General features: G+C 61.9%; 48 protein-coding genes and 3 pseudogenes (2 of these 51 cut by a window edge). 22 read left to right on the top strand and 29 right to left on the bottom strand.

Features of this window, described 5'->3' with window-relative positions; all coding sequences use genetic code 11:
- The 14 genes from CO667_RS21805 to dnaG all read right to left on the bottom strand — a co-directional run.
- Window positions 1-187 carry the 5' portion of a DUF427 domain-containing protein gene (locus CO667_RS21805; RefSeq protein WP_097620335.1) on the bottom strand. It extends 212 nt beyond the left edge of the window, so 187 of the gene's 399 nt are visible here — the first part of the coding sequence; its start codon is at window positions 185-187; its stop codon lies off the left edge, out of view.
- 128 nt (window positions 188-315) lie between these two features.
- On the bottom strand, window positions 316-1,215 hold the full coding sequence (locus CO667_RS21800; protein WP_097620334.1) for a DMT family transporter: 900 nt from the start codon (window positions 1,213-1,215) through the stop codon (window positions 316-318).
- Between the two features lie 270 nt (window positions 1,216-1,485).
- Complete coding sequence (locus tag CO667_RS21795) at window positions 1,486-2,292, bottom strand: AraC family transcriptional regulator (protein ID WP_097620333.1); 807 nt, start codon at window positions 2,290-2,292, stop codon at window positions 1,486-1,488.
- Window positions 2,293-2,359: 67 nt separating this feature from the next.
- Entirely contained in the window at window positions 2,360-3,148 is a 789-nt protein-coding gene (locus tag CO667_RS21790) for an APH(3')-II family aminoglycoside O-phosphotransferase (protein ID WP_097620332.1), read from the bottom strand.
- Window positions 3,145-3,306, bottom strand: coding sequence for a hypothetical protein (locus CO667_RS35460; protein WP_179874191.1), 162 nt, complete (start codon window positions 3,304-3,306; stop codon window positions 3,145-3,147). Before CO667_RS35460 ends, CO667_RS21790 begins: the two co-directional genes overlap by 4 nt.
- 107 nt (window positions 3,307-3,413) lie before the next feature.
- Complete coding sequence (locus CO667_RS21785) at window positions 3,414-4,517, bottom strand: DUF930 domain-containing protein (protein ID WP_097620331.1); 1,104 nt, start codon at window positions 4,515-4,517, stop codon at window positions 3,414-3,416.
- Between the two features lie 37 nt (window positions 4,518-4,554).
- Entirely contained in the window at window positions 4,555-5,295 is a 741-nt protein-coding gene (locus CO667_RS21780) for a DUF930 domain-containing protein (RefSeq protein WP_097620330.1), read from the bottom strand.
- 178 nt (window positions 5,296-5,473) lie between these two features.
- The gene (locus tag CO667_RS21775) at window positions 5,474-5,767 is read right to left on the bottom strand and encodes a GYD domain-containing protein (RefSeq protein ID WP_097620329.1); all 294 of its coding nucleotides are present in this window, start codon (window positions 5,765-5,767) and stop codon (window positions 5,474-5,476) included.
- Window positions 5,768-6,009: 242 nt separating this feature from the next.
- A complete protein-coding gene (gene rpoD / locus CO667_RS21770; RefSeq protein WP_097620328.1) occupies window positions 6,010-8,067 on the bottom strand; it encodes an RNA polymerase sigma factor RpoD in 2,058 nt (685 codons plus the stop codon).
- Between the two features lie 468 nt (window positions 8,068-8,535).
- Window positions 8,536-8,883, bottom strand: coding sequence for a GFA family protein (locus CO667_RS21765; protein ID WP_097620327.1), 348 nt, complete (start codon window positions 8,881-8,883; stop codon window positions 8,536-8,538).
- 10 nt (window positions 8,884-8,893) lie between these two features.
- The gene (tdh, locus tag CO667_RS21760; RefSeq protein WP_097620326.1) at window positions 8,894-9,931 is read right to left on the bottom strand and encodes an L-threonine 3-dehydrogenase; all 1,038 of its coding nucleotides are present in this window, start codon (window positions 9,929-9,931) and stop codon (window positions 8,894-8,896) included.
- Window positions 9,932-10,185: 254 nt separating this feature from the next.
- The gene (locus tag CO667_RS21755) at window positions 10,186-11,373 is read right to left on the bottom strand and encodes a glycine C-acetyltransferase (protein ID WP_097620325.1); all 1,188 of its coding nucleotides are present in this window, start codon (window positions 11,371-11,373) and stop codon (window positions 10,186-10,188) included.
- Between the two features lie 96 nt (window positions 11,374-11,469).
- Window positions 11,470-13,338 carry a DNA helicase RecQ gene (recQ, locus tag CO667_RS21750; RefSeq protein WP_097620324.1) on the bottom strand — a complete coding sequence of 623 codons (1,869 nt, stop codon included), beginning with the start codon at window positions 13,336-13,338 and terminating at the stop codon, window positions 11,470-11,472.
- On the bottom strand, window positions 13,338-15,347 hold the full coding sequence (gene dnaG / locus CO667_RS21745; protein WP_097620323.1) for a DNA primase: 2,010 nt from the start codon (window positions 15,345-15,347) through the stop codon (window positions 13,338-13,340). The genes recQ and dnaG overlap by 1 nt, the downstream gene beginning before the upstream one ends.
- A gap of 668 nt (window positions 15,348-16,015) precedes the next feature.
- Here dnaG and CO667_RS21735 point away from each other — a divergent pair.
- Window positions 16,016-16,906, top strand: coding sequence for a hypothetical protein (locus CO667_RS21735; RefSeq protein WP_097620322.1), 891 nt, complete (start codon window positions 16,016-16,018; stop codon window positions 16,904-16,906).
- Window positions 16,907-16,992: 86 nt separating this feature from the next.
- Here the strand turns inward: CO667_RS21735 and CO667_RS21730 are convergent, their stop codons facing one another.
- Window positions 16,993-17,445: a GatB/YqeY domain-containing protein gene (locus CO667_RS21730; RefSeq protein WP_097620321.1), complete on the bottom strand. Its 453-nt coding sequence runs from the start codon at window positions 17,443-17,445 to the stop codon at window positions 16,993-16,995.
- Window positions 17,446-17,718: 273 nt separating this feature from the next.
- Between CO667_RS21730 and carA the strand changes: the two genes are divergently transcribed.
- Together carA and CO667_RS21720 are read left to right on the top strand one after the other, a co-directional pair.
- Window positions 17,719-18,924, top strand: coding sequence for a glutamine-hydrolyzing carbamoyl-phosphate synthase small subunit (carA, locus tag CO667_RS21725; RefSeq protein WP_097620370.1), 1,206 nt, complete (start codon window positions 17,719-17,721; stop codon window positions 18,922-18,924).
- A gap of 127 nt (window positions 18,925-19,051) precedes the next feature.
- Window positions 19,052-19,372, top strand: a complete 321-nt coding sequence (locus tag CO667_RS21720) for an antibiotic biosynthesis monooxygenase (protein WP_097620320.1) — start codon at window positions 19,052-19,054, stop codon at window positions 19,370-19,372.
- A 14-nt stretch (window positions 19,373-19,386) separates the two neighbouring features.
- Here CO667_RS21720 and CO667_RS21715 read toward each other — a convergent pair whose 3' ends face one another.
- Both CO667_RS21715 and CO667_RS21710 read right to left on the bottom strand, forming a co-directional pair.
- Complete coding sequence (locus CO667_RS21715) at window positions 19,387-20,790, bottom strand: MATE family efflux transporter (RefSeq protein WP_097620319.1); 1,404 nt, start codon at window positions 20,788-20,790, stop codon at window positions 19,387-19,389.
- Between the two features lie 141 nt (window positions 20,791-20,931).
- Complete coding sequence (locus tag CO667_RS21710; RefSeq protein ID WP_097620318.1) at window positions 20,932-22,176, bottom strand: TCR/Tet family MFS transporter; 1,245 nt, start codon at window positions 22,174-22,176, stop codon at window positions 20,932-20,934.
- 373 nt (window positions 22,177-22,549) lie between these two features.
- Between CO667_RS21710 and CO667_RS21705 the strand changes: the two genes are divergently transcribed.
- Window positions 22,550-23,542, top strand: a complete 993-nt coding sequence (locus tag CO667_RS21705) for an aldo/keto reductase (protein WP_097620317.1) — start codon at window positions 22,550-22,552, stop codon at window positions 23,540-23,542.
- A gap of 151 nt (window positions 23,543-23,693) precedes the next feature.
- Here the strand turns inward: CO667_RS21705 and CO667_RS21700 are convergent, their stop codons facing one another.
- A complete protein-coding gene (locus CO667_RS21700; protein ID WP_097620316.1) occupies window positions 23,694-24,614 on the bottom strand; it encodes a neutral zinc metallopeptidase in 921 nt (306 codons plus the stop codon).
- 325 nt (window positions 24,615-24,939) lie between these two features.
- Here CO667_RS21700 and carB point away from each other — a divergent pair, with 325 nt between their 5' ends.
- Complete coding sequence (carB, locus tag CO667_RS21695) at window positions 24,940-28,428, top strand: carbamoyl-phosphate synthase large subunit (RefSeq protein WP_097620315.1); 3,489 nt, start codon at window positions 24,940-24,942, stop codon at window positions 28,426-28,428.
- 72 nt (window positions 28,429-28,500) lie between these two features.
- Here carB and CO667_RS21690 read toward each other — a convergent pair whose 3' ends face one another.
- Together CO667_RS21690 and CO667_RS21685 are read right to left on the bottom strand one after the other, a co-directional pair.
- Window positions 28,501-29,958 carry a UdgX family uracil-DNA binding protein gene (locus CO667_RS21690; RefSeq protein ID WP_097620314.1) on the bottom strand — a complete coding sequence of 486 codons (1,458 nt, stop codon included), beginning with the start codon at window positions 29,956-29,958 and terminating at the stop codon, window positions 28,501-28,503.
- Window positions 29,958-31,190: a putative DNA modification/repair radical SAM protein gene (locus tag CO667_RS21685; RefSeq protein ID WP_097620313.1), complete on the bottom strand. Its 1,233-nt coding sequence runs from the start codon at window positions 31,188-31,190 to the stop codon at window positions 29,958-29,960. Before CO667_RS21685 ends, CO667_RS21690 begins: the two co-directional genes overlap by 1 nt.
- Before the next feature lie 267 nt (window positions 31,191-31,457).
- On the opposite strand from CO667_RS21685, the gene greA reads away from it, so the two are divergent.
- Complete coding sequence (gene greA, locus CO667_RS21680; RefSeq protein WP_003565408.1) at window positions 31,458-31,934, top strand: transcription elongation factor GreA; 477 nt, start codon at window positions 31,458-31,460, stop codon at window positions 31,932-31,934.
- Window positions 31,935-31,961: 27 nt separating this feature from the next.
- The gene (locus tag CO667_RS21675) at window positions 31,962-33,020 is read left to right on the top strand and encodes a glycosyltransferase family 4 protein (protein ID WP_097620312.1); all 1,059 of its coding nucleotides are present in this window, start codon (window positions 31,962-31,964) and stop codon (window positions 33,018-33,020) included.
- Window positions 33,021-33,092: 72 nt separating this feature from the next.
- Here the strand turns inward: CO667_RS21675 and CO667_RS21670 are convergent, their stop codons facing one another.
- A complete protein-coding gene (locus CO667_RS21670; protein WP_097620311.1) occupies window positions 33,093-34,424 on the bottom strand; it encodes a dicarboxylate/amino acid:cation symporter in 1,332 nt (443 codons plus the stop codon).
- A 225-nt stretch (window positions 34,425-34,649) separates the two neighbouring features.
- On the opposite strand from CO667_RS21670, the gene CO667_RS21665 reads away from it, so the two are divergent.
- A complete protein-coding gene (locus tag CO667_RS21665) occupies window positions 34,650-36,521 on the top strand; it encodes an ATP-binding protein (RefSeq protein WP_097620310.1) in 1,872 nt (623 codons plus the stop codon).
- 4 nt (window positions 36,522-36,525) lie between these two features.
- Window positions 36,526-37,872, top strand: coding sequence for a sigma-54 dependent transcriptional regulator (locus tag CO667_RS21660; RefSeq protein WP_097620309.1), 1,347 nt, complete (start codon window positions 36,526-36,528; stop codon window positions 37,870-37,872).
- A 6-nt stretch (window positions 37,873-37,878) separates the two neighbouring features.
- Here the strand turns inward: CO667_RS21660 and CO667_RS21655 are convergent, their stop codons facing one another.
- On the bottom strand, window positions 37,879-38,346 hold the full coding sequence (locus CO667_RS21655) for an Lrp/AsnC family transcriptional regulator (RefSeq protein WP_049736233.1): 468 nt from the start codon (window positions 38,344-38,346) through the stop codon (window positions 37,879-37,881).
- Between the two features lie 231 nt (window positions 38,347-38,577).
- On the opposite strand from CO667_RS21655, the gene trxB reads away from it, so the two are divergent.
- The 6 genes and pseudogenes from trxB to CO667_RS21625 all read left to right on the top strand — a co-directional run bounded on the left by trxB (window position 38,578) and on the right by CO667_RS21625 (window position 44,674).
- Window positions 38,578-39,552 (top strand): thioredoxin-disulfide reductase, encoded by a 975-nt coding sequence (gene trxB, locus CO667_RS21650; RefSeq protein ID WP_097620308.1) that lies wholly within the window; start codon window positions 38,578-38,580, stop codon window positions 39,550-39,552.
- Between the two features lie 22 nt (window positions 39,553-39,574).
- The gene (locus tag CO667_RS21645) at window positions 39,575-40,471 is read left to right on the top strand and encodes a LysR family transcriptional regulator VtlR (protein ID WP_003593139.1); all 897 of its coding nucleotides are present in this window, start codon (window positions 39,575-39,577) and stop codon (window positions 40,469-40,471) included.
- 551 nt (window positions 40,472-41,022) lie between these two features.
- Window positions 41,023-41,316, top strand: a complete 294-nt coding sequence (locus tag CO667_RS21640) for a metalloregulator ArsR/SmtB family transcription factor (RefSeq protein WP_097620307.1) — start codon at window positions 41,023-41,025, stop codon at window positions 41,314-41,316.
- A 1-nt stretch (window position 41,317) separates the two neighbouring features.
- Entirely contained in the window at window positions 41,318-42,484 is a 1,167-nt protein-coding gene (locus CO667_RS21635; protein ID WP_097620306.1) for an MFS transporter, read from the top strand.
- A 25-nt stretch (window positions 42,485-42,509) separates the two neighbouring features.
- Window positions 42,510-43,634 (top strand): alkene reductase, encoded by a 1,125-nt coding sequence (locus tag CO667_RS21630; RefSeq protein ID WP_097620305.1) that lies wholly within the window; start codon window positions 42,510-42,512, stop codon window positions 43,632-43,634.
- Window positions 43,635-43,873: 239 nt separating this feature from the next.
- Window positions 43,874-44,674: pseudogene (locus tag CO667_RS21625) on the top strand (aminoglycoside phosphotransferase family protein).
- On the opposite strand, the gene CO667_RS21620 reads toward CO667_RS21625, so the two are convergent.
- Window positions 44,671-45,693 carry an NAD-dependent epimerase/dehydratase family protein gene (locus CO667_RS21620; RefSeq protein WP_097620304.1) on the bottom strand — a complete coding sequence of 341 codons (1,023 nt, stop codon included), beginning with the start codon at window positions 45,691-45,693 and terminating at the stop codon, window positions 44,671-44,673. The pseudogene CO667_RS21625 and the gene CO667_RS21620 overlap by 4 nt on opposite strands.
- Before the next feature lie 94 nt (window positions 45,694-45,787).
- Between CO667_RS21620 and CO667_RS21615 the strand changes: the two genes are divergently transcribed.
- Window positions 45,788-46,690 carry a LysR family transcriptional regulator gene (locus tag CO667_RS21615; protein ID WP_097620303.1) on the top strand — a complete coding sequence of 301 codons (903 nt, stop codon included), beginning with the start codon at window positions 45,788-45,790 and terminating at the stop codon, window positions 46,688-46,690.
- Window positions 46,691-46,879: 189 nt separating this feature from the next.
- Here the strand turns inward: CO667_RS21615 and CO667_RS21610 are convergent, their stop codons facing one another.
- Window positions 46,880-47,161 carry a DUF2188 domain-containing protein gene (locus CO667_RS21610; RefSeq protein WP_097620302.1) on the bottom strand — a complete coding sequence of 94 codons (282 nt, stop codon included), beginning with the start codon at window positions 47,159-47,161 and terminating at the stop codon, window positions 46,880-46,882.
- Window positions 47,162-47,390: 229 nt separating this feature from the next.
- On the opposite strand from CO667_RS21610, the gene CO667_RS21605 reads away from it, so the two are divergent.
- Complete coding sequence (locus tag CO667_RS21605) at window positions 47,391-48,488, top strand: calcium:proton antiporter (RefSeq protein WP_097620301.1); 1,098 nt, start codon at window positions 47,391-47,393, stop codon at window positions 48,486-48,488.
- Window positions 48,489-48,514: 26 nt separating this feature from the next.
- Here CO667_RS21605 and CO667_RS21600 read toward each other — a convergent pair whose 3' ends face one another.
- From CO667_RS21600 to CO667_RS21585, 4 genes are all read right to left on the bottom strand, one after another.
- Window positions 48,515-49,387, bottom strand: a complete 873-nt coding sequence (locus CO667_RS21600) for a 3-deoxy-manno-octulosonate cytidylyltransferase (protein ID WP_097620300.1) — start codon at window positions 49,385-49,387, stop codon at window positions 48,515-48,517.
- 47 nt (window positions 49,388-49,434) lie between these two features.
- On the bottom strand, window positions 49,435-50,337 hold the full coding sequence (locus CO667_RS21595; RefSeq protein WP_097620299.1) for a glycosyltransferase family 8 protein: 903 nt from the start codon (window positions 50,335-50,337) through the stop codon (window positions 49,435-49,437).
- Between the two features lie 244 nt (window positions 50,338-50,581).
- Window positions 50,582-50,842, bottom strand: a complete 261-nt coding sequence (locus CO667_RS21590) for a type II toxin-antitoxin system prevent-host-death family antitoxin (RefSeq protein WP_097620369.1) — start codon at window positions 50,840-50,842, stop codon at window positions 50,582-50,584.
- A 102-nt stretch (window positions 50,843-50,944) separates the two neighbouring features.
- Entirely contained in the window at window positions 50,945-52,147 is a 1,203-nt protein-coding gene (locus tag CO667_RS21585; protein ID WP_097620298.1) for a pyridoxal phosphate-dependent aminotransferase, read from the bottom strand.
- Window positions 52,148-52,504: 357 nt separating this feature from the next.
- Here CO667_RS21585 and CO667_RS21580 point away from each other — a divergent pair, with 357 nt between their 5' ends.
- The 4 genes and pseudogenes from CO667_RS21580 to CO667_RS21565 all read left to right on the top strand — a co-directional run bounded on the left by CO667_RS21580 (window position 52,505) and on the right by CO667_RS21565 (window position 56,353).
- Entirely contained in the window at window positions 52,505-54,151 is a 1,647-nt protein-coding gene (locus CO667_RS21580; RefSeq protein WP_097620368.1) for a glycosyltransferase family 39 protein, read from the top strand.
- A 234-nt stretch (window positions 54,152-54,385) separates the two neighbouring features.
- Window positions 54,386-54,661, top strand: a pseudogene (locus tag CO667_RS21575) (marine proteobacterial sortase target protein); the annotation flags it as partial.
- 178 nt (window positions 54,662-54,839) lie between these two features.
- Window positions 54,840-55,082 (top strand): annotated as a pseudogene (locus tag CO667_RS21570) (class GN sortase); the annotation flags it as partial.
- 128 nt (window positions 55,083-55,210) lie between these two features.
- Complete coding sequence (locus CO667_RS21565) at window positions 55,211-56,353, top strand: PQQ-dependent sugar dehydrogenase (RefSeq protein WP_097620297.1); 1,143 nt, start codon at window positions 55,211-55,213, stop codon at window positions 56,351-56,353.
- Window positions 56,354-56,980: 627 nt separating this feature from the next.
- Here the strand turns inward: CO667_RS21565 and CO667_RS21555 are convergent.
- Window positions 56,981-57,442 carry a DUF3052 domain-containing protein gene (locus CO667_RS21555; protein WP_097620295.1) on the bottom strand — a complete coding sequence of 154 codons (462 nt, stop codon included), beginning with the start codon at window positions 57,440-57,442 and terminating at the stop codon, window positions 56,981-56,983.
- A gap of 98 nt (window positions 57,443-57,540) precedes the next feature.
- Between CO667_RS21555 and CO667_RS21550 the strand changes: the two genes are divergently transcribed.
- Window positions 57,541-57,671, top strand: the start of a protein-coding gene (locus tag CO667_RS21550) for a DMT family transporter (RefSeq protein ID WP_097620294.1). It continues 760 nt past the right edge of the window; 131 of the gene's 891 nt are visible here — the first part of the coding sequence; it begins with the start codon at window positions 57,541-57,543; the stop codon falls past the right edge of the window.

The following is a 57,671-nucleotide window of genomic DNA, read 5'->3' as shown; positions in this document are numbered from 1 at the left end:
GCAGCGACATGTCCACATCCTTCCGCGGAACATACTGCACCGGCGGATAGGAGGCCTCGCGCAGCGTCAGCGCATTATGGGTATCGGCAATCGTCTTGCCGCCGAGCGTAACGACGACGCGGGAGGGATTGTGCTCGACGGTGATCGGATGGTCCGGCCCCGGGATCTTGATCGTCTTGTCTGACATGGTGGTTCGTCTCCAGGAGATATCGGCCCCATGGAGATAGGGCGGGCATGCCGCCTGCCCAAGGGTACGCCGGCGCGAAGTTCGTGAAAGACCTGCCATATCGCATCGGAATGGCTGAAGCGCTCGGTCTACCCTCCGCCTGTCGCTTTCATCGCAGCACGCCGCCCGGCAAGAGCCAGCCCGAGCACGGCGGCAAGCACGCAGGCGATGCCGGCGATCTGGTTGAGCCCGACCGGCTCGCCAAGGATGATAAAGGCAAGCATGACGGCGGAAACCGGGGCAAGCGCGGTGAAGAGCGCGGCTTCCGTGCCGCTCACCCTTTCGGCGCCGGCATACCACAGCAGGAAGCCGCCGACGGTCGGCACCAGCGCATAATAGACGACGGCGGCGACAGCACTTGCGGAAATAGCGTGCGCAAGAGGCGCTTCGAAGACTGCCGGGATGCCGGCGACGATGAAGCCGATGCCGGTCATCAGCGTCGACTGGGCAAGCGGCGCAATCTCCGTCTTCAGCCTCTTGTTCAGCAGGATGAACAATCCCTCGCAGATAACCGCCAGGAAGATCAGCGCATTGCCGGAGAGCGATCCGCCGGCCGCCTCCGGCGTGAGGGCGATCGACAGCACGCCTGCCGTCGCCAGCGCCACGGCCAGAAGCAGGCCACGCTGTGGCCGTTCGCCAAGCAGCAGGATGGAGATTGCGGCCGACACCACCGGCAGCGTGCCGATGATGACGCCGGCATCCGCCGCCGAGGTCAGGCTGAGGCCGGAAATCAGCAGCGTCGTATAACCGACGCTGCCGGCTCCGGCCTGAATGATGAGGATGAGGCCGTCACGCCTGGAGAGCTTCGGCAGCCGCGCGCCGGTCGCCCGCATCAGCACGAGAAAGACGGGAAAAGCGATGGCGAAGCGCAAGGCGGTGGCGCTGAACGGCGGCAGGCCCGATGCGATGAGCTTGCTCGCGATAACAGTGCTTCCCACCGTCAGCATGGCCAGCGCCAGATAGAGATAACCTTGAACCTGTCTCGACATTCCGCGTCTCCTGTTGGATGCGCCGAGGAAACAGCAGGGATGGTTCAAGGTCTTGAACGAAATTGCAGGCATAAACCAAAGAACCAAAGCGCCGCGGCCAGCCCCGTCCTCCGAGGCCCCTTACGGGGCCGCCTCAGGATGAGGCTGGAGAGAGGTGGCGGCCCGCGGCACCCACGATCAGCCCTCATCCTGAGGTGCCCCCAAGGATCATCCTGAGGCGCGCAGGCCAGAGGCCGGAGCCTCGAAGGACGAGGGCGGGTGGCTGGGCGCTCAGAGAAAGCCGTCGGCATAGAGGCGCGGCGACAGGCCGTATTTGCGAACGAAGACGCGCGTCATATGGCTCTGGTCGGCAAAGCCGCTGGCAAAGGCGGCTTCGGCCAGCGGCATGCCCTGAGCGATCAGCCGCCTTGCAATATGGATGCGGGCCTGGACGAGATAGGCATGCGGCGTCAATCCCGTCGCCTTGGCAAAACCGCGCAGCACCTGGAAGCGACTGAGCCCGCTTTCCCGGGAGAGATCGGCAAGCGATATGGCCGCAAGCGGATCGTCATCGATCCGCTCTCGGGCCGCGCGGATCGACGCCGGCACCGGCGGCCTCTGCTCACTACCGCCGCGCTCGCGCATGACATCGGCGACGAGTTGCAGCAGCAATTCCTCGCAGAGCAGCCCGTCGGCCGCTCCATCGCCGGTCACCACCCGGGACAGCATCTCGAAGCGGGCGGCGATCGCGCTGTTGCGGATGACGGGATGCGGGATTTCCGATCGCCCTGCCCCGTCTTCACCGATCTCCCGCGACAGACCGGTGACGATCGCGGGATCGAAATAGAGGATGCGCCAGGATCGTCCCTTTCCGATCGGCGCGCCGTCATGCACCTCGTTCGGATTGACCGTGATGATGTCGCCGGCCTCTGCCTCCACCATGCCGCGGCCGCTGAGCGACTTCTGTGCCCCTGATGAGACGAGGCCGATGCCGAACTGCTCATGCGTGTGCCTGCTGAAGCTGTGATGCGTTTCCGCTTCCACCGCTTCGACGCCTGTTAGAAGAGAGCGCAACATCCTGAACTGGTTTTTCGCCATCGTCTGTCCGCAGGTCCGATCACCAAGCACTGTGCCAGCCGCATGCACATCGCGCAATCATTGCAGCCTAGAAGAACTCATCGAGCAACTGATAATAGCCGAGCCTCGCCGGCTCCGTGGCCGGCATGCCGTAACGATCAAGGAATGGCTGCACCAGCGCCTCGCCGAGATTGGAAGCGATGCTGCGGCAGGCAAGCGCGATATCCTGATAACGGTCAGCGACGCCGAGGCGGCTGCAGTCGATATAGCCGGAGAACCCGTCTCCCGAAGCTATGAAATTCGGCAGGCAGGCATCGCCATGGGCAACGACGAGATCCTCGCGGCCCGGCCTCCTGGTTTCGAGCTCGGCAAACAGGGCTTCGGCACTCTTTCCAAGCCGCGTCTCATCGAAATCGGTCTCGTCGACGATGCCGGCCTGCATCCGCGCTTTTGCCGTTGCAATACGTCTCTCCAGCCGATGATCGAAAGGGCAGGAAGCGATCGGCAGACGATGCAGGTCGAGAAGGGCTGCGGCCAGCAGTTCGACCCGCGCAAGCGGCGTCAGCGCCAATGCGCTGGCAAGGTCGGTTCCCGGCAGGGCGCTGATCAACAGCCAGTTGCGCTCGCCGTCGCTTTCCCTGGCGATGACATCGGGACACGGCAGACCGGAGGCCTTGAGCCAGCCGAGCCGGGCTGCTTCATCGGCCAGCTCGCCAAACGGCCCCGCCTGCTCGACCTTCAGATAAAGGACCGGCAAGCCCTCGCCTTCCAGCCGGAAGACGCTTGCCGCCGACCGGCCGAGCGCATCCTGCTCCATCCGGTAACCGGACAGGCGTGCCGCAAGCGGGCCAGCAGGCAATTTGTCGGAAACTATCAATGAAACGTTTCGGCGGGCGCTGCTTCGAGAAGGATCTCGAAAGCTTCTTCCAGTGCCGCCACCAGAATATCGGTCAGCTCGTCGCCCTTGTTTTCCAGGAACAACGCGCTCACGGCTTCGTCCTGACGCCCAAGAAAACGCTCGATCTCGTTCGACATATCATTGTCCCTTCTTCACCGTAACCATCACGGCCATGAGAAGAGGCTAGATGCGGTTCCTTGCGCGTGGCTTGTTCCCGATGAGACGCAATCCAGCATCGCTAGGACTAGTCACGAATTTCATATTTCGCATACTGACTGCGGGGGATCAATCCACCAACTTCGTAGGCAAACGACACGACTTTCGTGGCGTCCTCATCCAACTCGCAACGGAAGCGAACCTGGTACCAGCCTTTAGCTGTGCCAAAGGCGGCATCCGGCACATCAAGGACGGTCCCGCTTCGCAACCCGAAACTAGGCAATGCGGACGGGAAAAAACTCGGCGAACCATGAACGAGTTGGCCCTGAAGCTCGGTAGTGCAAAGCGTGGCCACTCGCTCTTTGCGCGGAAGGCCATCGATCGCGGTCTGCGCAAACAAATTGCCATCTCCCATGCGCGAAAACAGCGTTTTTGCCTTGGGCAGGTCGTTGTTTTTAGCGACCGCTTTCGGCTTGTCAGCAGTCTTCTGCTCCGGCGGCTTGGCCTGCTCGATACTGGTCGTGGCTTCGCCAGACACGTCTGTCGGCGGCCCATTGGGCTTCGGAGAAACGTCTGTTGTCGCAACCTCTGGAAGCTTCACATCATCTGGGACAGGCTTTGAAGCAGGCGTTTCAGTTTCAGGTTTTTCCGCAGCAGCCTGTGTCGGCATCTGCTCCGGTTCCACATCGTGCTCCCGCGGAGTTGCTGCGGGTTTGGCTTGGCCTTGAGAAGATTTTCCCGCCAACGATTTTTCGGGGCCGCTATTCTTATCGCCAAACTCGATGACAGGGTTCAGGGTCTCCATCGGCTTCGCCTGCTCAGGCACTTTCTTGGCCGTCGGCGGCGGTGGCGGTGGCGGTGGAGGAGGTGGCGGCGGCTGCTTCTTTGCCTCTTCCGGTGGTTTTGGCTCCGGCGGCTTTTCCTCGGGTTTCTTCTCTTCCGGCTTTTTTTTCTCCTCCGGCGGCGGAACGAGTTCCACCTTCACGCTCTCATCCTCGGCTGGCTTCGGCTGGATCTTTGGCAGCCCGAAAATAAGAAGGGCGACGATAGGAATATGGGCGACAACGGACGCGACGACGCCCCAGCGGATTTCAGGCCGCCGGTTTCCCGCTTCGTGATGCGCTTCCGTTTGTACCACTTCGTCTGTCACAGCAGCGATGTGGCCTCTAAAACCGGCAGCATCAAGCCACAAAAGGAAAAAACCTCGTGATCGCAGCAACGATGGGGGTTCATTGGTCGGCAGGCCCGTCGTCGGCCACCAGATCATGTGCCTGCCACTCATCCCTCGGAATGGCGCTGCCGATGAGAAAGGCGAAGGAAGCGACCTTGCCGGAGCGGGCATCGAGTTCGCACCTGAACTGGATGTTGAACCACGCTTTCTCGGTCCTGATGGCGCCGCCCCTCACCTCGACGCTGTTGCCGCTGACCTTCTCCGCCGCCATCGCATAGGGCGCGAGCGTATCGGGCCGCATATCCGGCCGCGCGCGGCGGACCTGCTCCATCGCCTCCAGGTCGCAAAGCTGCAGATTGCGCTCGCCGCCGGCAAGGCCACGCAGCGCTTCGCGGGCGCGCCGGCTGCGCGGATCCGATAACACCGTCTCCGAAAACAGCTGGCCCGCCTCAACGAATGCATCAGGCTTCGGCGGCACCGAAGGGACGGAAGCCGGTTCGGGCGACGTCACAACCGCCGGCGCCTGCTCCTGATGCGGCGGAGCGATCTCTCGGGCGGGCGCACTCACATCCGGCTTTGTCGCAATGCGCGCAGGCGTCGCGACCGGCTGCGCTATTGCTGAAGGTTTGGCCACCTCGGGAACGATATCGACGGTAATGCCGTTGTCCGGCAGCGGTGTCGGCGGCTCAGGTCGCGGAAGCAGCAGGAGCAGCAGCGCAAGCATGACGGCATGCAGAGCGAACGAGGCGAAAGCGCCCCGCTCGATGCCTTCATCCCGATTTTCCCACGTCAGTTCCATCGCTCAGGAAACAGCCGTCGGGCAATCGAAGGCGGTCATGAAACCCAGGAACGCTTTCATCAAGAGCCTGCCGATGCGCCACGAGGAATTAAGGACAGGGCGACAGTGCCAGTCTGACGCGAGTTGCGCAACGTTTATGATCGCCGATAGCGGTCCCTTGTCGCGATCAACGTCGCAATCAACCAAGCGAGCCGATGATCTCTCGATAGGCGGCCTCCGGGAATGCCTTCAGTGTCTGGGTGCGGACATTGCCGCCCATCGCCAGCGAGAGGCCAAACCGCGCCATGACGGCATCGTCAGGCGCTTCGCAGACAGCCACCATGTCGTAACCGCCCATCGTCAGAAAGAACTGGTTGAAGGAGCCGCCCATGTCGCCGAGCAGTTTCTTCGCCGCATCCAGCCGTTTTGACGAGTCGCGAACGTTGCGCACACCTTGGTCCGTCCAGTTGATCAACACGATGTAAGTGGTCATTTCGCACCTCCCAACGGAGGATTCGCCCGACACGGGCATGCATCGGTCCTCGCTCGCGCATCGCGATCGATTTCTTCCCCCGTGGCCGGACTATAATCTTGTCACCCCCGAGCGACAAGAAAGCCGCCAGGATCATTGGTATTAGTGCGTCGCCCAAAAGTGTGCGGCAGTGGCGCAAAGACAAAAAGCAAAAAGCCGGACATGAAGCCCGGCTTTCGCAATCGTAGAGATCTTGTCGTCCCTCAGCTGTCGAGGAACGAGCGCAGCTTTCTCGAGCGGCTCGGATGCTTCAGCTTGCGCAGTGCCTTCGCCTCGATCTGGCGGATACGTTCGCGGGTGACCGAGAACTGCTGGCCGACTTCTTCGAGCGTATGGTCGGTGTTCATGCCGATGCCGAAGCGCATGCGCAGCACACGTTCCTCGCGCGGCGTCAGCGAGGCGAGAACGCGGGTCGTCGTTTCGCGCAGGTTCGCCTGGATGGCGGCGTCGATCGGCAGCAGCGCGTTCTTGTCCTCGATGAAATCGCCGAGATGCGAATCCTCTTCGTCGCCCACCGGGGTTTCGAGCGAGATCGGCTCCTTGGCGATCTTCAGGACCTTGCGGACCTTTTCGAGCGGCATGGCGAGCTTTTCGGCCAGTTCTTCCGGCGTCGGCTCGCGGCCGATCTCGTGCAGCATCTGGCGCGACGTGCGGACGATCTTGTTGATCGTCTCGATCATGTGCACCGGAATGCGGATCGTGCGGGCCTGGTCGGCGATCGAACGGGTGATCGCCTGACGGATCCACCACGTCGCATAGGTCGAGAACTTGTAACCGCGGCGGTATTCGAACTTGTCGACCGCCTTCATCAGGCCGATATTGCCTTCCTGAATGAGGTCGAGGAACTGCAGGCCGCGGTTCGTGTACTTCTTGGCGATGGAGATGACGAGGCGAAGGTTCGCTTCGACCATTTCCTTCTTGGCGATGCGCGCTTCGCGCTCGCCCTTCTGCACCATGTGCACGATACGGCGGAATTCCGAGATCGAGATCCCGGTTTCGGTCGCCAGATTCTGGATCTCCTGGCGGATGTCGCGGATCGTCGTGTTTTCGCCGCGGGCGAATTCCTTCCAGCCGCGGGCGGCCAGATTGCCGATCGACTTCATCCAGTTCGGATCGAGCTCGGCGCCCTGGTACTGTTCCAGGAAGCTATCGCGCTTGACGCCGTAGGATTCGGCCAGACGCAGCAGGCGGCCCTCGTTGGAAACGAGGCGCTTGTTGATATCGTAGAGCTGCTCGACCAGGGCGTCGATGCGGTTCTGGTTCAAGGACAGAGACTTGACGGCCTTGATGAGCTCATCCTTGAGTTCCTTGTAGCGGCGCTCCTGGGCGGTCGACAGCGTGCCGGAAGCCGACAGGCGCTGCTCGACCTGCTGGTCCTGCAGCTTGCGCAGCTTCTTGTAGGTCTCGGCGATCGTATCCAGCGTCTCCATCACCTGCGGGCGAAGCTCGGCTTCCATGGCCGCCAGCGAAAGATTGGATTCGTCCTCGTCCTCTTCCTCCTCCTCGGGAGGCAGGCCCTCGCCGCCGACATCGGTGATGTCGTCGTCGCCGGAGCGGGCGCGGCGGGTCTTTTCCTTCTCCTCGGCGGCCTTGCGGTCGGCCTCGATCTTCTCAGGGCTCTGGAACTGCGGCGCAGCCTTGGCTTCGGGACCGGAATAGGTCGTTTCGAGATCGATGATCTCGCGCAGCAGCGTCGTGCCTTCGTTGAGTTCGTCGCGCCAGATGATCAGCGCCTGGAAAGTCAGCGGGCTCTCGCAGAGGCCTGCGATCATCGTTTCGCGGCCGGCCTCGATGCGCTTGGCGATCGCGATTTCGCCCTCGCGGGAGAGCAGCTCCACCGAGCCCATCTCGCGCAGGTACATACGAACAGGATCGTCGGTCCGGTCGGTCGGTTCTTTTTTCTTGGCAGTCGCGAGCGCAGTACCGCTCGACGGCGCGAGTTCGCCGCCTTCGCTCTCTTCGTCGCCGCCGCTATCGTCGTCATCGCCGCCGCCGGAAGCACCGGCTTCCTCGGCTTCCTCGTCCTCGATGACATTGATGCCCATGTCCGACAGCATCGACATCGTGTCTTCGATCTGCTCGGATGTCACTTCTTCGGACGGCAGGACCGCGTTGAGCTCGTCCATCGTCACATAGCCGCGCTTCTTGGCGGCCTTGATCATCTTCTTGACCGCGTCGTCGGAAAGATCGAGAAGAGGGCCGTCGCTTGCGCCGTCGCGTTCGACTTCCGCGTCTTCGTTCTCTTTGACCTTGGTTGCCATTTATATCGTCGCCTTCCTGACGCTATCCAATCTCGCTACGGTGAATGGGCCGTCTCAGGGCCAGACGCGTCGCTCGCGCCGCCCTCGAATCACCTTTGCCCACCTAACGGGATGACATTTAAAGCCTGATTAACCACGATAGCCGGCACCGGACAGCAAAGCTTTTTTGCTTTTGGATTTCCGGCCATGGTTGCGCGATCCGCCTTGACCCAGTTCACCGTTTCAACAAGTCGAACGGTGATTCCCACATTTTTTGCTCTCGTCAAGCTTTTCCACAAAAAAAAGCCCACGAAAAATCGGAAAAAGCCTTATCCACAGGCTTTGAACCGCGGCAGCGATTGCGAACCTTATTTAAGAGGCGGCGAACAAAAGACAAGGGCAGCAAGAATTTTGCCTGCTGCTGCAGGTGTTTCGGCCATTTTTGCAGTCCTGCCGGCGATCTATTCGCCCCTGACCGACGAATATTGGTTATTTTGCCTTGCCATCATAGGCCGTCACCGTCAGCGCCCCGAGATCGACCGCGGGAATACAGCGCAGATTGATCGAGGCCATCGCCGCACCGTTCGGGCCCACGCCCTCACCGAATGGCGCGATGCCGCAATTGGCGCAGAAGTGATGCCGGATGACATGCCAGTTGAAAGTATAGGTCGAGAGATTAGCCTCGGGCGTCTTCAGCACCAGCTTGTCACGCGGCACGAAGGCGAGAAGCCCGCCGCGCCGGCGGCAGAGCGAACAGTTGCAATCGAGCGCCTCGGTGAATTCGCCTTCGACCTCGAAAGCCACGTTGCCGCAATGGCAGCTTCCTTCATAAATCATGTCGTCCTCCTCACATCCAATCCATGACGACCTTGCCGGAGTTACCCGACCGCATCGCCTCGAAGCCGTCGCGGAAGTCGTCGATGCCGATCCGGTGGGTAATGATCGGCGAAAGGTCGAGGCCGCCCTGGACGAAGGCGATCATCTTGTACCAGGTCTCGAACATCTCGCGGCCATAGATGCCCTTGAGATTGAGCATCTTGAAGATCACCTTGTTCCAGTCGATCTCGAAACCGGCAGGCGCGATGCCGAGAATGGCGATCTTGCCGCCATTGTTCATCTTGTCGATCATGTCGCGGAAGGCTGGGGCCGCACCCGACATTTCGAGACCGACGTCGAAACCCTCCGTCATGCCGATCGCCTTCATCACATCGGTCAGGTTTTCCTTGGAGGCATCGACGACGTGGTCAATGCCAAGCTTGCGCGCCAGATCCAGCCGGTGCGGATTGATATCGGTGATGACGACCTTGCGGGCGCCGGAGCGTTTGGCGACCAGCGCGCCCATGATGCCGATCGGCCCGGCGCCGGTGACGAGCACGTCCTCGCCGACGAGATCGAAGGAGAGCGCGGTGTGCACGGCATTGCCGAACGGATCGAAGATTGCGGCGATCTCGTCCGATATATCGTCCGGGATCGGCACGACATTGCTTTCGGGAATGCAGACGAACTCACCGAAGGACCCCGGACGATTGACGCCGACGCCGAGCGTGTTGCGGCAGAGATGCCCCCTGCCCGCCCGGCAATTGCGGCACTTGCCGCAAACGATGTGGCCCTCGCCGGAGACCCGCTCGCCGACATGATAACGGGTGACCGCCGAACCGATCTCGGCGATCTCGCCGGAGAATTCATGGCCGACCACCATCGGCACCGGAATGGTCTTCTGCGCCCACTGGTCCCAGTTCCAGATATGCACGTCAGTGCCACAGATCGCCGATTTCTTCACCCGGATCAACACATCATTCGGCCCGACCTCCGGCACCGGCACATTCTCCATCCAGAGCCCGACTTCCGGTTTTGCTTTGACCAGCGCCTTCATCATGTTCGACATTCAACCATCCCCACATTTATTTGGCGCCGTCCTCTCGACTCCCTCTTCTCCCCAGCGGGGAGAAGGTGCCCGATAGGGCGGATGAGGGGGCCGCACGGCACGCCGTCTAAACTAGAATTTATTCCTCGCTCGCCGCTCGAAACCTCGCTTCGCTCGCCTCTCATCCGACCCTTCGGGTCACCGACCGGGGTCGAGCCGCGGGTCTCGACCCGTCCTTCGGACCCCCGCTGGGGAGAAGAGGGGCAAACCCATTCTCAAATCACACCCAATTCCCGCCCTGCCTCGGCAAAGGCGGCAATCGCCCGCTCGACATCCGCCCGCGAATGCGCCGCCGACATCTGCGTGCGGATGCGGGCCTGGCCTTTCGGCACCACCGGGAAGGAAAAGCCGATGACATAGATGCCCTTCTTCAGCATCAGGCCCGCCATATCCTGGGCGAGCTTGGCGTCACCCAGCATGACCGGGATGATCGGATGACCTTCGCCGGCGAGCGTGAAGCCGAGCTTGGTCATTTCGCTGCGGAAGAGGTCGGCATTGTCGGACAGGCGCTTGCGCAAGGCGTCGCCGTTTTCGATCAGGTCGAACACTTTCAGCGAGGCCGCCGCAATAACCGGCGCCAGCGTGTTCGAAAACAGATAGGGCCGCGAGCGCTGCCGCAGCCATTCGACGACTTCGGCTTTCGCCGCGGTATAACCGCCCGATGCACCGCCGAGCGCCTTGCCGAGCGTGCCGGTGATGATGTCGATCCGGCCCTCGACGCCGCAATGTTCCGGCGAGCCGCGGCCGTTCTTGCCGACGAAACCCACCGCATGGCTGTCATCGACCATGACCATGGCACCGTATTTCTCGGCGAGATCGCAGACACCGCCGAGATTGGCGATGATCCCGTCCATCGAGAATACACCGTCGGTGGCGATCAGCTTGTAGCGGCTGCCTTCGGCCTTTTTCAATTCCTCTTCGAGTGCCGCCATATCATTGTTTGCGTAGCGAAAGCGCTTGCCCTTCGAAAGCCTGACGCCGTCGATGATCGAGGCATGGTTTAGCGCGTCCGAGATGATTGTATCCTCTTCGGAGAGCAGTGTTTCGAACAGTCCGCCATTGGCGTCGAAGCAGGAGGAATAGAGGATCGTGTCTTCCATGCCGAGAAAGGCGGAGATGCGCGCTTCGAGCTGCTTGTGCTCTTCCTGCGTGCCGCAGATGAAGCGCACCGAGGCCATGCCGTAGCCGTAGCGATCAAGCGCCTGCTTGCCGGCCTCGGCCAGTTCCGCGTTGTCGGCAAGGCCGAGATAGTTGTTGGCGCAGAAATTCAGCACCCGCTCGCCGGAAACAACGGCGATTTCGCCGGACTGCTTCGAGGTGATGACGCGTTCGGACTTGTAGAGGCCGGCATCCTTCAGCGCCGAAATCTCGTTACGGAGATGGGAGAGGAATTGTGAGGTCATGGGCGGCCCTTCGTGAAGATTTCCGTCCCAGCCGGGTTAGCATATCGCCACCGGCTTGTCTTCTTCAGCGCGGGACCGCGATCAGCCGTCAGCTGTTCAATCCCTGTCGTGCGAGAGGATGATCTCCAGGAAGGGATCGCCGTAGCGTTCGAGCTTTGCCTGTCCGACGCCTGATATGGCGAGCAGCTCCTTGCGGCTGCGCGGCTTCTCCGTGGCGAAGGCGATCAGCGTCGTATCGGGAAAGACGACATAGGGCGGCACACCGAGCGATTTCGCGATCGCCATGCGCTCGGCTCTCAGCGCTTCGAACAGAGTGCCGTCGGCGCCTGAGAGTGCCGACTTGCGTTCGCTGCGTTCCGCCTTCTTCGTGCGCCGCTCCGAAGCCGGGCGGTCCTTGCGGAAGAACACCTGCCGCTCGTGCTTGAAGACGGCGCGCGCCTCCGGCTCCAGCTTCAGCGCGCCGAAAGCTTCGTGGTCGACGCGGATCAGCCCCATGGCGAGCAGCTGGCGGAAGACCGATTGCCAGACACGCGCCGGAATATCCTTGCCGGCGCCGAAGACCGGCATCTCTGTGTGGCCGAAACGCTCGGTCTTTTCGTTGACGTTGCCGAGGAGCACGTCGACGACATGGCCGGCGCCGAAACGCTCGCCGGTGCGATAGATCGCAGCCAGCGCCTTGATTGCGGCCTCCGTGCCCTCCCAGGTCTCGACCGGTTTCAGGCAGGTGTCGCAATTGCCGCACTGGCCGGCATGCGCCTCGCCGAAATGGGCAAGGATCGCCTGGCGGCGGCAGGAGGCCGTCTCGCAGATCGCCAGCAAGGCGTTGAGCTTGGCGCGTTCGACCCGCTTGATCTCGGCGGCGGCACTGCCCTCGTCGATCATCCGGCCGCGCTGGATGACGTCGGCCATGCCATAGGCCATCCAGACCTCCGACGGCAGGCCGTCCCGCCCGGCGCGCCCGGTCTCCTGGTAATAGGCTTCCACCGAGCCCGGCAGGTCGAGATGGGCGACATAACGCACATTCGGCTTGTCGATGCCCATGCCGAAAGCGACGGTGGCGACCAGGCAAAGATTCTCTTCTTTCAGGAACGCATCCTGATTGGCGTCGCGAACCGCCCTGTCCATACCGGCATGATAGGCGAGCGCACGAATGCCCTGCCCGTTCAGCCATTCGGCCGTATCCTCGACCTTGGCGCGCGACAGGCAATAGACGATGCCGCTATTGCCCTTGTGTCCGGAGAGAAACCGCAGGAGCTGCTGTCGCGGCTGGTCGCGCTCGACAATCTCGTAGGCAATATTCGGACGGTCGAAGCTGGTGGTGAAGATCTCCGCAGCATCGAGTCCCAGCCGCTCGATGATGTCGTCGCGCGTATGCGGATCGGCCGTCGCCGTCAGGGCGATGCGCGGCACGCCGGGATATTGTTCGCCGAGTCGGCCGAGCGCACGATATTCCGGCCGGAAATCATGACCCCATTGCGAGACGCAGTGCGCCTCATCGATAGCAAACAGCGCGATCTTCTCGTTGGCGATCAGGTCACGGAACCCATCGGTCAGAATGCGCTCGGGCGTCACGTAGAGAAGGTCGAGCCGGCCTGCCGAAAGCGCGCGGCGAACCTCGACGAATTCCTCGCGCGACAGCGACGAATTGAGCGCTGCGGCGCGGATGCCGAGCTGCTTCATCGCCTCCACCTGATCGCGCATCAGCGCAATCAGCGGCGAAACGACGATGCCCACACCGTCACGGCAGAGCGCCGGGATCTGGAAGCACAGCGATTTTCCGGCACCCGTGGGGAAGAGCACCACAGCATCGCCGCCGGAAACCACATGCTCGACCACCTGCTGCTGCTTGCCGCGGAAGGAGGAATAGCCGTAAACCTGCTTGAGGATATCGAGCGGCGCGCGGCCGGCGGAAAACAGCGCATCGGAGGCGGAAAAGCCCGGTTCGTTCCGTTCGGTCAGCGACATCAGTGGTTCGCCGCCCCTTTGACACGGCCGGAAAGCACCCCGAAGCCATCGATGATCGCCTCCTGGTTCTCAAGGCGCACCCCTTCGAAATGCACTTCCTGCTGCGCCCGCATCAGTTGAACGATCGCCTCGCCGTCACCGGCTTCGGTCGCCAACGCGATCTCGCGCTCGAGTTCGATCTTCTGCCGGCGCAGCGCCTTCGCCCGTTTGTGGAAGGCCAGCGCCTGGCGGTAGCCTTCGCGTGCATCCTCCATCGCCGCCTCCTCGGTCGCCGTCCAGAGCCGGGCATTGCGCACCTGCTGATCGAGGCTCTTGATCAGCGCGCCGAAGCCCTCGAACTCCAGCCGTTCGGTCAGATATTCGCGCGTCAGATGCGGGCCGGCGACGGCAGCGGCGGCTCCCAGCATCGCCGACCAGAGCCGCTGCAGCTCGCGGCTGTCATAGTCGATCGCGGCGATTTCGTCATAATCGTCGATCATCAGCGAGGGATGATTGATGACGGTCAGCGCCAGCACACTTTCGCGCAACGCCGTATTGTCCCGGTGGCCGCGCACGGGGCCTGAGCGGGCAAGCCGGTCGGAAATGACGCTGGGGCTTTTCGGCCCTGCCTTGCCGGCATTGTCGCGGCCGGCGCGGTAATTGCCATTGCCGTTGAAGCCGCCGCGGCGTTCGCCATTGTTGCGGTTCTGGAACTGCGGCTGGAAGAAGGCGTTCAGCCTGTCGCGAATATCCTGCTGATAGTGGCGGCGCACATTCTCGTCGGCGATGACGGCGACCAGTTGCTTCAGCCGCGCTTCGAGCTCGGCGCGTGCCTCAGGCGTATCGAACTTGCCGGTGTTGACCTCCCGGCTCCACAACATCTCGGAAAGCGGCTTTGCCTGGCTCATCACCTTGTCGAACGGCGCGCGGCCGTCATCGCGCACCAGATCGTCGGGATCCTTGCCATCGGGCAGAAGCGCGAAGCGGACGGAACGGCCGGGCTTCAGATGCGGCAGCGCCAGTTCGGCGGCGCGATTGGCGGCGCGGATGCCGGCGCCGTCGCCATCGAAGCAGAGCACCGGCTGCGGCACCATCTTCCAGAGCAGTTCGAGCTGGTTTTCGGTAAGCGCCGTACCGAGCGGCGCAACGGCATTCTCGACGCCGGCCTGATAGAGCGCGATCACGTCCATATAACCTTCGACGGCGATGATGGTGCCACTCGCAGTGTCGTCCTGCGGATCGCCGCGGCCGGGCCCCTGGATCGCACGGCGCGCGCGGGCGAAATTGTAAAGGACATTGCCCTTGTGGAAGAGCTCCGTCTCGTTGGAGTTCAGATATTTCGCCGGCGCATCGGCCGACATGGCACGGCCGCCGAAGGCGATCACCTTTTCCCGCGATGAAAGGATCGGGAACATGATGCGGTCGCGGAAGCGATCGTAGGAAACCGGCACGTCTTCATGGACGACCAGGCCGCAGGCCTCGATCTGCTCTTTGAGCACGCCCTTGCCGGCGAGGAATTCCTTCAGCGCATTACGGCTGTCAGGCGCATAGCCGAGACGGAAGGTCTCGATGGTGCGCCCTGTCAGCCCGCGGTCGCGCAGATAGGCGCGCGCCCTCGCCCCATTCGCCGTCTGCAACTGATCCTGGAAAAATTGTGTCGCCATTTCCATGACGTCGATCAGCGAGCCGCGCTCCTTCTCGCGCTTCTCCATGACAGGGTCGGCAAGCGGCATCGGCACGCCGGCCATGTCGGCGATCTGCTGCACCGCCTCGGGAAAACTCAAGCCTTCGAGTTCGCTGAGGAAGCGGAAATGGTCGCCGGTGACGCCGCAGCCGAAGCAGTGATAGCGGCCTTTCCGGTCCTCACAGTGGAAGCTCGGCGATTTCTCGCCGTGGAACGGGCAGCAGGCCCAGTAATCGCCGCGCGACACGTTGGTCTTGCGCTTATCCCAGCTGACGCGGCGCGCGATCACGTTCGAAATCGGAACGCGGTCGCGGATCTCATCGAGAAAGGTGTTGGAAAAGCGCATTTATACCTCTTGGCCAAGCTTCATATAAGCTGGTTTGCCGCTCCATGCCACGAAACTTGTCATCAAAACCCGCTATTCACAGGCAAGTGCACCGGTTGCCCAAGACGTCGGTTATCCAATCAACAACACGTTATCGCCCCTGCGACAGGGGTGCGACATTATTGTCCTCGCGGATCGGGAAAGACACCGTCGCGAGTGCTCCACGAAGAGCCGCAGCCTTCGGGATTTCCGGATTAAAACGTTTAGAAACAGGGATTTATCAATTCCGTCGCTTGGGCATCGCCGTCTTGGAGGCCGCTGTTCAGCCGCCGCTTTGAGGCCTCTCGAACCGCCGTTTTCGCCAATCATTATTTTTTTGTAATTTGAATAAGCCGCCAGCCCGCAATAGGTTCGATCTCAACAAAGCGATCCCCGAGCGAAGCACCATCCCTACCCCCGGCGCCGCTTCGCAAGGGTGCCTTTGCAAATACCCTCCGGCTTGGGCCTCGGCCCTGCGTTTGCCGGCGGAAGCAAAGAGCAAGAAGGCAGGAGCGCCCCCAGCTCCTGCCTTCTTAAATTCTGGCTCCCTTTGCAACAACTCTCCTTTGAAATTAACCGCTTATTGACAAAACCGTTGACAGGCGACGCTTGCATGAAAGATGTATGCGCCGAACTCCTGGACCTCTCCAATGGCTTTTACCGCGGAAAATCTTGCAGCAGACGATCGATTTCTTTCTGCGATCCTGCATTGCGCCGATCAGATGCTTTCGATCTACCGCGAGAGCCCACGTATCGCCTCGATCTTTGCCGCGCAGCAGCGCTGGCTGATGGCCCATGCCGGTTTCGCCCTTCACTACGGTCATCCCGACGACGGCAGGAGCAGCGGCCTCTATTCCGGCCGCTTCATCGATTTCGCAGTCAGGAACGACATTGCCAGCCGCAACACGGCCGCGGCCTTCATGCAGGAGATGCTGGCCTATCGCTTCCTGCGACCGGTTCCCGGCCCCGACAAGCGCACACGCTATCTGGAACCCACTGAGATCGCCGAACAGCATTTCACCCGATGGCTCGTCGCCCATATGATGATCCTCGACAGCCTCGACGGCGGTGAACGCGCCGACAAGATCACCGCCGATCCCCCGGCGATGATGGCAGCGATCCAGCCGCTGATCGCAAGGGCGATCATCGGGAGTGAAGCGGTCCGCAGTCCGGGCCCCACCTTCAACCTCTTCAACTGGGCGAACACCGGCGGGTTGGTGATGGACTACCTGATCTCGCGCCTTCCGGAATTTCCCCGGACGGCCGAACGCGTCGTGCTCGGTCCTCTGTCGCTGAGAGAAATCCGCGAACAGTTCATGATCTCCAACACCCACCTGAAGCGGCTTCTGACCCAGGCAGCGACGATGGGGAGCGTCGGCTGGACCGAACCTTCCCGCAAGGGCGACTTCTGGCTGTCGGGCCGCTTCATCATGGAATATTGGAATTATCAGGCGGCGAAATTCGCCATCATCGATGCCGCCGCCGAAGCGGTGCTCGGGCCTGCGGTTCGGGACGAACCACAGGCGAGACGCGTTAGCTAAAGCTTGTCACGCAAAAGTGTGCAGCGGTTTTGCCAGGCAAAGCGTGAAACGCTTTTGCCGAGACATGCGTAAAAATAAAAGACGCATCAGTTCAGCAGTTCCTTGACGGTCGCCGACGCTTTGGCGAAATCCATCTGGCCGGCATAACGCTCCTTCAGCACCGCCATCACCTTGCCCATGTCCTTGACGCCTGCGGCACCTGTCTCGGCGATGATCGCCGAGATGTTGGCGCGCACTTCGCCGTCCGAAAGCTGCTTCGGCATGAAATCCTGAATGACGGTGATTTCGGCGCGCTCCTTGGCGGCAAGTTCCGGCCGGGAATTCTCCTCGTAGATCTTCGCCGATTCGTCGCGCTGCTTCACCATCTTGGCGAGGATCTGCAGGATCTCGTCATCGCTCGCCTGCTCCTTGCCGGTGCCGCGATTGGCGATATCGCGGTCCTTGACCGCGGCCTGAATCAGCCGGACGGTGGAAAGCCGCTCGGCATTCTTAGCCTTCATCGCCTCTTTCAGCTGGGTGGCGAGTTGATCGCGCAGCATGGTCTTCACTCCTGTTTTGATGCCGCTTCATAAACCACGCTGATGCGGCGGATCAAATAAATTGCGCGGTCGCTGCGATAAAGCGCAGGAAAACGACAGCGATCTCGGCTAGAAAGATTGACGCTAAGCGATTGCGTGGCTATTTACCGCCACCTGCACCAAAATTCGTGATCAGGCCTGAAGCGCGCGGCATTGCCGCGTCCACACGCCTGCGAGATCAAAAGGCGGCCAGCCGCGGCAACGCGCGCACCAGCCGCCGGAAACGGGATGAAGATGACCGCAACAGCACCCTGGACAATCGAAAAGCCGACCGCCCTGCTCGTCCTTGCCGACGGCACGGTCATCGAAGGCAAGGGCATCGGCGCCACCGGCAAGGTGCCGGCCGAAGTCGTCTTCAACACGGCGCTGACCGGCTATGAGGAAATCCTGACGGACCCCTCCTATCTCGGCCAGATCGTCACCTTCACCTTTCCGCATATCGGCAATATCGGCGCCAACGATGAAGACATCGAGGACCTGACGCCCGCCGCCCGCCACGGTGCCGTCGGCGTCATCTTCAAGGCCGACATCACCGACCCTTCGAACTACCGCGCCGCCAAGCATCTCGACCAATGGCTGAAGGCACGTGGCGTCATCGGTCTCTGCGGCATCGATACCCGCGCGCTGACCGCCTGGATCCGTGAGAACGGCGCTCCGAACGCGGTGATCGCCCACGATCCGAACGGCGTCTTCGACATCGAGACGCTGAAGGCCGAAGCCAAGGCCTGGAGCGGCCTCGAAGGTCTCGACCTTGCCAAGGTCGCTTCGTCGGGCCAGTCCTCGCAATGGACAGAGACCCCGTGGGTCTGGAACGAAGGTTACGGTGAACTTGGCGCGGCGGATGCGAAATACCACGTCGTCTGCCTCGACTACGGCGTCAAGCGCAACATCCTGCGGCTGTTTGCCGGCCTCGATTGCAAGGTGACGGTCGTGCCGGCCGCAACGAGCGCCGAAGACGTGCTCGCCATGCAGCCGGACGGCATCTTCCTGTCGAACGGCCCGGGCGATCCGGCGGCAACCGGCGAATATGCCGTGCCGGTCATCAAGACGCTTGTTAAGACTGATATCCCGGTCTTCGGCATCTGCCTCGGCCATCAGATGCTGGGTCTCGCCCTCGGCGCCAAGACCGAAAAGATGCACCAGGGCCATCACGGCGCCAACCACCCGGTCAAGGACCATACGACAGGCAAGGTCGAGATCGTCTCGATGAACCATGGCTTCGCGGTCGACTCGAAGTCACTGCCCGATGGCGTTGAAGAGACTCATATTTCGCTCTTCGACGGCACCAATTGCGGCCTGCGCGTCCTCGGAAAGCAGGTCTTCTCCGTCCAGCACCATCCGGAAGCCTCTCCCGGCCCGCAGGACAGCCACTATCTCTTCCGCCGCTTCATCAACATGGTGCGCGAGAAGAAGGGCGAACCGGCGCTTGCCGAACGCTGATTTCAAGCAATACCGATTTCGAAAAAGGCCCGTTCAACCGGGCCTTTTTCTTTATCCTCATATTGACCTCAACTTAACTTGAGGAACTACAGATCTGCCTGCAGACATCTGATGCAGGAGAAAATGGATGAACCGAGCTTTCTATCGAGTCGACAAGTTCATCGTGCCGGCGGCGGCGCGAGAGGAATTTCTCGTCAAAGTGATAATGACCCACAAGCTGCTGGAGGCGCAGGAGGGCTTCATCGATCACAGGGTGCTGGAGCAGGTCGCCGGCCCCGGTGAATTCAATTTCGTAACCATTGCCGAATGGGAAAACACCGAAGTCGTCGAGCACGCGCGGGCAGCCGTGGCAGCGGCCCACAAGGCCGCCAATTTCGATCCGCAGGAAATGTTTGCGCGTCTCGGCATTCGCGCCGATATCGCCAGCTACAAGCCCGTCGCGACCTGACGGCAAAGGCGGGCTCAGGCGCGGGCCAGTTCCGCCTCCCGGCGAAGGAGAAGGTAGAAGCGCGCGCAGAGCATGACGGCGGCCGCTGCCAGCCCGACGAGAAAGCCGAACCAGATGCCGATGCCGCCGAAGCCCAGCGGGAAGGCAAAGGCCCAGGCCAGGAAGAAGCCGATCGGCCAGTAGGCGATCAGCGCCATGATCATCGGCACGCGCGCGTCCTTGAGGCCGCGCAGCAATCCGTTGGCGATCACCTGCAGCCCGTCGACCAGCTGGAAGAGCCCGGCAACGACGATCAGCGGCCCGGCATAGGCAAGCACCTCAGGCGCTTCGGGCGAGTTGACGTCGAGAAACCAGCTGCCGAGGAATTGCGGCATGGTGGCAAAGAGCACCGAGCCCACCGCCGAAATTGCGCAGGCGAGGATGAGCACCATGATCGACGCCCGCACCAGCCCATCATAATCGCCCTGCCCGTGCGCGACACCGACGCGCACTGTCGCCGCCTGGCTGAGGCCGAGCGGGATCATGAAGGCGATCGAGGCCCATTGCAGGGCAATGCCGTGGGCGGCAAGCTCGATGGTACCGATATAGCCCATCAGCAGCGAGGCCACCGTGAACAGGCTGACCTCGGCAAGAATGGTGACGCTGATCGGGAAACCAAGCCGGATGACTTCCAGCAGCGCATGCCAGTCGGGCTTCCAGAACCGCACGAAGATCTCGTAGCGCCGGGTCTCTTCCCGCCGCTGCACGAAAGCCAGGATGAAGAGGAAGCCGGCCGTCTGCACGACGACCGAAACGATCGCCGCGCCCTCGAGCCCCATCGCCGGAAAGCCGAAATGGCCGAGCACGAGCATATAGGCGAAGATGGCATTCATCACCAGCGTGGCGATGGTGACGTTGAGGATGATGCCCGCCTTGCCGATGGCGCTGACCAGCGCCCGCATGACGTTGAAGAGCAGCGCCGGCAACACGCCGAACTGGCCGATCATGATGTAGCCGTGGGCGAGCTTGGCCACCTCGGGCTTCTGCTGTGCGAACAGAAGGATCTGCTCCGAATTGAAGAAGGCCGGCTGCATGATGACCCAGTATGCGATCACCACCCACAGACCCATGCGCAGCGCCCGGCGCACCGAGATAACGTCGCCGCGGCCATAGGCCTGCGCCACCATCGGAATGACGGCGATGGCAAAGCCCGAGCCGAAGATCAGGATCGTGAACAGGAATTGCGCCGCAAGCACCATCGCCGCCAGATGTTCGGCGCCGAGGCGGCCGACGATCATCACGTCCGTGGTGTTGATGCCGAGCTGGGCAAGCTGCGCGCCGATCAGCGGAATGCCGAGCGCCAGCGTTGCACGGAAATGCGCGCCCCAACGATTATCGGTTGTCGGCGCAAGCCTGCGCGCGTCGATCGGCGTGTCCATGACACTAGTCCTGTGATTGAAATCGCGTCGCCGCCGCTCGCGGCAAAATATCATTCCGACTTAGATCAAAGCCCGGCGAAGAACTACCCCAAAACAGGCAGATGATGAAAAATTCATCATCACATCAGCATTGCTGATCGATCAACCCGCCGCTTCCAGCGCCTCGACCGGCTCACGAACCCGAACCCGGACAAGGAACACGCCGGCGGCCACCAGGATGAATAGGGCGGCGGTCAGATAGGGCGCGCCGGCAAAGGTGAGCGGGGCCTCGGGCCGCGTGAAATAACCGAACATCTGCGTGAAGATCAGCGGTCCAAGGATGGTGGTGATGCTGCTGAGGCTGGTCAGCGCGCCCTGCAGCTCGCCCTGCGCCGACGGCGGCACCATGCCGGCGGCGATGCTGCGCAGCGGCGGATCGGCGACGTTTTCCATGACGGTCGCAACGATGATGACGTAGACCACCCAGCCCTCCCAGGCGAAGGCATAGCCGGTGAGCCCGACCGCCGAAAAGCAGAGGCCGAGCAGAGCGGTCTTCCACTCGCCGAGCACCGGCACGATCCGCGGCAGAACGAGCCCCATGACAACAGCCGCGCCGATGCCGTAAATGCCGAGCGACAGGCCGATCTGCCCCTCGCTCCAGCCGTAGCGATAGGTCGAGACGAACGACCAGACCGAGGGATAGACGGCATGCGCCAGGAAGAACAGGAACATCACAAGGCTGACCCAGCCGATGCCGGGATAATTACGCATCTGGCGCAACGCGCCGAGCGGATTGGCGCGTTTCCACTCGAACCGGCGGCGGTTCTTTGCCTCCAGCGTTTCCGGCAGCAGGAAGCAGGCGGCGATGAAATTGAGAAGCGACAGCGCCGCAGCACCAAGGAACGGCACACGCGGGCCGAATTCGCCGAGAACACCGCCGACCACGGGGCCGATGGTGAAACCGACGCCGAAGGCGATGCCGATCAGCCCGAAATTCTTCGCCCGGTTCTCCTCCGTGCTGATATCGGCGATATAGGCCGAACAGGTGGCGAAGCTGCCGCCGCTGATGCCGGCAAGCACGCGCCCGACGAACAGCATCCAGAAACTGGTGGCGATGCCGCAGATGAAATTGTCGATCGCAAAGGTCAGCACCGACAGCAGAAGGATCGGCCGGCGGCCGAAACGGTCGGATAGGTTTCCGAGCAGCGGCGCGAACAGGAACTGCATGCCGGCATAGACCAGCATCAGCCAGCCGCCATCGATTGCCGCATCGCTGACGCTGCCGCCGGTCAATTGTTCCAGATAGGCGGGCAGCACCGGCATGATGATGGCGATGCCGATGATGTCGAGGAAGAGGATAACGAAGACCAGGAAAAGGCCGCGGCGAACGAATTTGGGATCAAGCATGAGGCATCTCTACAGCGGTTGGTTCTGAAAAGACGATCTCGTCGCCGAGAAAGTGACATAGCTCAGAAAAGAGACCGAAACAATCCGTGAACATTTCAAAGTTTTTGATCATGCTGCACGGGAAGTTCACGAGACGCTTCAACCGCAGGGCGGGCACTGCCGTTCCAGCTTCAGGAGACCGACGGCCGCCCAGCAGATCACCGGGCGACGTTCCCTTGCAATGGACGCAACGGCATCCAGATCACTCGAAGGATCGCTCATTGTGCATTTCCCCGCACAGCCTGTTCGATGCCGTCCGATTATCGCTCGAACGCGAATGCGGTAGAACCATATCGACAGCGCGCCGCTCGCGGCGAGGACGAAGGAGAAGACAATGCAGACCTATCGTTTGGGAAAGACCGGACCCGAAGTCTCGGCAATCGGCCTCGGCTGCATGGGCATGTCGGGCATGTACGGCCCCTCCGACCGCGCGGAAAGCATCGCGACGATCCATGCCGCGCTCGATGCCGGCATCAACCTGCTTGATACCGGCGATTTCTACGGCATGGGCCACAATGAGATGCTGATCGGCGAGGCATTGAAAGGCCGCAGGCGCGAGAATGCCGTCATCAGCGTCAAGTTCGGCGCGCTCCGCGATCCCGCAAGCGGCTGGAGCGGCATCGATGCCCGCCCGGTCGCGGTAAAGAATTTCCTCGCCTACACGCTGCAGCGCCTCGGCGTCGACCATATCGATATCTATCGCCCGGCCCGCCTCGATCCGAACGTGCCGATCGAAGACACGGTCGGCGCCATCGCCGATATGGTCAAGGCAGGTTATGTCAGGCATATCGGCCTGTCGGAAGTCGGCGCCGAGACGATCCGCCGCGCCGCCACTGTTGCCCCGATCGTCGACCTGCAGATCGAATATTCGCTGATCTCGCGCGGCATCGAGGAGAAGATCCTGCCGACGACCCGCGAACTCGGCATCTCAATCACCGCCTACGGCGTGCTCTCGCGCGGCCTGATCAGCGGCCACTGGCAGAAAGGCCAAGCCACGGCCGGCGATTTCCGCGCCTACAGCCCGCGCTTCCAGGAAGGCAATATCGAGCAGAACCTCGCTCTGGTGGAGAAGCTGCGCGAGATCGCAGAGGCAAAGAGCGTCTCGGTCGCCCAGATCGCCATCGCCTGGGTCGCCGCCAAGGGCGGGGATATCGTCCCCATCATCGGCGCCCGCCGCCGCGATCGGTTGAGCGAGGCGCTCGGGTCACGCGCGGTCGACCTGTCAGCAGACGATTTCGCCGCCATCGAACGCGCCGTGCCGAAGGATGCGGCCGCCGGCGGGCGTTATCCCGAGCATATGCTGCAGCATATGGACAGTGAGAAGTAGGTGGAGGGCGGATCGAAAGGGACTGAACGTTGTGCCGTGCGGCCCCCTCATCTGCCGGCAGGCAGATGAGGGGTGAGCGACGACAGGAGCGAATGCGCCGAGCGCAAGCGAAGGGCAATCACCCCCAACGCCGGAGAAGCCGCTATCCCCGTCAAACCGGCCCCGAAAACGTATCACAAGCCGTCAGCTGTCCGCTGTCGAAACCGCGCTTGAACCATCTGACGCGCTGCGCCGAGGTGCCGTGGTTGAAACTCTCGGGCACGACGTAACCCTGCGAGCGTTTCTGCAGCGTATCGTCGCCGATCTGCTGGGCGGCGTTCAGCGCTTCCTCCAGGTCGCCGCTCTCCAGCAGTCCCTTCTGCTGGGTATATTTGCCCCAGATGCCGGCGAAGCAATCGGCCTGCAGCTCGACTCGCACCGACATCTTGTTGGCCTCTTCCTCGCTCATGCGCTGGCGGGCCTGGTTGAACTTCGGCAGAATGCCGAGCAGGTTCTGCACGTGATGGCCGACCTCGTGGGCGACGACATAGGCCTCGGCGAAATCGCCCGACGCGCCGAAGCGGTCGGAAAGCTCCTGGAAGAATTCGGTGTCGAGATAGAGTTTATGGTCGCCCGGGCAGTAGAACGGACCTGTTGCCGATGATGCGGAGCCGCAGGCCGATGCCGTTGAGCCCGAGAACAACACGAGGCGAGGTTCCTCGTAAGTCCGGCCCTGCGCCTGGAAGATGCCCTGCCAGGTATCCTCGGTCTCGGCCAGAACGGTGCGCATGAAGGCGGTCATCTCGTCATTGGCGGGTGTGCGCGTTCCGCCCGACTGGCTCTCCTCGTAGCCTGGGCCGCTCGTCACGCCGCCGGTGTCGAGCATCTGCATCAGGTCGATGCCCATCGCCTTGAAGATGAAATAGATGACGACGAGGAAGATGATCGTGCCGATGCTCAAGCGCCCGCCGGCGCGGCGAACGCCGCCGCCGGACGGAAAGTTGAAGCCGCCGCCGCGGCCGAAACCGCCGCTGCCCGGGTCGCCGCGGCGATCTTCGATATTGTCGGACTGACGCCGGCCTCTCCATTCCATCTTCGCTCTCCCCGGCAATGCCTCTGCTGCACTTTAAGGAATCTATATATCCGTCGGCGGCCGGAATTCCAGCGACATCATCCGGGCAATCAGCCCCGCCTCCGCGAGGACGTGGCGGCGAAATCCGGGTGCTGGTCGTGCCCGACGGGGAATGGGCTTTCGCGGCGTGTTGGATTCCTGTCGATTCCGCGATTTATGGGGTTCCGTTTGCAAATACATTTGCCTATAAGCCGCTTCTAGCCTGAAAAGACCCTCAATGCGCGACCCGACCCGGTGATCTCCCACCCTGGCCGGCTTTCTGCGCAGCTAGAAATGGATATCGCCCATGCCGAAGCGCCAAGACATCAAATCGATCCTCATCATCGGCGCGGGACCGATCGTCATTGGCCAGGCTTGCGAGTTCGATTATTCCGGCACCCAGGCCTGCAAGGCGCTGAAGGAGGAAGGCTACCGTGTCATCCTCGTCAACTCCAACCCGGCGACGATCATGACCGATCCGGGCCTGGCCGACGCCACCTATGTCGAGCCGATCACCCCCGAGGTCGTCGCCAAGATCATCGCCAAGGAGCGCCCGGACGCGCTGCTGCCGACCATGGGCGGCCAGACGGCGCTGAATACCGCGCTTTCGCTGAAGCGCATGGGCGTGCTCGATCGCTACAATGTCGAAATGATCGGCGCAAAGCCCGCCGCCATCGACATGGCCGAGGATCGCGCGCTGTTCCGTGAGGCGATGGGCCGTATCGGCCTGGAAACGCCACGCTCGATGCTGGCCAACGCCACCGACATCAAGGACCTCGACCGCAAGACGCACGAGGCTGAGCGCAGCAAGCTGCGCGAGAGCCTCTCCGGATCCGAACTCGACAAGGCGCTGGACGAGCTGGAAAACCAGTGGAACCTCGGAGAGAGCGACCGTAAGCAGCGCTACATGAACCATGCCGTGGCGATCGCCGCCCAGGCGCTCGACCATGTCGGCCTGCCCGCCATCATCCGCCCCTCCTTCACCCTCGGCGGCACCGGCGGCGGCATTGCCTACAACCGCTCGGAATTCTTCGAGATCGTCGGCGGCGGCCTCGACGCGTCTCCGACGACCGAAGTGCTGATCGAAGAATCGGTGCTCGGCTGGAAGGAGTATGAGATGGAGGTCGTCCGCGACAAGGCGGACAACTGCATCATCATCTGCTCGATCGAGAACATCGACCCGATGGGCGTCCACACCGGAGATTCGATCACCGTCGCCCCGGCGCTGACGCTGACCGACAAGGAATACCAGATCATGCGCAACGCCTCGATCGCGGTGCTGCGCGAGATCGGCGTCGAGACCGGCGGCTCGAACGTCCAGTTCGCCGTCAATCCGAAAGACGGCCGTCTCGTCGTCATCGAAATGAACCCGCGTGTGTCGCGTTCCTCGGCGCTGGCCTCCAAGGCCACCGGCTTCCCGATCGCCAAGATCGCCGCCAAGCTCGCCATCGGTTATACGCTTGACGAATTGGACAACGACATCACCGGCGGCGCCACGCCTGCCTCCTTCGAACCGTCGATCGACTACGTCGTCACCAAGATCCCGCGTTTCGCTTTCGAGAAATTCCCCGGCGCCTCGCCGGTGCTGACGACCGCGATGAAATCGGTCGGCGAAGTCATGGCGATCGGCCGCACCTTCGCCGAATCGCTGCAGAAGGCGCTGCGCGGCCTCGAAACCGGCCTGACCGGCCTCGACGAGATCGAGATTCCCGACTCCGAGGAAGGCGAATCCAGCCACAACGCCATCCGCGCCGCCATCGGCACGCCGACGCCGGATCGCCTGCGCATGGTCGCCCAGGCGCTGCGCATGGGTCTCAGCATCGAAGAGGTGCACGAGGGCTGCAAGATCGATCCCTGGTTCATCGCCGAGCTCAAGAACATCGTCGACACGGAAGCCCGTATCCGCGAGCACGGCCTGCCGGAAGATGCCGCCAACCTGCGCATGCTGAAGGCCATGGGCTTTTCCGATGCGCGCCTGGCAACACTGACCGGCAAGCGCCCGAAGCAGATCGCCGAGTTCCGAAACAGCTTGAACGTCCGCCCGGTCTTCAAGCGCATCGATACCTGTGCTGCCGAATTCGCCTCGCCGACCGCTTACATGTATTCGACCTATGAGACGCCCTTCGTCGGCGCCGCCCGCTCCGAGGCCGAAGTGTCCGACCGTAAAAAGGTCGTCATCCTCGGCGGCGGCCCGAACCGCATCGGCCAGGGCATCGAGTTCGATTATTGCTGCTGCCATGCCGCCTTCGCGTTGAAGGATGCCGGTTATGAAGCGATCATGATCAACTGCAACCCGGAAACCGTCTCGACCGACTACGACACATCAGATCGCCTCTATTTCGAGCCGCTGACCGCTGAAGACGTGATCGAGATCCTGCGCGCGGAGCAGGAAAAGGGCGAAGTCGTCGGCGTCATCGTCCAGTTCGGCGGCCAGACGCCGCTGAAGCTTGCCGAGGCGCTGGAAAAGAACGGCATCCCGATCCTCGGCACCGCGCCCGATATGATCGACCTTGCCGAAGACCGCGACCGCTTCCAGAAGCTGCTGATGAAGCTCGATCTCAACCAGCCGAACAACGGCATCGCCTATTCGGTCGAACAGGCCCGCCTGGTCGCCGCCGAAATCGGCTTCCCGCTGGTCGTACGCCCGTCCTACGTGCTCGGCGGCCGCGCCATGCAGATCCTGCATTCGGAAGGTCAGCTGCAGACCTACCTGCTCGATACGGTTCCGGAACTGGTGCCGGAGGATATCAAGCAGCGCTATCCCAACGATAAGACCGGCCAGATCAACACCCTGCTCGGCAAGAACCCGCTGCTCTTCGACAGCTATCTCTCTCATGCCATCGAAGTCGACGTCGACTGCCTCTCCGACGGCACCGACGTCTATGTCGCCGGCATCATGGAGCATATCGAGGAAGCCGGCATCCATTCCGGCGACAGCGCCTGCTCGCTGCCGCCGCGCTCGCTGCCCGTCGAACTGCTCGACGAGCTGGAGCGCCAGGCAAAGGCGATGGCCAAGGCGCTCAATGTCGGCGGTCTGATGAACGTCCAGTTCGCCATCAAGGACGGCACCGTCTACGTTCTCGAAGTCAATCCGCGCGCCTCGCGCACCGTGCCCTTCGTCGCCAAGACCATCGGCGCGCCGATCGCCAAGATCGCCGCCCGTGTGATGGCCGGCGAGAAACTCGACGCGACCTTCGCCGCCTATGGGGAAAAGCCCGATCCGCGCAAGCTGAAGCATATCGCCGTCAAGGAAGCTGTCTTCCCCTTCGCCCGCTTCCCCGGCGTCGACACGCTGCTCGGCCCGGAAATGCGTTCGACCGGTGAAGTCATCGGCCTCGATACCGATTTCGCGCTGGCCTTCGCCAAGTCGCAGCTCGGCGCCGGCGTCGAACTGCCGCGTGACGGAACGGTCTTCGTTTCCGTGCGCGACGAGGACAAGGCGCGCGTGCTGCCGGCGATCCGCATCCTCGTCGAACAGGGCTTCAAGGTGCTGGCAACCGGCGGCACCGCCCGCTTCCTCGGCGAAAACGGCATCACTGCCACCAAGATCAATAAGGTTCTGGAAGGCCGCCCGCATATCGAGGACGCGATCCGCAATCGCCAGGTCCAGCTCGTCATCAACACCACCGATGGCAACAAGGCGATCTCCGACTCCAAGTCGCTGCGCCGTGCGACGCTGATGCAGAAGGTGCCCTATTACACGACGATGGCAGGCGCCGAAGCCGCCGCCCAGGCAATCAAGGCGCTGAAGGCCGGCAATCTGGAAGTGCGGCCGCTGCAGAGCTATTTCGCCTGAGATACGGAACGCCATCGCTCGATGAGCGATGGCGCCAGCCTTGGCATTGGGGCACCACCGGAGGCTTCTGAATCAGTATGCAGCGGCCACCATAAGGCGCTGAACCATCAGCATATCTTCGCGAAATCGTGCCAGTTCCTCCGCTCTCAGCCGCTCATCGGGAATACGCAGCAGATAGGATGGATGCACCGTCACGAAGAGCGTTCGCTCCTCATCGATCGCGATCGCTTTCCCCCTGACATCCTGAAGCCGCTGTTTCGTATCGGTCAGCGCCGCGAGCGCCGTCGCCCCCATCGCAACGATGAGCTTCGGCTTGATCAGTGCCATCTCCAGATTGAGCCACCAGCGGCAATGCTTCACCTCGCCCATATTGGGCTTCTGATGGATGCGACGCTTGCCGCGCGGCTCATATTTGAAATGCTTGACGGCATTGGTGACGTAAAGCGTTGAGCGATCAATGCCCGCTTCAGTGATCACCTGATCCAGCAGCCTGCCGGCCGGACCGACGAAGGGGCGCCCGGCAATATCCTCCTGGTCGCCCGGCTGCTCGCCAACGAACATCACCTCGGCATCGCGTGGCCCCTCCCCGAATACGGTTTGCGTGGCCTTCGCATGAAGCGGACAGCGGGTGCAGGCGGCAGCTTCCGCGCGCAGTGCTTCCAGCGTGCCCGCCGGCGCTTCGGGCTCGGCCGGAATGCTGCGCGCGGCTTCCTGCAGGCGATCGTGAAAGGGCAACGACTGGGTCGCCTCCCGTGCAGCCATGGCCCGCACCTGGCTCTCCGCCGATGCGATCAGCCCAGGGATGAGATCGGCTTCCGGCAGGTTCTTCCAGTATTTTTTCGGCATCTCCGCCTGCATCGCCTTCAGCTTCAACCGCGCCGGATTGAAAATGCTGGCGTAGTAGGTGCGCCAAAGTTCGTCGGTAGCATCGGTGAGATTGGGTTTTTCACACGGTTCGTCGCTCATCGTCAGCCGCTCGCCGTCCCAGGCGGCCGATCCCTTGGGCGTCGCGATCAGCCAGTCCATGTCGGTGAAGCGCCGTTGAAAGAAGGGCGCTGTGCGCCTGACGATATGGTGATCCGGCTCGAACCAGGCGAGGAATTTTCGACGGCCCACCGACACCGCACCAACCTCCTTGAAGCGAACGAAGGCCGTCATCTTGTGCGCGTCGCGCCGAACGTTTTTCGCCATCAGCCTGGCACGGGCGACGTCCTCGTCGGAAGCCACTTCAAGCAGTTGGCGGTCCAGTTGCAGCCGCCAGAGCAGACGGTAAAGCAGGGAAAAACGCGCCGCGTCGGAATGGCAGAGAACTGTCTCCGCGAGATCGATGAAGGCGGGCGGCACCGTCATCGGCTTGCGTGCCATGATAGGCGCCGGCGGCATGGCGTCGCGTTGAAACGCAAGGTCCGCCTCCTCGCTTTTTTCGCGCCAATCGATCTCTTCCGGCAGGATGCCGGCGACCGCGAAAGCGCGCGCGGCGTCACGCCATTCGGCAAGCTCCCCGCGTCCTGCAAGCACGACCCGGCGCATCACAGCAACGACAATTGTTCGGGCTGCGGTTCGAACATGGCGCGAAGGTCGGGGCGCTCGATCAATCGGCGCGGCGACCAGCCTTCCGCCGAGATGAAAGACTGAACCTTCTTGATCGAAATGCCGAGCCGCTGGAGATCATCGAGCCGCAACCGGCGAAAACGCCGCGCCGAAACGATCGCTTTGACGGTCTTGGTGCCGAGACCGGGCACGCGCAGCAACCGTTCACGCTCGGCCTTGTTGATATCGACGGGGAATTCTGCCCGGTTGGCGAGCGCCCAGGCAAGTTTGGGGTCGAGGCTGAGATCGAGCATGCCATCCGCCTGGTTCGCGGTGATCTCGTCAATGCCGAAACCGTAGAATCGATAGAGCCAGTCGGCCTGATAGAGCCGGTGTTCCCGCATCAGCGGCGGCTTGATCAGCGGCAGGTTTTTCGACGAGTCCGGGATCGGGCTGAAGGCGGAATAGTAGACGCGCTTCAGCCCGTAGCTGCTATAAAGCCGGCCGCTGGTCGCAAGGATCGTCGCATCGTTCGCGCCATCGGCGCCGACGATCATCTGTGTGCTCTGGCCGGCCGGCACGAAACGCTGACGCTTCTTCGTCTGCAGCGTCGGTTCGCCGGCGGCCTCGATCTTCAGCCGCAGATCCCCCATCGATCGCCGGATATTGGCAGGCTTCTTTTCCGGCGCAAAGCGGGTGATGCCGTTATCCGTCGGCAACTCGATATTGAGCGACAGCCTGTCTGCATGAAGCCCCGCCTCCTCGATCAGACGCGGCGACGCCTCGGGGATCGATTTCAGATGGATATATCCGCGGAAATTGTGGGTCACACGCAGTTCGCGGACGATGCGGACCATCTCTTCCATCGTGTAATCTGACGAACGAATAATGCCGGAGGAAAGGAACAGGCCTTCGATATAGTTGCGGCGGTAGAATTCCAGCGTCAGCCAGATGACCTCCTCGGGCGTAAAGCGCGCCCGTTCGACATTGCTCGACGAGCGATTGACGCAATAGGCGCAATCGTAGATGCAGAAATTGGTCAGCAGTATTTTCAGAAGCGAAATGCACCGCCCGTCCGGAGCATAGGCATGACAGATACCGGATCCCTCGGTCGAACCGAGCCCGCCACTTGCGTGAGAATCGCGTTTCACCGTGCCGCTGGAAGCGCAGGAAGCGTCATATTTCGCGGCGTCGGAAAGGATGGCCAGGCGTTCTGTGAGCGACTTCTTCATTAGAGTGTTCACTATATGTTCCGGAGCACAAAGTCAATCCGAGCAATCCCGCCCTCGCCCATTTTTCAGGCGCACCATCGGATGCCGCGGCGGGTTGCGTTTAGTTCATGCGAATTTTCTGGAAATCGGCCTTGGCGATCTGCTATAAGCACTTAACTAGGATTGTGGCACGGTTCCGAAGCTCCCCTTCGGGACCTGTTTTCTTTTGTGTGTACCTGACTTTGCTGATGCAGGGACCGGCGGATACAAGGATTGAAGGACAGAAAAATGGTTGAAAAGGTACCGATGACACCGGGTGGTTTCGTCAAGCTGCAGGAAGAGCTGCGCTGGCGTCAGCAGGAGGAGCGTCCCCGAATCATCGAGGCGATCGCCGAAGCCCGTGCGCATGGTGACCTTTCCGAAAACGCCGAATACCACGCCGCCAAGGAAGCCCAGAGCCACAATGAGGGCCGCATCAGCGAGCTGGAAGACCTGACGGCGCGCGCCGAGGTCATCGACCTCACGAAGATGTCGGGCGACAAGATCAAGTTCGGCGCCAAGGTGAAGCTCGTCGACGAGGACACCGAGGAAGAAAAGACCTACCAGATCGTCGGCGACCAGGAAGCCGACGTCAAAGCCGGCCGCATCTCCATCTCCTCGCCGATCGCCCGTGCGCTGATCGGCAAGGAAGTCGGCGATTCCATCGAGGTCAACGCGCCGGGCGGCTCCAAGGCCTACGAAATCCTCCAGGTTTCCTGGGGCTGATCGCCCGCCACAGACGAGACCCATCCCTTGCCTGATATGCGTGACGTCGAGATCATCGCGCCCAATTTCAAGCGCCGGCTCTCCGGCGTCACGTCGACCATCGTCCAGCTCATCCCCTGCCAGATCCGGCTCGGCATCGGGATCGCCACCCTCGGCCCCGGCCTGCCGGAGGGCCTGCCGAAACTTCAGTGGCGCCAGCTCCTCGGCCTCTGGCGCCCGCCGGCGCGCCGGCGCCGGCGTGTCTGGCACGCCCGCCGCAACAACGAGATGGCCGTCGGCATCCTGCTTCGGCATCTCCTGCGCATGCCGCTGAAGCTGCTCTTCACCTCGGCCGCCCAACGCCGCCACACCGCCTATACCAAATGGCTGATCCGCCGCATGGACGCCGTCATCGCGACCAGCGACCGTTCCGGCTCGTTCCTCGAGGTGCCGCACACGGTCATCCAGCACGGCGTCGACCTTGCCCTGTTCCATCCGCCGGAAACGGCAGAAGACGGTATTGCCGCCACCGGCCTGCCCGGCCGCCATCTTATCGGCTGTTTCGGCCGCGTGCGCCATCAGAAGGGCACCGATCTCTTCGTCCGGGCGATGATCGAGCTGCTGCCGCAGAATCCGGAATGGACGGCTGTTGTCTCCGGCCGCGTGACGGCGGAGCACACGGCATTCGCCGACAAGCTCAAGGCGGATGTTGCCGCCGCCGGGCTCAGCGACCGGATCCTCTTCCTCGGCGAAGTTCCCGATATCAAGGTTTGGTATCGCCGTCTGACGCTTTACGTCGCCCCTTCCCGCAACGAGGGCTTCGGCCTGACGCCGCTCGAAGCCATGGCTTCGCGCACGGCGGTGGTGGCATCGGACGCGGGCGCTTATGCCGAGCTCATCGTTGGGCGCGAGACCGGTTCGGTCGTCGCGGCCGGCGATGGCGAGGCGCTGACGCGGGCCATCGCGCCCTATATCGCCGATCCCGCTCTGGCGATCGCGCATGGCGAGAATGCACTGCGCCATGTCAGGACGAATTTCGCGCTGGAGAAGGAAGCACGCGCGATCGGCGCCGTTTACAACAGCCTCCTCGGCGACAACCGCGGCTGAAGCGGAAATAGAGAACGGCCCGTTGGAGAACGGGCCGCTGCAGATTTTCAAGACTATGAGCAGTCTGGCCGATTATTCGGCCGGCTGGAGCCCGGCAGCCGACGTGTCGTCGGCCTGACCGCCCAACGCTGCCGCAAGCTGCGCGGTATCCAACTCATTTTCCCAGCGTGCCACGACGATCGTTGCGACCGCATTGCCGACGAGGTTGGTCAGCGCCCGGCATTCCGACATGAAACGGTCGATGCCGAGGATGAGCGCCATGCCGGCGACCGGCACGGAGGGCACGACGGAAAGGGTCGCGGCAAGCGTGATGAAACCGGCGCCGGTGATGCCTGCGGCACCCTTGGAGCTCAGCATCGCCACCAGGAGCAGCAGGATCTGGTCACCCCAGGAGAGCTGGATGCCGGTTGCCTGGGCAATGAACAGGGCCGCCAGCGTCATGTAGATGTTCGTGCCGTCGAGATTGAAGGAATAGCCTGTGGGGATGACGAGGCCGACGACCGAGCGCTTGCAGCCGGCCTTTTCCATCTTGTTCATCAGGCCTGGAAGGGCGGCTTCCGAAGACGAGGTGCCGAGAACCAGCAGCAGCTCTTCCTTGATGTAACGCAGCAGCGCCAGGATCGAGAAGCCGTTGTAGCGGGCGACGGCGCCGAGAACGACGAGGACGAAGAGCAGCGAGGTGATGTAGAAGGTGCCGATCAGCATGGCGAGATTGGCGATCGACCCGATGCCGTACTTGCCGATGGTGAAGGCCATGGCGCCGAAGGCGCCGATCGGGGCGGCCTTCATCAGGATGGCGACGAGCTTGAAGACCGGAGCCGTCAGGGCATTGAGGAAATTGACGACCTGCTCGCCCTTTTCGCCGACCATGGCGAGCGCGATGCCGAACAGCACCGAGAAGAACAGCACCTGCAGAATGTCTCCATCGGCAAAGGCGCCGACGATCGTCGTCGGGATGATGTTGGTGAGGAAGCCGACGATGCTCTGGTCATGCGCCTTCGAGGCATAGCTGGCAACGGCGGTGGGATCCAGCGAGGCCGGATCGATGTTCATGCCGGCGCCGGGCTGGACGACGTTGGCGACGATCATGCCGATGACGAGCGCCAGCGTTGAGAAGGTCAGGAAGTAGAGCATCGCCTTGCCGGCGACGCGGCCGACCTTCTTCAGGTCGCTCATGCCGGCAATGCCGGTCGCCACCGTCAGAAAAATGACCGGAGCGATAATCATCTTGACGAGCTTGATGAAAGCGTCGCCGAGCGGCTTCAATTGCGCGCCGAGTTCCGGGTAGAAATGGCCGAGCAGGATGCCCGCGGCGATGGCCGCGAGAACCTGAACGTAAAGATGGGAATAAAAGGGCTTCTTGCCCTTGCTGTCTGTGACTGCATCGAATGGTGCTGCGATCATGATGTCCTCCTAAAGGCTCGTCCGGAACGAACTCCGGCCTCCCGAGCCGTTCGCTTCAAGTCCAACAGCTCAGCCGTTGTTGCCATCTCATTCGCAATCACCGTGCCAGTTTTAACCCATCAAATTAAATCATTGATTTTATGATTTAATTATTTCCAGAGCCATTGGCGACGCATTCAGAAATGCGGAAACCCACACAAATACAATTGCGTCTCGTGCGGAAAAATGCACAAATCCTCTATGTCTTTGTCCCTGTCGCCGCCGTGGTCTTCGTTGCCTTTGCAGCACCGCATCCGCCGGATGTGGTGGGCCTATGCGGTGATCGCGCTTCTTGCCGTCGCTGCAAGTCTGTGGGCAAGCGGCGAGATTGGACGGCGCCAGGCCGAGGCGGCCCTCGAAGAACAGGCCCGCATGGATGCGAGGCTGAATGCGGCTTTGCTGCGCACGGTTCTCGAAAAATACCGGGCGCTTCCCTTCGTGCTGTCGCAAGACGCAGCACTCGCCTCGGCGCTGACGGGAAACGAAGCCGGCACGTTCGAGCGGCTCAGCCAGAAGCTGGAAATGCTGGCGGCGGGCACGAAGGCTGCCGTCATTTATGTCATCGACAAGGACGGCATGGCGGTTTCGGCCAGCAACTGGCGCGAACCGACGAGCTTCGTCGGCAATGACTATCGCTTCCGGGAATATTTTCAGGGGGCGGTCGCGCTGGGACAGGCCGAGCACTTCGCGCTCGGCACCGTCAGCAAGAAACCCGGCCTCTATATATCCGAGCGGATCAACGGCAGCAGCGGGCTGCTCGGCGTCGTCGTGGTCAAGGTGGAATTCGACGACGTCGAGGCGGATTGGAAAGCCTCGGACGCGCCGTCCTACGTGATCGACGATCGCGGCATCGTCCTCATCACCAGCATTCCCTCCTGGCGGTTCATGACGATCGACCGGATCGCCGACGATCGATTGACGGCGATCCGCGAAAGCCTGCAATTCGGCGATGCGCCGCTTCAACCGCTGCCGCTCGATACGGTCCGAAGCCTTGGCGACAGGCTCGACGTCGTCGAGATCGTCATGCCGGGCGGCGCCGGAAAAACTAGCTTTCTCGATGTCGGAATGCCGGTTCCCGCCACAGCATGGCATTTGCAGCATCTGGTGGCGCTGGGGCCGTCGGTGGATGCGGGCATTCGCGAAGCCCGGATGCTGGCATTGCTTATGCTCCTGCCGCTGCTGTCAGGCGCAGCCTTCCTGTTGCGCCGCCGCCAGACGGTCACCCTCAAGATTTTCAGGGAACAGCAGGCGCGGGAGGAACTGGAACGGCGGGTAGTCGAGCGGACTCTCGATCTCAGCCAGGCGCGCGACCGGTTGCAGGCTGAAATCACCGGCCACAGGAGCACGGAGCAGAAGCTGCAGGCGGTGCAGCAGGATCTGGTGCAGGCGAACCGCCTGGCCATTCTCGGTCAGGTGGCGGCCGGCGTCGCCCATGAGATCAATCAGCCGGTGGCAACCATCCGCGCCTATGCGGATAACGCCCGCACCTTCCTCGATCGCGGCCAGACGACGCCCGCCGGTGAAAATCTCGAAAGCATCGCGGCGCTGACGGAGCGCATAGGCTCGATCACCGAGGAGCTGAAGACCTTTGCCCGCAAGGGCCGCGGCAACGCCGAACCGACGGGATTGAAGGACGTCATCGAAGGTGCAGTGCTGCTGCTGCGCAGCCGATTTGCCGGCCGCATGGATACGCTCGACATCGACTTGCCGCCTGCCGAGCTGCAGGTCATGGGAAACCGGATCCGTCTCGAGCAGGTGCTTATCAACCTGCTTCAGAACGCCCTGGAGGCGGTGGCGCCGAAAGCCGAAGAGGGGCGCGTCGAGATCAGGACATCCGCCGTTTCAGGCATGGTCACGGTGACGGTCGCCGACAACGGCCCCGGCATTTCGCCCGAGATCCGCAAAGGCCTGTTCACACCGTTCAACACCTCGAAGGAAAGCGGTCTCGGCCTGGGATTGGTCATCGCCAAGGATATCGTCGGCGATTACGGCGGCCGGATGGAGGTCGAGAGCGATGACAGCGGAACCCGCTTCATGGTTCATCTGAGGAAGGCTTGAGATCATGGCCGCACCGATGCCCGTTGCGCTGATCGACGACGATAGGGATTTGCGCCGCGCCACCGCCCAGACGCTCGAACTCGCCGGATTTTCCGTTTCAGCCTATGACGGCGCGAAGGCCGCGCTGGCCGACCTGCCGGCGGACTTTGGCGGCCCCGTCATCACCGATATCCGCATGCCTGAGATCGACGGGCTGCAGCTCTTCGCCACGCTGCAGGGCATTGACGCCGACCTGCCGGTGATCCTGATGACCGGCCACGGCGATATTCCGATGGCCGTTCAGGCGATCCAGGACGGCGCCTATGATTTCATCGCCAAACCCTTTGCGGCCGATCGGCTCGTCCAAAGTGTGCGTCGCGCCGGCGAGAAGCGCCGGCTTGTCCTGGAAAACCGCATGCTGCGCAAGGCGGCCGAAGATGCGCAGGAAAATTCGCCGCTGATCGGCCAGACGCCGGTGATGGAAAACCTGAGAAACATCCTTCGCCACATCGCCGATACCGATGTCGACGTCCTCGTCGCCGGCGAAACCGGCAGCGGCAAGGAAGTGGTCGCTCAGATCCTGCATCAGTGGAGCCACCGCCGGAAGGGCAATTTCGTGGCGCTGAACTGCGGGGCGCTCCCCGAAACCGTCATTGAAAGCGAGCTGTTCGGCCATGAGGCGGGCGCCTTTACCGGCGCCCAGAAGCGCCGCACCGGCCGCATCGAACATGCAAGCGGCGGCACGCTTTTCCTCGACGAGATCGAAAGCATGCCGGTCGCCACCCAGGTCAAGATGTTGAGAGTGCTGGAGATGCGCGAGATCACCCCGCTCGGCACCAACGAGGTGCGCCCGGTCGATCTTCGCGTCGTCGCCGCCGCCAAGATCGACCTCGGGGATCCCGATCTGCGCGGGGATTTTCGCGAGGATCTCTATTACAGGCTGAATGTGGTGACGATCTCCATTCCGCCGCTGCGAGAACGGCGCGACGATATTCCGCTGCTGTTCTCTCACTTTGCCGCCCGCGCCGCCGAGCGTTTTCGCCGCGATGTCCCCCAACTCTCAGAGAATGTTCGCCGTCATCTCGCCACCCATGTATGGCCGGGCAATGTCCGTGAGCTCTCCCACTATGCCGAACGCGTGGTGCTGGGCGTGGAAGGCGGTGGAGCGGCATCAGTGCCCCCGCAGCCGACGGGCGGCACGCTGCCCGAACGGCTGGAACGCTACGAGGCGGAGATCATCCGCGATGCGCTCGCGGCCAATGACGGTGACGTGCGCCGCACCATCGAGGCGCTTGGCATTCCGAGAAAGACGTTTTACGACAAGCTGCAGCGCCACGGCATCAACCGCGGCGGTTATGCCGTGCGCAAATAGGCTGTCTCAGACTTCTACAAGTCCGAGCTTCTTCACCTGCCGGATCGTCAGCATGGTGCGCACGGTATCGACATGCTCGTTCGCCGTCAGCACTTCGATGACGAAATCCTGGAAGTGGGTGAGATTTTCAGCCACGCAATGCAGCAGGAAATCACTGTCGCCGGAGACCATCCAGGCCTGGCGCACCAGCGGCCATTCGGCAGTCGCCGCGGCAAACGCCTTGAGATTGCCTTCCGACTGGTGCTTGAGGCCGACCATGCAGAAAGCAACCAGATCGAAGCCGAGCCTCGGGCTGTTCAGCATCGCATGGTAGCCCTCGATGATGCCGGCTTCCTCGAGCTTGCGCACCCGGCGCAGGCAGGGCGGCGCCGAGATGCCGACGCGATCGGCGAGCTCCACATTGGTCATGCGGCCGTCGGCCTGCAATTCCCGGAGTATCTTTATGTCGATGACGTCGAGCTCGGCGCGACCCACATCATGGCCTTTCTTTAATTCTCCGCGGGGAGCTTCTATATAAAGCGGCGGAATACGCAAGAATGTTTCACGCCGATGACGGATTCTTGCACATCCGGGCGATTTGGCTTGTTGGTAACGCAAGGCTGCCCTTGAATAAAAGCATTGGACGTTCATAAATGGCGCATGGACCGCGAAACGGCCGCAATCGCCATCTAGCCGCCGCCTCCTGCCCAGTCGAAAGGAAATGACATGCCCGCCCGCCATACCAAGGTGCTCATCATCGGTTCCGGACCTGCAGGCTATACTGCCGCGGTCTATGCCGCGCGCGCCATGCTGAAACCGGTTCTGATCGCCGGTCTCGAACAGGGCGGCCAGTTGATGATCACCACCGATGTCGAGAATTATCCGGGCTTTGCCGATCCGATCCAGGGTCCCTGGCTGATGGAACAGATGCTGCAGCAGGCAAAACATGTGGGCGCCGAGATCGTTAACGACGTCGTGACCGAAGTCGACATGAACCAGCGTCCTTTCGTCGCCCGCACCGACAGCGGCCAGGTCTGGACCGCCGATACGCTGATCATCGCCACCGGCGCCAAGGCCAAGTGGCTCGGTATCGAGAGCGAGCAGCATTTCCAGGGTTTTGGTGTTTCGGCTTGCGCCACCTGCGACGGTTTCTTCTATCGCAACAAGGATGTGATCGTGGTCGGCGGTGGCAACAGCGCCGTCGAGGAAGCCCTCTATCTCTCCAACATCGCCAAGTCGGTGACACTGGTGCATCGCCGCGATTTCTTCCGGGCTGAGAAGATCCTGCAGGAACGTTTGTTCGCCAGGGACAACGTCAAGGTGGTGTGGAACACCGAAGTCGCCGAAATCACCGGCACGCCGGCCAAGCCGCCGATGCCGCAATCCGTCTCCGGCGCCCGCCTGCGCGACGTCAGAACCGGGGCGATCACCGAGATGCCGATCGACGGCGTCTTCGTCGCCATCGGCCATGCGCCGGCCACCGAGCTTTTCAAGGACAAACTGAAACTGAAGGACAACGGCTATCTCTGGACCGCACCGGATTCGACCGCGACCAGCCTGGAGGGGGTCTATGCCGCGGGCGACGTGACCGATGATACGTTCCGCCAGGCGATTACTGCCGCCGGCCTGGGATGCATGGCGGCACTTGAAGCCGAGCGATATCTGACGGGCCACATGCCCGTCGCCGTGGCAGCGGAGTAAGATCGGCATGAGGGGTGGGGGAATGCCATTGGATTGGGACAAGCTGCGTATTTTTCACGCAGCTGCCGAGGCGGGTTCGTTCACGCATGCGGCGGATAAACTGCATCTGTCCCAATCCGCCATCAGCCGCCAGGTCAGCGCGCTGGAGCAGGATGTCGGCACCAAGCTGTTTCATCGCCATGCGCGCGGCCTGATTCTGACGGAACAGGGCGAGCTGCTTTACCGCACCGCCCATGACGTGCTGCTGAAGCTCGAAACCGTGAAGATGCAGCTCACCGAGACGAATGAGACGCCGTCCGGCAAGCTGCGCGTCACCACGACGGTCGGCCTCGGCCAGGGCTGGCTGACCGACAAAATCCAGGAATTCCTGCAGCTTTATCCCGATGTGCAGATCCAGCTGATCCTCGACAACGAGGAAGTGGATGTAAACATGCGCCATGCCGACTGCGCCATCCGCCTGCGCCAGCCGCAACAGTCCGACCTCATCCAGCGCAAGCTCTTTACCGTGCACATGCACGTCTATGCCGCTCCCTCCTACATCAACCGCCATGGCGAGCCGCAGAAGATCGAGGATCTCGACAATCACCGCATCATTACCTTCGGCGAGCCCGCGCCAAGCTATCTGCTCGACGTCAACTGGCTCGAGGTCGCCGGCCGCTCGTCCGACAACAAGCGTATTCCGCATCTGCAGATCAACAGCCAGACCTCGATCAAGCGCGCCGCCCTGCTCGGAATCGGCGTCGCCTGCCTGCCGGATTATATCGTCGGCCGCGACCCCGGGCTGATTCAGCTGGCGATCAATGCCGACGTTCCCTCCTTCGATACCTATTTCTGCTATCCCGACGAGATCAAGAATGCCGCTAAGCTGAAGGCCTTCCGTGATTTCATCGTCAGCAAGGCCAGAAACTGGAACTTTTAAGCCGGTTTTGTCGACGTTTTGCATACTATGCAGAAGGCGCATGACTGGCATGCGCAAATAAGGGTTGCCGTTTGCCCAATAAACCACCATATCGCACATAGCTGATGCACATGGTGGCTTTTCCTCCCAGTTCCACCGCATTAGCTGTTCCCCTCTGGAGGTTTTTGACCTTCACACTTATAAGGGCCCTGGTTTTCCAGTGGCCCTCTTTTTTTGCCTTGCTCCCTCAGGAAAATACCGCACCGCAAAAAAATTGTGCGGCGCATAGCAGACATGCACAAAAAAGCATTGAAACCTGCCTGGGGAAGCACCATATCTCTCTCAGCTGATGCATCTTGTGGTTTCTCTCCCAGTACCACCGCATTAGCTGTTCCCCTCTGGAGGTTTTTGACCTTCACAATTACAAGGGCCCTGGTTTTCCGGTGGCCCTTTTTTTTGCCCAAATTTTGCTCACTCGATAAAATTCGCCGCCTCACGCCTCCGTGATTTGCATACCGAAGTCTGACGATCGATATATCGATCAAACACGATTTATAGTTCGGCGAACCACGATGGACAAAGACGAGATTATCAAGGCACTCGGCCACCCCACCCGGATGGACATTCTGAGCTGGCTGAAAAATCCAGAGCAACATTTCCCGTCGCAGGAGCATCCTTTCGAAATGGGCGTCTGCGCCAGCCAGTTCGAGCGCTGCGGCCTGTCGCAATCGACGGTCTCGGCTCATTTGGGAACCCTGCATCGCGCCGGCCTCGTCACCACCAAACGCGTCGGCCAGTGGATCTTCTACAAGCGCAACGAAGAAACGATTGCCGCCTTCCTGAAGCAACTGACGCAGGATCTTTAGAATGCCCCTCGCCCTCCTCGTTCTCGCCTTGAGCTCGTTTGCGATAGGCACCACCGAATTCGTCATCATGGGTCTGTTGCCCGAAGTCGCCGCCGATCTCTCTGTCAGCATCCCGCAGGCCGGGTGGCTGGTCACCGGTTATGCGCTGGCGGTTGCGATCGGCGCCCCCGTGATGGCTGTTTCGACGGCGAAGCTGAAGCGCCGCACCGCCCTGATTGCGCTGATGGCCTTCTTCATCGCCGGCAACCTGCTGTGCGCTCTGGCGAGCGACTACTGGGTCCTGATGATCGCCCGCATCGTGACCGCACTTTGCCACGGCGCCTTCTTCGGCATCGGCTCGGTCGTCGCCGCCGGCCTCGTCGCCGAAGACCGTAAGGCCCGCGCCGTGGCGCTGATGTTCACCGGCCTGACGCTTGCCAATGTTCTCGGCGTGCCGATCGGCACCGCGATCGGCCAGGCCTATGGCTGGCGCGCCACCTTCGGCGTCGTCACCGTCATCGGCATCGTCACCATAGCAGGCCTGATCGCCATCCTGCCCAGGGATAGGCAGCAGGAAAACGGCAGCATCCTGCGCGAGATCGCAGCACTGAGGAATGGCGGCCTGTGGCTGGCGCTTTCCACCACCGTCTTCTTCGCCGCCTCGATGTTCGCCCTCTTCACCTATATCGCACCGCTCTTGCGTGATGTCACCGGCGTTTCGCCGGAAGGCGTCACCTGGACGCTGTTCCTGATCGGCCTCGGGTTGACCGTCGGCAATCTCGTCGGCGGCAAGCTTGCCGATTGGCGGCTCGGCGTCACACTTGCCGGCGTCTTCGTCGCGATCGCCATCACCTCGATCGCCTTCAGCTATACGAGCCGCTTCTTCATCCCGGCTGAAATCACCCTCTTCCTCTGGGCATTGGCAAGTTTTGCCGCGGTGCCGGCGCTTCAGGTCGGCGTCGTCGGCTTCGGCAAGGACGCGCCCAATCTGGTTTCAACCATCAATATCGGCGCCTTCAACACCGGCAATGCGCTCGGCGCCTGGGTGGGCGGCCTGGTAATCGACGCCGGCTTCGATCTCACCCGCGTTCCGCTCGCCGCAGCCCTGATGGCCTTGATCGGTCTCGGTGCGACAACGCTCACCTATCTCTCCGCCCGGGGCCGGGCCGCCCTCGCCCCCGCCGAGTGATCCTCCCGCAAAAGAAAGGACCATCATGGCCAAGCTTTTCGAACCCACCAAGGTCGGCGACATCGCAGTCAAGAACCGCATCGTCATGGCGCCGCTCACACGCAACCGTTCGCCGGGCGCGATTCCGAACGACCTCAACGTCGAATATTACCGCCAGCGCGCCACGGCAGGCCTGATCATCACCGAGGCGACCCCGATCACCCATCAGGGCCAAGGCTATGCCAACGTGCCTGGCCTCTACACCAAGGAAGCGCTCGACGGCTGGAAGCGCGTCACCGATGCCGTCCACGCCGCCGGCGGCAAGATCGTCGTTCAAATGTGGCATGTCGGCCGTATCTCGCACATGACGCTGCAGCCGGACGGCGGCAAGCCGGTCTCCTCGACCAACCGTACCGCCAAGTCCAAGACCTACCTGGTCAATGCCGACGGCAGCGGCAGCTTTGCCGATACCTCCGAGCCGCGCGCACTCGAAACGGCTGAAATTCCTGGCATCATCGAGGATTACCGCAAGGCCGCCCGCGCAGCGATCGATGCCGGTTTCGACGGCGTCGAAATCCACGGCGCCAACGGCTACCTCCTCGACCAGTTCATGCGCGACGGCATCAACGACCGAACCGACCGCTATGGCGGCTCGATCGAAAACCGGGCTCGCCTGACCTTCGAGGTCGTCGATGCCGTGGTGAAGGAAATCGGCGCCGGCCGCACCGCAATCCGCATTTCGCCGGTCACGCCGTCGAACGATAGCTACGATTCCAACCCGCAGGCGACCTTCACCTACGTCGTCGATAGGTTGGCCATATACGACCTTGCCTATATCCACATCGTCGAAGGCCAGACCGGCGGCGACCGGGACTACAAGCAGGGCGACAACCCCTCCTTCGACTATAAGGCGCTGCGCCAGGCCTATGAAAAGGCCGGCGGCAAGGCCAATTGGATGGTCAACAACGGCTATGACCGCGATCTGGCGATCGATGCCGCCGAAAGCGGCCACGCCGATCTCGTCGCCTTCGGCAAGCCCTTCATCGCCAATCCGGATCTCGTCGAACGGCTGGCGAAGAACCTGCCGCTCAACACGCCCGACCAGTCGACCTTCTACGGCGGCACCGCCCAGGGCTATATCGACTATCCCGCACTTGAAAAAGTCGCCTGAGTCTTTCGGTACAAACGACGAAATCCCGCTTTGTGGCGGGATTTCCCAGATTGCTGGCAAAGTCGGCCAACTCCTCTTCCGTCATGCTCGGGCTTGTCCCGAGCATCTGCCGCCCGTGCAGCAGATCCTCGGCACAAGGCCGAGGATGACGCCGAATGAGGAGTAAAGGCCTCTCAACAAACCGCAAAATCCCGCCGAAGGGTGGGATTTCTGCATTCGGGATCCCTATGTAGGACGCCATGTTCGCTCCCTATCTCGATCGCTGGTCGCTCATATCAGACGGCGACCCCATCATCACCCATTCGAGCCGCCTGTTGCCGGTCCGCTGGCAGGAGAGGCCCGCCATGTTGAAGGTCGCCACCGATATCGACGAACGATATGGCGCGCTGCTGATGTAATGGTGGAACGGCGACGGCGCAGTGCATGTCTATGCCCACGAAGGCGACGCCGTATTGCTGGAACGGGCAACCGGCAAACGCTCGCTGCTTGCCATGGCGATGGACGGCGAGGATGACGAAGCAAGCCGCATTCTCTGCCGCACCGCGGCACGGCTGCATGCGCCGCGCGCAAAGCCGATTCCCGATCCCATTCCCCTCAGTCGCTGGTTCCGCGATCTCGAACCGGCCGCCGGCAAACATGGCGGCACGCTTGCCGATTGCTCGGCGATCGCCAATGCCCTGCTTGCCGATCCGCGCGACCTCGCCGTCCTCCACGGCGATATCCATCACGAAAATATCCTCGATTTCGAAGCGCGCGGCTGGCTGGCGATCGATCCGAAGCGGCTCCACGGCGAGCGCGGCTTCGATTTCGCCAACATCTTCGCCAACGAGGAATTGCCTGTTATCACCGACCCCGTCCGTTTCCGCCGCCAGCTCGCCATCGTCTCTGCCGAGGCCCGGCTCGAGCCGAAGCGGCTGCTGCGATGGATCGCCGCCTATTCCGGCCTTTCCGCCGCCTGGTTCCTCGGTGATCCCAATGTCGAGCAGGCAGAAAAAGCCCTGACGGTCGCCCGGATCGCGCTGGCAGAGTTGCAGACCTAACCCGCATTCTCAGGCGAATGCCCGATAAAGGCAGCGGCCACGTCGCGATGCGGTTCGGGCAGGCAGCCGAGCGCCGCGAGCGAAGCCCTGACCGCCTCGTCGATCGGCGTCTGCGGTTCCTTGCCGAGTTCGGCAACCAGCTTGTCGTTTCGCATCCGCAGCGGCATCTTCCAGAGATAACGCATCTCGTTGATCTCGCGCATCATCGGAATAAAGGGGGCTGCGAGCGGTACGATCCACCAGGGAAAACGGCCGATCTTCGCCTTGCCGCCGGCAACGCGCTTGATCGTTTCGGCCATCTGCATGCCATCCGCATCCCAGAAACCATCCATATGATAGACGGCAAAGGGCGGCAGCCGATCGGCCCGGTCGATCAACCGAGCAATGGTTTCCGCCATATCGGGCAGATAGGTCCACTGATGGCCGACGCCGCGCTGCCCCGGACTCTTGATCGTACCGAGCGGCTTGCCCGGCGTGACGAGACCCGATGAGAACCAGCTGTTACCAGTCGCGCCCGGACCGAAGAAATCTCCGGCCCTGACGATGATGGCGCTGGCACCGGCCTGCGACGCCGCCTCCAGCCGCTTCTCCATCTCGACGCGGATCGCGCCCTTCTTCGTCAGCGGATGCTGCGGACTTTCTTCCGTTGGCGCCGGCAGGGCATCGGGACCGAAATTATAGACGTTGCCCGGCAGCACAATGCGCGCACCGACGGCGCGGGCAGCGGCGATGGTATTGTCGAGCATCGGCAGCACCAGCGTTTCCCAGTCGCGGTAGCCGGGCGGATTGACGGCGTGAACGATCAGGCCGACACCTTCGGCCGCTCTCAGCACGTCGCCGGCATTCATCGCATCGCCCTGCACCCAGTCGAAGGCCGGCTCGCTCCTCGAGGCCTTGGCGGCATCACGGTTGAGCGCCCGGATGCACCAGCCGCGCGCCAGCAGCTTGCGGGCAACCGCGCCGCCGATACCGCCCGTTGCCCCAAGGACCAGCACTGTCGTCTTCATGTCTCTGCTCATGACAATCATCTCCTTCGATCGAATGAGATGAGTATGCCCTCGGAAGGATGTAAACGAAATTGACAAAATACATGCATCTATTATACAAAAATATATGAGCACTGAACCGAACTGGGATTTCTACCGCAGTTTTCTAACCGTGCTCCAGCAAGGGTCGCTTTCGGCCGCCGCCCGTGAACTGGGGCTGACCCAGCCGACCATCGGCCGCCATGTCGATGCCCTGGAACTGGCGGTCGGCGCCGAGCTCTTCATCCGATCACCGAACGGCCTGTTGCCGACCGACGCCGCACTGGCACTGAAGCCCTACGCAGAAACGTTGGCGGCAACCGCCGCCGCGCTTTTGCGCACCGCATCCGGCCAGCGCCAGCGCGTGGCCGGAACCGTCAGGGTCAGCGCCAGCGAGGTCATCGCCGTCGAAGTACTCCCGGGGATTCTCGGACCGTTACAGGAGACCTATCCCGAACTCCAGATCGAGCTCTCGGCATCGGATACGATCGAGGATCTGGTGAACCGGGAGGCCGATATCGCCGTGCGCATGGCCGAGCCGCATCAGGATGCGCTCATCGTGCGCCGCATCGGCGATATCCCGCTCGGTTTCCACGCCCATCGCCGCTATCTCGAACGGCACGGCATCCCCGAAACCATCGCAGATCTCGCAAACCACCGGCTCATCGGCTTCGATCGGCAGACGGCCTATGTCCGCATGGTGATGAAACGCTATCCGGCGCCTGAGGGCATCAAATTCTCCTACAGGAGCGACAGCAATCTTGCCCAGCTTTCGGCGATCCGCGCCGGCGTCGGCATCGGCATCTGCCAGACCGGGCTCGCCCGGGAAAATCCCGACCTGCTTCACATCCTGCCCGACGCATTCGAGATCCCGCTCGGCACATGGGTGGCGATGCATGAAAGCCTGAAGACTTCGCCGCGCTGCCGCGCTACCTTCGACGCGCTGGTCAAAGGGCTCCAAGACTACCACCGATATTGCACAAGCGCCTGACCCCACGAGCGCATGACCGAGCATCCGGCCCGACCGGTGACGGCACGCATCGAAGGAGGAGGGATCCGGGATTGTCTCGTCGCGCGGCCGCAAGCGGCGGCCGATTATGCCGCGCTCAAATGAAGGCTGGCAGCCAGGTTCGGGATGAATGGCGATCGTCGCGCGAGCATTGATGGGCGATGGTTCGCGTCAGATGCCCTGCGAGGCCTCAGCCGCGCGGCCCTTCCACTGGCCGTCCACCACCTCGGTTTCGGGCCGGTCGCCGCCCTCGGCATATTCCTCATGCCATTTGCCGTTTTCGTCCTGCCAGCTGATCTCGGCGGAATCGCCGCCGACCTGCTGTTCGGCCGCGACGATGCGCGCCGCTTCGAGCGCATCGGCATGGGTCGGGAATGCCTCGGAATAGACGCCTCCGAGCCTGTATGCCCAACCGCCGTCATGCGGCACGACTTCGTAGACCACCTTGATCATGCATCCGTCTCCTCATCTTTATTGCGCATTCGCACGCTTCCGGACAGGATCCGGATCATCGCGGCCGCTTGACGAGAATTCGAGGACGCCGCGATCTGCTTTCCGGCCCCGATGTCGTTCAGTATTCCATTAAACGCCGAAGACTGCAAATAGCAGAGTGCCGCCGCGTGCTTCCCATCCGAAATCAGCGACTTAGTTAAAAGGCATGAATCGGAACGGGAGCTGAAACTTGGGCATCGCGTCACGCCTTGAAGAGGAAAAGTTTCTGGTCTTTGCACTCGTCGTCGCAGTGATCGCCACTCTTCTGGAACATACGGTCATCGAGATGGGGCGCGGCGTGGCGCTCATCGCCACCGCAGCACTGGTCGGCACCATCGTGCTCGCCTCGATCCGCGTTGCCCATCATGCCGAACTGCTGGCCGTCAAGGTCGGTGATCCCTACGGCACGATGATCCTGACACTTTCGGCCGTCGCCGTCGAAGCCATGATTCTCGCCATCATGATGAGCGGCGAAAACTCTCCCACACTCGTGCGCGACACGATCTATTCGGCCCTGATGCTCGATATCAACGGCATCCTCGGCCTTGCAGCCCTCCTCGGCGGCCTCAAGCACGGGGAGCAGCCCTACAACGACAATTCGGGCAAGACCTACGGCGTAATGATCCTCACCGCCATGGGCATTTCGATGGTCGTGCCGGAATTCGTGCCGAGCGATAAGTGGCACTATTATTCTGCCTTCACCATCGTCGCGATGATCGCGCTCTATGGTCTCTTCCTGCGTATGCAGGTCGGCCAGCACAGCTATTTCTTCAGCTACAGCTATCCACGCTCCGAGCGGATGAAGGAAAGTCACGACGAACACGGCGCCGGCGTGTCAACAGCGACCTCGATCGCCACCATTCTCATCGGCGTCGTCATCATCGGCCTGCTGGCGGAATTCATGTCGGCCTTCATGGCAGAAGGCCTGCGCGACAGCGGCGCGCCGATCGCGGTGACGGCCGTCGTCATCGCGGCGATTTCGGCCGCGCCGGAGATCCTGACCGCCTTGAGGGCGGCACTCAGGAACCGGATGCAGGCGACCGTCAACATCGCCATGGGCGCCTCGCTCTCCACCGTCATCCTGACGGTGCCGGTCATGGAGGCGATCGCGCTCTATACCGGCCAGCCCTTCATCATGGCGATGACGCCGGTGCAAACGGTGATGGTGGCGATCACGCTGATCGCCGCGGCGATCAACCTCAACGACGGCGAGACCAACGCTATCGAGGGCATGACGCATTTCATTCTGTTTGCCACCTTCGTCATGCTGACAGCGCTCGGGCTTTGAAGACGGCGCGCAACCGCCCGCGATCATCATTCCTTCGACTTTTCGAGGAAGCGCTCCTTGCGGGTTTTCGGCTTGAAGCGCCGGAAGAAATTTTCGATGGCGCGGATGGATTTGGTGACGGACATCAGCCTGTCGATCTGGCTGTTCGCATTGTGAAGCCGCTCCGACAGGACCTCGGCCGCCGTCATCGCGATCTCGATCGGCGGCACCTGCGGAAACCGTTTGGCGAGCGCCGAATAGGGGCTGGCATCGACACCGCCCATCATCGAGATCGTGCCCATCCTGGCGAAGAGACGCAGGAAGATCTGTTCGAACGTCCAGTCGTGCACGTCGAAGACCTTCCACTTCTCGCTCCTCTTTGCCGAAAAGCCGGCCAGCAGGATCTTGCCCGGCAATTGCAGGTCGGCGAGCCAGAGCGCCGTCGCAAAGCCGCTCGTCGCAATCTTGCCGATCGGATAGAGATCGCCGAGCATTTGCGTCAGATCGAGGTGGCGGGTTTTGGCGCCTTTGAAGCCGCTCTCCTCGCTGAAGTTTTCCTCAGGCGAGACGCGGATGTTGACGACGCCCAGAAAATCGTCGCCGGCAAAAAAGCGCAGCACATCCCCCACCTCGCGCCGGTGAACGATATTGGCGCCCATCACGCCGCTACGGGCAACCAGCACTGCGTGGCCGGCAAAGGGTTCGTCGAGCACCTTGTAGACATTGTTGAAGAAGACGTAGAGCGCCGTCTCCGGCAACTCGCTGCGCAGCCGCTCGAAATCGACCGCTTCGCTGTTTGCCACCAGCACGATGTGGGAATAGCGCGACAGCAGCGCCTTCCAAGCCTCCGCCGTCAAGACATTGAGGCCGCCATCTGCGGCGGTGGCCATGGTTTGCGTGTCGCTGGGAATTGATTCCATATCGGCTCACATGCACTTTCCAAGGACGATGCGCTCGGCCCGCCTCACTAGCTGTTGAAATAGGCGCGCATCCGTGCAAGCCGCGTCAGCCCGCCGATCTGCTTTCCCACATGCGAGAGGAAGCCCGCGACCCGGCCCGTCATTGACGGCTGCCTGCAGAAGGAGGCCCAGGGCGTGTTGCGGAGATCCTCGGCATAACGTTCGGCCATCCGCCGGTGCACCCAGGGAACGGTCGCCTGCCACGGCTTCTTGCGGCCGGTAAAATGAAAGATGGCCGGCCGATCGACGAAAGGCAGCAGGCCCGTCTGCGTATTCCAGCGCGGATCGAGCACCAGCCAGTCGCGATCGAAAGTGACGTTCAACGCATCCTGGTCGTTATTCTCGAACAGATGCGACCGCTCCTCGAAGATGTCCCGCGTCCTGGCGAAAAGCCCCCTCGCCCGGCAAGCCGACCAGTCGAACAGCAGCACGCCGGCATTGAAGTAGCGGCCGCCCTCGCCCACGCCGATCTTCCGCTGCCGCGCACCTGATTTCTCGGGGAAAGCCATGACGTAATCGTCGACGGCGGCAAGCGCCTTGCCCTGCAGATCTCTCGTAAAGAGTTCGTCGACGGGCGCCACCGCGAGCACATCGGCATCGAGGTAAAGCAGGCGCTCGACAGTCTCGGGAATGTGCAGATCCATATAGAGCCGCGCCAGCGTCGCGGCGGACCAGCGGCCTCGCGCCTGCCGCGCCGTCTCCGGCGTAGCATAAGGCAGCACCTTGATCGTCATGCCGTGCGGACGCGCGAAATTGCCGACCTCGGCGATCTCGTTCGGCTTGAGGTCGATGCCGAGAAGCAGGAACTCTATGCCGGCGTTGGCGAGATTGCGCTTGACGGAAAGCAGAGTGCAGCAGGCTGCCGGCAGCATGTTGACATCCGAACAGACGATGACGGCACTCTGCTGCAAAATCCGGCTCCCGAAGCGGCAAATTGAACTTGATGCCGGATATCTAGTTGGTTTGGCGTCCGCCCGCAACCGCAGACCATCCGTCCCGCCGGCACCCGCCCTCACGTTTTGAATCGGAATTCAACGACTTGCGAGGCAAAGCGGATTCAGATGCGCAGCATGTTGAATCGGAACGTGAACTTAGAGCCCCTGCACTTTCTGCTGGACAATCGCGATCACCATAGGCGTGTCGAGCAGCACATGGTCACGGCAGCGGCTTCAGAAGAAAATCTTCCGGCAAAGGATCGTCGAAGTCATCGGCAATGTACATCTCAGCCGTGGTGATCCCCTTGGAGCGAAGACAAGCCTGACCGGCTTCCAAGTCCAAACCGCCGCGTTTCTGATGCGGCACGAGATCGAATACTGGCCGGCCGTTCCGCGTCACGACAATGGTCTCGCCTCTCTCGACCTCGCGGGCAAGCTCGGTCAGGCGGTTCTTCGCATCACTGATCGAGACGGTCTTCATGAATGCAAATGTAGCCAGATGCCGCGATATCATCAACATCACTGCACAACAAAAGGGCCCGCCGTCACCGGCAGGCCCTGGGTCGCTCTGATTGCAGTCCGCTTACTTGCAGGCGCCGCAGAAGCGCTGGATGCGGCGGCAAGCCTCTTCGAGCAAATCTTCCGACGTTGCGTAGGAGATGCGGAAGTTCGGACCGAGGCCGAAGGCCGAGCCGTGGACGACGGCAACACCTTCGGTTTCCAGCAGTTCGGAAACGAAGTCCTCGTCGGTCTCGATGACCTTGCCCGAGGGAGCCGTCTTGCCGATCAGGCCCTTGCAGGAGGGATAAACGTAGAAGGCGCCTTCCGGCACTGGGCAAACGATGCCCTTGGCCTGGTTCAGCATGGAAACGACGAGATCGCGACGACCTTCGAAGATCTTCTTATTCGCAGGAATGAAATCCTGGGTGCCGTTCAGTGCTTCGACAGCCGCCCACTGGGCGATCGACGTCGCGCCCGAGGTCTGCTGCCCCTGGATCATGTCCATCGCCTTGATCAGCTGGAGCGGGCCCGCCGCATAGCCGATACGCCAGCCGGTCATCGCATAGGCCTTGGAGACTCCGTTCATCGTCAGTGTCCGGTCGTAGAGGCTGGGCTCGACCTCCACGGGCGTGACGAACTTGAAGTCGCCATAGGTCAGGTGCTCGTACATATCGTCGGTCAACACCCAGACATGCGGATGCTTGACCAGCACGTCGGTCAGCGCCTTCAGCTCGGCATGCGTATAGGCTGCACCCGTCGGGTTGGACGGCGAGTTGAAGATGAACCACTTGGTCTTCGGCGTGATCGCCTTTTCGAGATCGGCGGGCTGGAGCTTGAAGTTATGCTCCTGGGTGGCCGAAACGAAAACCGGCGTGCCGCCGCACAGCGCCACCATCTCCGGATAAGACACCCAGTAAGGCGCCGGGATGACGACTTCGTCGCCCGGGTTCAGCGTCGCCATGAAGGCGTTGAACAGGATCTGCTTGCCGCCGGTGCCGACGATCGTCTGCTCCCAGGAATATTCCAGGCCGTTCTCGCGCTTGAACTTGGCGGCGATCGCCTTGCGCAGCTCAGGAATGCCGGAGACCGGCGTGTACTTCGTTTCGCCGCGATTGATCGCGTCGATGGCGGCCTTCTTGATATTCTCGGGCGTATCGAAATCCGGCTCGCCCGCGCCGAGGCCGATGACGTCACGTCCTTTTGCTTTCAGCTCGCGCGCTTTCTGGGAGACGGCGATGGTGGCTGAAGGCTTCACACGGGAAAGAGCATCGGCAAGGAAGGCCATGATATCGGTCCTATTGGTTGAAACGGGCAGAAAGCCGGGACCGGAGTTCTGCGGTTAGCTCTATGTCCAATGTATGACGGCATTTCAAGCGCAAAGGCGTGATGGAGGCAATGATTCTTATTGATCGTTTCGCCGCACCGGCGAGGCGGCCCGCTATCCTCTTCGGCAAGGCTTGTAGCGCGCAGTCAATAATCAATCTGGGTGAATTGCTTTTTAAGGCATTGCTGATGAACTGCCGCCATGACAAAGCCGCCCCGCAAGCCTTCCAAGCCGCTGCTCGGTGAAGCCTACGAGCAGCTCCACAACCGACCGCGCCGGCGGCGAGATCCCGCTCAGCCCAACCCTCCTCTCGATCCGATGCCCGCGCGTATCGCGCCGGACGACCCGGAACTGAATCAGGCCGACGGTGAGCAATGTCAGCAGCAGACGACCTGCCGGAACATGGCTGGTCGCAACTACCTGAACCTCAACACGGCGATCCTGCTGGGGATCCTGATTGTTGCGATCGTCTTCAGGTTCCACAAGATCACCTTGCCCCTGGTCGACGGCTTCAGCTGGCGCGAGGTCAGCACCGCAATGATGGCCGACAATTTCCAGCAGCGCAGCTGGAACATCTTCTTTCCGGAGGTCAGCTGGACCGGGCCTGGGCCAAGCTATCAGGGCCGCGAATTCCAGATCGTCAGCTATCTCACAGCCTTGCTCTACCAACTCTTCGGCTGGCACGACTGGTTCGGCCGCGTGGTTGCGGCCTTCTTCGGTCTGGCGACGGTGTTTTCGCTGCACAGGCTGACGGCGCTATGCTGGGGCGAGATGCACGCCCACGCGGCGGCACTTGCCTATGCGCTGATGCCGGCGGCGATCATGATCGACAGCTCGTTTCTTCCAGATCCCGCGATGCTGGCCTTGGTGACTCTCGGCGTCTGGCTGTTCGTCAAATACTGGGCCGGCGGCAATGGCTGGCTCTTGCCGCTCGCCACGGTCAGCTTCACGCTCGGCGCGCTGTCAAAGCCACCGGGCCTCGCCGCGGGCGCCGTCATCTTCTACCTGATGGTCTGCTGGATTCTGGAGAAGAAGCGAAAGCAGCCGACCTCAGTCTTCCTGTCGGGGCTCTTGAGCCTGGCCATCATCGGTGCTTATTTCAGCTGGGCGATTTATCTCGGCCGCAGCTATCCGCCGTTTCATGTCGCCGGCACCGGCGGCTATATCTGGGAATCCGGCGTCCGGACATATGTCAGGGACAGGTTCTACTTCCAATCCGCGTGGAACACCTCGGTCTTGTGGTTCTACGGCTATCCGTTCCTGATCCTGCTCGCGGTCGGTCTGTGGATGCCGCCGAGACCCGCCGAAGACCCCAGGCAACGAACCCCTTCGGCCATTCCCTATGTGTGGCTGGCTGCGGCCATGATCGTCTATCTGGCGGCGGCGGGCGAGATCACCAGCAATGTGTGGAACTTCCACATCTTTCATGTGCCGGTCGCGATCTTGTGCGGCCGCGGCGCGCTTCTTCTGGCAACGCTTGCATCGCGAACCGTTCCATCACCGGTGGTCGTGCTTCGCTCGATCTGCATCGTGGCCGTCACGCTTGCCTGGTCGACCTTTCCCCTCGTCAGGACGATGAAGAAGCCGATCGCCATGAAGGGCAAGCTGCTTGGCGAGGAACTGGCGCGGTTGGCGCAACCCGGCGACCTCGTCGTCGCCATCGCGCCCGAGGTCGGCGATCCCGTCGCAGTCTACTACAGCAGGGCGCGCGGCTGGGTGCTCCCGCCTGGCGGAGGCGATACCGAATGGTCGAAATTCGTCGCCGATAACGCCACGGCGATCGCCCAGCTCGAGGAACTGCGCGCGCAAGGCGCGGATCTGTTCGGCGCGGCCAAGAACGCCACCGACAAACAGGACCTGCTGTTCGTCGAGCATCATGACGGGGTCATCGACTATCTGGACAAGACTGCAACCAAGCTTGTCGATTCGGATGATTTGCTGGTCTACAGGATCACCCGTCCATGAGAGCCGCGACCGCCTGAGGCATGGGTCTTGGACAGGACATGGCCTCGACCCCGGCACTTTCGCGGTGGCGGCAATCGCGTCTTTCGTCTTTTTAAATCAGAGAGATCGACGGATTTTGTCATCGCCACCAATAAGCCGCAACAAATACCGTGAGTCGCCGCAATTCGGTCGCGAGCGCGCCGAGATCGAAGCAGTATCATTCCATCTCCGAAATTGGTTATTGAGGGTGCGCCATTGTTTCTGGAAGATGAGCTTACCGTCGGGCGCATGCGAATGCGCCGGATTTCCGTTTCATTTTTTGTCGCGGTCACCGCTTTTGTTGCCTGCATCGCCGCAATAGCGGGGCTTGCCTCCGCCGCCCGCGCCGCCGAGACGCAGCAGGCATCCAACCAGCTCGCTGCACTTGTCCGGCCGAACGACGTCAAAAGCGGCTCGCCGCCGGGCTTTTATGTCGAAGCGCCATGGCTGAAGACCGACGTCGCCATCGATGTCTCCGGCCCGATCGCCAAGGCCGCCACCATGATCGCGCAGAAGTCCTCGACGGTGAACCTGACGCAGACGGCAATGCAGGCCGAGGAGCAGATCATCCGCGGGCTCACCATGCTGCTCCTGGCGCTGATGGCGGCAAGCGGGCTGGCAGTCTGGCGTCGTCGCCTCAAGGGCATTGTCTTGATCGGAGCCAAGCACGATGGTCGCTAGGCCGGCTGCAAGCCGGAATGAGGGAGCGACCGAATTCGAGCCGCTTCCGACCTATCTGGAACTCGCCCTGGCCGCCGCCACGGCCCACGATGTGCCGAAGGCGCGACGAAGGAAAGGTTTTTTCCTCTGGCGCCTTTCCTCGACCGAACGGGCAATAGCCTTTGCCATTGCCGGTCTTGCCCTTTACGGCCTGGCGCTGATCGGCGACGGCTTTCTGCTGAAGGCGAAGGCTGGACTGATCGACCAGGCGACGGGTTCCGTTCAACCGGCAAACACAAAGCCGTTATTGCAGACCGAATGAGGTTGAAGCTATCCCCTGCCCGCTCCACGTTCGCACTGGAGAGACGACGGGGAAACAAGATGAAGAGACTGTCCGCCTTCCATTTCGCAGCAGCGCTGGCCCTCTTCAGCGCTGTATCCGCCGTTGCCGCCGATACTGTCAACACGCAGGGCCCGACCGTCCGAGTCGACAAGCTCGCCGACGGGCTCGAGCATCCCTGGGCGGTCGAAATCCTGCCCGACGGCGCCTATCTCGTCACCGAGCGGCCCGGCCGCATGCGCATTATCCGCGACGGCAAGGTCTCCGATCCAATCGCCGGCGTTCCCAAGGTCAGCGCTCGTGGCCAGGGCGGCCTGATGGACGTGGCGCTCGCTGCGGACTTCGCCAAGAGCCGCAAGCTGTATTTCACTGCCGCCATCGCCACTGGGCAGGGCTCCGGCACCGAAGCCTTCAGCGCCACGCTTTCCGCTGACGAGAAGAGACTGGACGCCGTCACGCCTGTTTTCACGATGCGGCGCTTCACCTCGGGCAACATCCAGTATGGCTCGCGCATCGCGATCGCTCCCGACGGCAGCCTGTTCATCAGCGTTGGCGACCGTGGCGACCGCGACCGCTCGCAGGACTGGCGGGACGACGCCGGCTCGATCATCCACATCAACGCCGATGGCAGCATCCCCGCCGACAATCCTTTCAAGGACGGCGGCAAGGCGCTGCCGGAAATCTGGTCGAAGGGCCACCGCAATCCGCAGGGTATCACCTTCGATATCAAGGACGGCAAACCCTACACTGTCGAACACGGTGCGCGCGGCGGCGACGAGATCAATCAGCCCGAGGCCGGCAAGAATTACGGCTGGCCGATCATCACCTACGGCCGCGATTATTCGGGCGCCGAGATCGGCGAAGGTACCGCCAAGAAAGGGCTGGAGCAGCCGCTGCATTACTGGGATCCGTCGATCGCCCCTGGTGCGCTCGCCGTTTATCGCGGCGCCATGTTTCCGGAATGGGACGGCAATTTCCTCGTCGCGGCGCTGAAGTTCCAGTTGCTCTCGCGCATGCAGCGTGACGAGAGCGGCGCCTTCGTCGCCGAAGAGCGCTTGTTCGAGGGCGAATACGGCCGAATCCGCGATGTCATCGTCGCGCCCGACGGCGCGCTGCTGATGGTGACGGACGAGGATGACGGATCACTGCTCAGGGTCTCGCGCGCTGAGGCCAATAACGGCTGAGCGCGCACGGCGATGATGGACGAATGGCTGAAGACGGGGACGGCGACACTTCGCTGGAACGGAACGCCGTGATCGACTTGTTCCCGAAACCGGGAAGCCAAGCACGGGGCAGCTATTTACAGCTGTACTCCCAGATGAAGTATTGAGGATGCCTAGCCTCGGGATCTTTGTCTTGTTCCGGATCCCTGCTCAGCCAAATATTTCCGAGCGAGGAAACGCCGTTCTGACAGCTGCCTTTGATCAATTTCGCCACCATCTGGAAAACTTGCAAATGCCGGTCCCGAAACGACATCTCCGCCAACGGGCCAATATATTTTTCTCCGTTGTGAGTGACTTCGATTCTTCGATCCTTGGCGCCTAAAGCAGTGACGGTATAATTGAATTCCGAGCCGCTAAGCTGTGTTGTTCCACTATCCCCAGTGTCGCGGGCACTCGCGGGTTCTATGGCAACTATTAAAAGCCAGCACAACAGGATATACTTTAAATATCTAATATGCATTAGAATCGCCCACCTATATTCGACCGGACAATACGGCCTTCCGTCGTTTACACAATCGGCAATTTGGGCGGGCTCTTCGCGCGGATGGTGCGTTGGGACAGTGCCGGAAAACGGCAACGGCTGAGACGTCAAAATGCGCCGCGCAATTCCTTACGGATGACGAATTTCAGCCCGGACCAGACTTCGTCGACAGCGCAGACCTTGACGTCGACCAGACCGGTCGGCAGCAGGATTTCCCGAAGCACATCCTCGGTGATATCCGTCGGCATGCGTGAACTCTTCTTCGGCCAGGAGATCCAGACCATGCCGTCCGGTCTCAAGGCGCGGAAGAGCACAGGCGCGGCCGCTTCCAGTGCCGTGCGCTCAGTCGCAAACAGATGCACATAATCGAAAGCCCGCTGTGGCGTCTCGGGAAGCACGTGGACGATCGAAGCAAAACCGTCGAAACCGTGGATGCCTTCGATCGTTTTGGGAATGCCGAGAAGGGCGGCCACTTGTCCGCGCGCAAGGCCGAGCTTCTTGGCGAGCGGCGTACCGGAATAGCCTGCCGTCCTCAGCGTCGTATCGCTGGCCCGTTCTTCGCCTCGCATGCTTTCACCTCCATCGTCAGGTGTGAAGTCTTCACCCTTGCCTAGGGGAAACGCAACTGCTAACCGCTTGGGCACATCCCTTCCCCATCGAGGACGACATGACGCGCGCTCAGGCGAACCTCCTCCTATTGCTTGCGGCCGCCATCTGGGGCGGCGGTTTCGTCGCGCAATCGACGGCAATGAAGGCGATCGGCCCCTTCTGGTTCATCGCCCTGCGTTTTGCCGTCGC

This window comes from Rhizobium sp. L43, assembly GCF_002531725.1.
GTDB lineage: Bacteria > Pseudomonadota > Alphaproteobacteria > Rhizobiales > Rhizobiaceae > Rhizobium.
Note: the sequence above shows the minus strand (reverse complement) of the source record. Positions and strands in the feature narration are given on the sequence as shown.

Coding starts and splice junctions, on each gene's coding strand:
- CO667_RS21780 (WP_097620330.1), bottom strand. CDS start 5,295: ATGGAACTGACGTGGGAAAATCGGGATGAAGGCATCGAGCGGGGCGCT.
- carA (WP_097620370.1), top strand. CDS start 17,719: ATGACCGCAACAGCACCCTGGACAATCGAAAAGCCGACCGCCCTGCTC.
- CO667_RS21700 (WP_097620316.1), bottom strand. CDS start 24,614: ATGGAATGGAGAGGCCGGCGTCAGTCCGACAATATCGAAGATCGCCGC.
- CO667_RS21610 (WP_097620302.1), bottom strand. CDS start 47,161: ATGATCAAGGTGGTCTACGAAGTCGTGCCGCATGACGGCGGTTGGGCA.
- CO667_RS21715 (WP_097620319.1), bottom strand. CDS start 20,790: ATGGACACGCCGATCGACGCGCGCAGGCTTGCGCCGACAACCGATAAT.
- CO667_RS21795 (WP_097620333.1), bottom strand. CDS start 2,292: ATGGCGAAAAACCAGTTCAGGATGTTGCGCTCTCTTCTAACAGGCGTC.
- CO667_RS21585 (WP_097620298.1), bottom strand. CDS start 52,147: ATGGCCTTCCTTGCCGATGCTCTTTCCCGTGTGAAGCCTTCAGCCACC.
- CO667_RS21565 (WP_097620297.1), top strand. CDS start 55,211: ATGAAGAGACTGTCCGCCTTCCATTTCGCAGCAGCGCTGGCCCTCTTC.
- CO667_RS21640 (WP_097620307.1), top strand. CDS start 41,023: ATGGACAAAGACGAGATTATCAAGGCACTCGGCCACCCCACCCGGATG.
- greA (WP_003565408.1), top strand. CDS start 31,458: ATGGTTGAAAAGGTACCGATGACACCGGGTGGTTTCGTCAAGCTGCAG.
- CO667_RS21685 (WP_097620313.1), bottom strand. CDS start 31,190: ATGAAGAAGTCGCTCACAGAACGCCTGGCCATCCTTTCCGACGCCGCG.
- CO667_RS21765 (WP_097620327.1), bottom strand. CDS start 8,883: ATGATTTATGAAGGAAGCTGCCATTGCGGCAACGTGGCTTTCGAGGTC.
- CO667_RS21620 (WP_097620304.1), bottom strand. CDS start 45,693: ATGAGCAGAGACATGAAGACGACAGTGCTGGTCCTTGGGGCAACGGGC.
- CO667_RS21660 (WP_097620309.1), top strand. CDS start 36,526: ATGGCCGCACCGATGCCCGTTGCGCTGATCGACGACGATAGGGATTTG.
- CO667_RS21590 (WP_097620369.1), bottom strand. CDS start 50,842: ATGAAGACCGTCTCGATCAGTGATGCGAAGAACCGCCTGACCGAGCTT.
- recQ (WP_097620324.1), bottom strand. CDS start 13,338: ATGTCGCTGACCGAACGGAACGAACCGGGCTTTTCCGCCTCCGATGCG.
- CO667_RS21665 (WP_097620310.1), top strand. CDS start 34,650: ATGCACAAATCCTCTATGTCTTTGTCCCTGTCGCCGCCGTGGTCTTCG.
- rpoD (WP_097620328.1), bottom strand. CDS start 8,067: ATGGCAACCAAGGTCAAAGAGAACGAAGACGCGGAAGTCGAACGCGAC.
- CO667_RS21600 (WP_097620300.1), bottom strand. CDS start 49,387: ATGGAATCAATTCCCAGCGACACGCAAACCATGGCCACCGCCGCAGAT.
- CO667_RS21635 (WP_097620306.1), top strand. CDS start 41,318: ATGCCCCTCGCCCTCCTCGTTCTCGCCTTGAGCTCGTTTGCGATAGGC.
- CO667_RS21775 (WP_097620329.1), bottom strand. CDS start 5,767: ATGACCACTTACATCGTGTTGATCAACTGGACGGACCAAGGTGTGCGC.
- CO667_RS21720 (WP_097620320.1), top strand. CDS start 19,052: ATGAACCGAGCTTTCTATCGAGTCGACAAGTTCATCGTGCCGGCGGCG.
- trxB (WP_097620308.1), top strand. CDS start 38,578: ATGCCCGCCCGCCATACCAAGGTGCTCATCATCGGTTCCGGACCTGCA.
- CO667_RS21755 (WP_097620325.1), bottom strand. CDS start 11,373: ATGACCTCACAATTCCTCTCCCATCTCCGTAACGAGATTTCGGCGCTG.
- CO667_RS21615 (WP_097620303.1), top strand. CDS start 45,788: ATGAGCACTGAACCGAACTGGGATTTCTACCGCAGTTTTCTAACCGTG.
- carB (WP_097620315.1), top strand. CDS start 24,940: ATGCCGAAGCGCCAAGACATCAAATCGATCCTCATCATCGGCGCGGGA.
- CO667_RS35460 (WP_179874191.1), bottom strand. CDS start 3,306: ATGTCGAACGAGATCGAGCGTTTTCTTGGGCGTCAGGACGAAGCCGTG.
- CO667_RS21690 (WP_097620314.1), bottom strand. CDS start 29,958: ATGCGCCGGGTCGTGCTTGCAGGACGCGGGGAGCTTGCCGAATGGCGT.
- CO667_RS21645 (WP_003593139.1), top strand. CDS start 39,575: ATGCCATTGGATTGGGACAAGCTGCGTATTTTTCACGCAGCTGCCGAG.
- CO667_RS21800 (WP_097620334.1), bottom strand. CDS start 1,215: ATGTCGAGACAGGTTCAAGGTTATCTCTATCTGGCGCTGGCCATGCTG.
- CO667_RS21580 (WP_097620368.1), top strand. CDS start 52,505: ATGCCCGCGCGTATCGCGCCGGACGACCCGGAACTGAATCAGGCCGAC.
- CO667_RS21670 (WP_097620311.1), bottom strand. CDS start 34,424: ATGATCGCAGCACCATTCGATGCAGTCACAGACAGCAAGGGCAAGAAG.
- tdh (WP_097620326.1), bottom strand. CDS start 9,931: ATGTCGAACATGATGAAGGCGCTGGTCAAAGCAAAACCGGAAGTCGGG.
- CO667_RS21705 (WP_097620317.1), top strand. CDS start 22,550: ATGCAGACCTATCGTTTGGGAAAGACCGGACCCGAAGTCTCGGCAATC.
- CO667_RS21735 (WP_097620322.1), top strand. CDS start 16,016: ATGGCTTTTACCGCGGAAAATCTTGCAGCAGACGATCGATTTCTTTCT.
- CO667_RS21555 (WP_097620295.1), bottom strand. CDS start 57,442: ATGCGAGGCGAAGAACGGGCCAGCGATACGACGCTGAGGACGGCAGGC.
- CO667_RS21710 (WP_097620318.1), bottom strand. CDS start 22,176: ATGCTTGATCCCAAATTCGTTCGCCGCGGCCTTTTCCTGGTCTTCGTT.
- CO667_RS21630 (WP_097620305.1), top strand. CDS start 42,510: ATGGCCAAGCTTTTCGAACCCACCAAGGTCGGCGACATCGCAGTCAAG.
- CO667_RS21730 (WP_097620321.1), bottom strand. CDS start 17,445: ATGCTGCGCGATCAACTCGCCACCCAGCTGAAAGAGGCGATGAAGGCT.
- dnaG (WP_097620323.1), bottom strand. CDS start 15,347: ATGCGCTTTTCCAACACCTTTCTCGATGAGATCCGCGACCGCGTTCCG.